The sequence below is a fragment of the Erysipelothrix sp. HDW6B genome (genome assembly GCF_011301115.1).
GTDB classification, from domain to species: domain Bacteria; phylum Bacillota_I; class Bacilli_A; order Erysipelotrichales; family Erysipelotrichaceae; genus Erysipelothrix; species Erysipelothrix anatis.
This window is the reverse complement of record NZ_CP049860.1, coordinates 576,714-633,999: the sequence shown is the minus strand read 5'-3', so window position 1 is coordinate 633,999 and position 57,286 is coordinate 576,714. Positions and strand designations below refer to the sequence as shown.

General features: G+C 39.0%; 62 protein-coding genes and 4 tRNA genes (1 of these 66 running past the window's edge). 19 read left to right on the top strand and 47 right to left on the bottom strand.

Annotated features, from left to right (window positions below):
• From pepF to G7061_RS02965, 13 genes are all read right to left on the bottom strand, one after another.
• A protein-coding gene (pepF, locus tag G7061_RS03025) for an oligoendopeptidase F (RefSeq protein WP_166118796.1) crosses the window boundary here: on the bottom strand, positions 1-33 show its start. It extends 1,767 nt beyond the left edge of the window; the window shows 33 of its 1,800 coding nt (coding positions 1-33); its start codon is at positions 31-33; its stop codon lies off the left edge, out of view.
• 135 nt (positions 34-168) lie between these two features.
• Positions 169-244 (bottom strand) — tRNA-Glu (locus tag G7061_RS03020).
• Between the two features lie 115 nt (positions 245-359).
• Positions 360-435 (bottom strand) — tRNA-Asn (locus G7061_RS03015).
• 267 nt (positions 436-702) lie between these two features.
• Positions 703-778 (bottom strand) — tRNA-Glu (locus tag G7061_RS03010).
• Between the two features lie 6 nt (positions 779-784).
• Positions 785-860 (bottom strand) — tRNA-Asn (locus G7061_RS03005).
• A gap of 114 nt (positions 861-974) precedes the next feature.
• Positions 975-2,153, bottom strand: a complete 1,179-nt coding sequence (locus G7061_RS03000; RefSeq protein WP_166118791.1) for an O-antigen ligase — start codon at positions 2,151-2,153, stop codon at positions 975-977.
• A 61-nt stretch (positions 2,154-2,214) separates the two neighbouring features.
• Positions 2,215-2,892, bottom strand: coding sequence for a hypothetical protein (locus tag G7061_RS02995; RefSeq protein WP_166082923.1), 678 nt, complete (start codon positions 2,890-2,892; stop codon positions 2,215-2,217).
• Between the two features lie 39 nt (positions 2,893-2,931).
• The gene (gatB, locus tag G7061_RS02990; RefSeq protein WP_166118784.1) at positions 2,932-4,350 is read right to left on the bottom strand and encodes an Asp-tRNA(Asn)/Glu-tRNA(Gln) amidotransferase subunit GatB; all 1,419 of its coding nucleotides are present in this window, start codon (positions 4,348-4,350) and stop codon (positions 2,932-2,934) included.
• Entirely contained in the window at positions 4,350-5,684 is a 1,335-nt protein-coding gene (locus G7061_RS02985; RefSeq protein ID WP_166118780.1) for an amidase family protein, read from the bottom strand. Before G7061_RS02985 ends, gatB begins: the two co-directional genes overlap by 1 nt.
• Complete coding sequence (locus G7061_RS02980) at positions 5,684-5,980, bottom strand: aspartyl/glutamyl-tRNA amidotransferase subunit C (RefSeq protein WP_166118777.1); 297 nt, start codon at positions 5,978-5,980, stop codon at positions 5,684-5,686. The genes G7061_RS02985 and G7061_RS02980 overlap by 1 nt, the downstream gene beginning before the upstream one ends.
• A gap of 8 nt (positions 5,981-5,988) precedes the next feature.
• Positions 5,989-7,128 (bottom strand): CamS family sex pheromone protein, encoded by a 1,140-nt coding sequence (locus G7061_RS02975; RefSeq protein ID WP_159635650.1) that lies wholly within the window; start codon positions 7,126-7,128, stop codon positions 5,989-5,991.
• Positions 7,125-9,107 carry an NAD-dependent DNA ligase LigA gene (ligA, locus tag G7061_RS02970; RefSeq protein WP_166082926.1) on the bottom strand — a complete coding sequence of 661 codons (1,983 nt, stop codon included), beginning with the start codon at positions 9,105-9,107 and terminating at the stop codon, positions 7,125-7,127. The genes G7061_RS02975 and ligA overlap by 4 nt, the downstream gene beginning before the upstream one ends.
• The gene (locus G7061_RS02965) at positions 9,104-11,239 is read right to left on the bottom strand and encodes an ATP-dependent helicase (protein WP_166118772.1); all 2,136 of its coding nucleotides are present in this window, start codon (positions 11,237-11,239) and stop codon (positions 9,104-9,106) included. Before G7061_RS02965 ends, ligA begins: the two co-directional genes overlap by 4 nt.
• Positions 11,240-11,365: 126 nt before the next feature.
• Here G7061_RS02965 and G7061_RS02960 point away from each other — a divergent pair, with 126 nt between their 5' ends.
• Genes G7061_RS02960 through G7061_RS02950 form a run of 3 tightly spaced genes read left to right on the top strand, consistent with a single transcriptional unit; the run spans position 11,366 to position 13,233 of the window.
• On the top strand, positions 11,366-11,746 hold the full coding sequence (locus G7061_RS02960) for a hypothetical protein (RefSeq protein ID WP_159640883.1): 381 nt from the start codon (positions 11,366-11,368) through the stop codon (positions 11,744-11,746).
• A complete protein-coding gene (locus G7061_RS02955) occupies positions 11,733-12,593 on the top strand; it encodes a class I SAM-dependent methyltransferase (protein ID WP_166082928.1) in 861 nt (286 codons plus the stop codon). The genes G7061_RS02960 and G7061_RS02955 overlap by 14 nt, the downstream gene beginning before the upstream one ends.
• On the top strand, positions 12,574-13,233 hold the full coding sequence (locus G7061_RS02950; protein WP_236262208.1) for an RluA family pseudouridine synthase: 660 nt from the start codon (positions 12,574-12,576) through the stop codon (positions 13,231-13,233). The genes G7061_RS02955 and G7061_RS02950 overlap by 20 nt, the downstream gene beginning before the upstream one ends.
• Here G7061_RS02950 and G7061_RS02945 read toward each other — a convergent pair.
• Both G7061_RS02945 and cls read right to left on the bottom strand, forming a co-directional pair.
• Positions 13,215-14,081: a patatin family protein gene (locus tag G7061_RS02945; RefSeq protein WP_159635664.1), complete on the bottom strand. Its 867-nt coding sequence runs from the start codon at positions 14,079-14,081 to the stop codon at positions 13,215-13,217. The two genes, G7061_RS02950 and G7061_RS02945, sit on opposite strands and share 19 nt — an antisense overlap.
• Before the next feature lie 17 nt (positions 14,082-14,098).
• On the bottom strand, positions 14,099-15,625 hold the full coding sequence (gene cls, locus G7061_RS02940) for a cardiolipin synthase (protein WP_166118766.1): 1,527 nt from the start codon (positions 15,623-15,625) through the stop codon (positions 14,099-14,101).
• A 113-nt stretch (positions 15,626-15,738) separates the two neighbouring features.
• Here cls and G7061_RS02935 point away from each other — a divergent pair, with 113 nt between their 5' ends.
• Positions 15,739-16,443, top strand: coding sequence for a coenzyme F420-0:L-glutamate ligase (locus G7061_RS02935; RefSeq protein WP_159635670.1), 705 nt, complete (start codon positions 15,739-15,741; stop codon positions 16,441-16,443).
• On the opposite strand, the gene G7061_RS02930 is transcribed toward G7061_RS02935, so the two are convergent.
• From G7061_RS02930 to G7061_RS02915, 4 genes are all read right to left on the bottom strand, one after another.
• Positions 16,433-16,843 (bottom strand): GNAT family N-acetyltransferase, encoded by a 411-nt coding sequence (locus G7061_RS02930; protein WP_159635673.1) that lies wholly within the window; start codon positions 16,841-16,843, stop codon positions 16,433-16,435. The genes G7061_RS02935 and G7061_RS02930 overlap by 11 nt on opposite strands.
• Positions 16,843-17,598, bottom strand: coding sequence for a hypothetical protein (locus G7061_RS02925; protein WP_159645310.1), 756 nt, complete (start codon positions 17,596-17,598; stop codon positions 16,843-16,845). The genes G7061_RS02930 and G7061_RS02925 overlap by 1 nt, the downstream gene beginning before the upstream one ends.
• Positions 17,599-17,702: 104 nt before the next feature.
• Positions 17,703-18,641: an IS30 family transposase gene (locus G7061_RS02920; protein WP_166118291.1), complete on the bottom strand. Its 939-nt coding sequence runs from the start codon at positions 18,639-18,641 to the stop codon at positions 17,703-17,705.
• A gap of 125 nt (positions 18,642-18,766) precedes the next feature.
• Positions 18,767-18,967 carry a cold-shock protein gene (locus G7061_RS02915; protein WP_159635679.1) on the bottom strand — a complete coding sequence of 67 codons (201 nt, stop codon included), beginning with the start codon at positions 18,965-18,967 and terminating at the stop codon, positions 18,767-18,769.
• Positions 18,968-19,510: 543 nt separating this feature from the next.
• Between G7061_RS02915 and G7061_RS02910 the strand changes: the two genes are divergently transcribed.
• Complete coding sequence (locus tag G7061_RS02910) at positions 19,511-20,386, top strand: RluA family pseudouridine synthase (RefSeq protein ID WP_159640895.1); 876 nt, start codon at positions 19,511-19,513, stop codon at positions 20,384-20,386.
• 38 nt (positions 20,387-20,424) lie between these two features.
• Here G7061_RS02910 and G7061_RS02905 read toward each other — a convergent pair whose 3' ends face one another.
• From G7061_RS02905 to G7061_RS02885, 5 genes are all read right to left on the bottom strand, one after another.
• Complete coding sequence (locus G7061_RS02905; protein WP_159645314.1) at positions 20,425-21,183, bottom strand: hypothetical protein; 759 nt, start codon at positions 21,181-21,183, stop codon at positions 20,425-20,427.
• Between the two features lie 12 nt (positions 21,184-21,195).
• Positions 21,196-21,834, bottom strand: a complete 639-nt coding sequence (locus G7061_RS02900) for a hypothetical protein (protein WP_166118760.1) — start codon at positions 21,832-21,834, stop codon at positions 21,196-21,198.
• A 62-nt stretch (positions 21,835-21,896) separates the two neighbouring features.
• Positions 21,897-22,454, bottom strand: a complete 558-nt coding sequence (locus tag G7061_RS02895; protein ID WP_159645320.1) for a signal peptidase I — start codon at positions 22,452-22,454, stop codon at positions 21,897-21,899.
• A complete protein-coding gene (locus tag G7061_RS02890) occupies positions 22,432-23,298 on the bottom strand; it encodes a hypothetical protein (RefSeq protein ID WP_159640907.1) in 867 nt (288 codons plus the stop codon). Before G7061_RS02890 ends, G7061_RS02895 begins: the two co-directional genes overlap by 23 nt.
• A 10-nt stretch (positions 23,299-23,308) precedes the next feature.
• Positions 23,309-23,899 carry a hypothetical protein gene (locus tag G7061_RS02885; RefSeq protein ID WP_159640910.1) on the bottom strand — a complete coding sequence of 197 codons (591 nt, stop codon included), beginning with the start codon at positions 23,897-23,899 and terminating at the stop codon, positions 23,309-23,311.
• A gap of 356 nt (positions 23,900-24,255) precedes the next feature.
• Here G7061_RS02885 and G7061_RS02880 point away from each other — a divergent pair, with 356 nt between their 5' ends.
• Positions 24,256-25,077: a purine-nucleoside phosphorylase gene (locus tag G7061_RS02880; protein ID WP_159640913.1), complete on the top strand. Its 822-nt coding sequence runs from the start codon at positions 24,256-24,258 to the stop codon at positions 25,075-25,077.
• 72 nt (positions 25,078-25,149) lie between these two features.
• Here the strand turns inward: G7061_RS02880 and G7061_RS02875 are convergent, their stop codons facing one another.
• Positions 25,150-25,587: a Dps family protein gene (locus G7061_RS02875; RefSeq protein WP_159635703.1), complete on the bottom strand. Its 438-nt coding sequence runs from the start codon at positions 25,585-25,587 to the stop codon at positions 25,150-25,152.
• 111 nt (positions 25,588-25,698) lie between these two features.
• Between G7061_RS02875 and G7061_RS02870 the strand changes: the two genes are divergently transcribed.
• The 3 genes from G7061_RS02870 (at position 25,699) to G7061_RS02860 (ending at position 27,682) form a co-directional block, all read left to right on the top strand.
• A complete protein-coding gene (locus tag G7061_RS02870) occupies positions 25,699-26,190 on the top strand; it encodes a methylated-DNA--[protein]-cysteine S-methyltransferase (protein WP_166118755.1) in 492 nt (163 codons plus the stop codon).
• Entirely contained in the window at positions 26,174-26,584 is a 411-nt protein-coding gene (gene msrB, locus G7061_RS02865; protein ID WP_159635709.1) for a peptide-methionine (R)-S-oxide reductase MsrB, read from the top strand. Before G7061_RS02870 ends, msrB begins: the two co-directional genes overlap by 17 nt.
• A gap of 75 nt (positions 26,585-26,659) precedes the next feature.
• Complete coding sequence (locus tag G7061_RS02860; RefSeq protein ID WP_166118750.1) at positions 26,660-27,682, top strand: M42 family metallopeptidase; 1,023 nt, start codon at positions 26,660-26,662, stop codon at positions 27,680-27,682.
• Positions 27,683-27,703: 21 nt separating this feature from the next.
• Here G7061_RS02860 and G7061_RS02855 read toward each other — a convergent pair whose 3' ends face one another.
• The 4 genes from G7061_RS02855 to G7061_RS02840 form a co-directional block, all read right to left on the bottom strand.
• Positions 27,704-27,955 (bottom strand): hypothetical protein, encoded by a 252-nt coding sequence (locus G7061_RS02855; RefSeq protein WP_166118744.1) that lies wholly within the window; start codon positions 27,953-27,955, stop codon positions 27,704-27,706.
• Between the two features lie 52 nt (positions 27,956-28,007).
• The gene (locus G7061_RS10990; RefSeq protein WP_370456905.1) at positions 28,008-28,280 is read right to left on the bottom strand and encodes a DUF2752 domain-containing protein; all 273 of its coding nucleotides are present in this window, start codon (positions 28,278-28,280) and stop codon (positions 28,008-28,010) included.
• Between the two features lie 82 nt (positions 28,281-28,362).
• Positions 28,363-28,719, bottom strand: a complete 357-nt coding sequence (locus G7061_RS02845) for a TM2 domain-containing protein (RefSeq protein WP_159635721.1) — start codon at positions 28,717-28,719, stop codon at positions 28,363-28,365.
• A gap of 73 nt (positions 28,720-28,792) precedes the next feature.
• Positions 28,793-30,154 (bottom strand): FAD-binding oxidoreductase, encoded by a 1,362-nt coding sequence (locus G7061_RS02840; protein ID WP_166118741.1) that lies wholly within the window; start codon positions 30,152-30,154, stop codon positions 28,793-28,795.
• A gap of 170 nt (positions 30,155-30,324) precedes the next feature.
• Here G7061_RS02840 and G7061_RS02835 point away from each other — a divergent pair, with 170 nt between their 5' ends.
• The 3 genes from G7061_RS02835 (at position 30,325) to G7061_RS02825 (ending at position 32,813) form a co-directional block, all read left to right on the top strand.
• Positions 30,325-30,567, top strand: a complete 243-nt coding sequence (locus tag G7061_RS02835; protein WP_236262211.1) for a (4Fe-4S)-binding protein — start codon at positions 30,325-30,327, stop codon at positions 30,565-30,567.
• Position 30,568: 1 nt separating this feature from the next.
• A complete protein-coding gene (locus G7061_RS02830; protein ID WP_159635727.1) occupies positions 30,569-30,844 on the top strand; it encodes a GNAT family N-acetyltransferase in 276 nt (91 codons plus the stop codon).
• A gap of 79 nt (positions 30,845-30,923) precedes the next feature.
• A complete protein-coding gene (locus G7061_RS02825) occupies positions 30,924-32,813 on the top strand; it encodes an alpha-glucosidase (RefSeq protein ID WP_166118737.1) in 1,890 nt (629 codons plus the stop codon).
• Between the two features lie 9 nt (positions 32,814-32,822).
• On the opposite strand, the gene G7061_RS02820 is transcribed toward G7061_RS02825, so the two are convergent.
• Both G7061_RS02820 and G7061_RS02815 read right to left on the bottom strand, forming a co-directional pair.
• Positions 32,823-33,266 (bottom strand): GNAT family N-acetyltransferase, encoded by a 444-nt coding sequence (locus tag G7061_RS02820; protein WP_166118732.1) that lies wholly within the window; start codon positions 33,264-33,266, stop codon positions 32,823-32,825.
• Between the two features lie 9 nt (positions 33,267-33,275).
• Positions 33,276-33,971, bottom strand: a complete 696-nt coding sequence (locus tag G7061_RS02815) for an MgtC/SapB family protein (protein WP_159639549.1) — start codon at positions 33,969-33,971, stop codon at positions 33,276-33,278.
• 91 nt (positions 33,972-34,062) lie between these two features.
• Between G7061_RS02815 and G7061_RS02810 the strand changes: the two genes are divergently transcribed.
• Complete coding sequence (locus tag G7061_RS02810) at positions 34,063-35,010, top strand: TIGR01212 family radical SAM protein (RefSeq protein WP_166118727.1); 948 nt, start codon at positions 34,063-34,065, stop codon at positions 35,008-35,010.
• Position 35,011: 1 nt separating this feature from the next.
• Complete coding sequence (locus G7061_RS02805; protein ID WP_166118723.1) at positions 35,012-35,797, top strand: pseudouridine synthase; 786 nt, start codon at positions 35,012-35,014, stop codon at positions 35,795-35,797.
• A gap of 30 nt (positions 35,798-35,827) precedes the next feature.
• On the opposite strand, the gene hflX is transcribed toward G7061_RS02805, so the two are convergent.
• From hflX to G7061_RS02790, 3 genes are read right to left on the bottom strand one after another with little or no spacing between them, the layout of a single operon-like run.
• The gene (gene hflX / locus G7061_RS02800; protein ID WP_240914425.1) at positions 35,828-37,096 is read right to left on the bottom strand and encodes a GTPase HflX; all 1,269 of its coding nucleotides are present in this window, start codon (positions 37,094-37,096) and stop codon (positions 35,828-35,830) included.
• On the bottom strand, positions 37,086-38,564 hold the full coding sequence (locus G7061_RS02795) for a HAMP domain-containing sensor histidine kinase (protein WP_166118719.1): 1,479 nt from the start codon (positions 38,562-38,564) through the stop codon (positions 37,086-37,088). The genes hflX and G7061_RS02795 overlap by 11 nt, the downstream gene beginning before the upstream one ends.
• Positions 38,554-39,243 carry a response regulator transcription factor gene (locus G7061_RS02790; RefSeq protein WP_159639553.1) on the bottom strand — a complete coding sequence of 230 codons (690 nt, stop codon included), beginning with the start codon at positions 39,241-39,243 and terminating at the stop codon, positions 38,554-38,556. Before G7061_RS02790 ends, G7061_RS02795 begins: the two co-directional genes overlap by 11 nt.
• 132 nt (positions 39,244-39,375) lie before the next feature.
• On the opposite strand from G7061_RS02790, the gene G7061_RS02785 reads away from it, so the two are divergent.
• Entirely contained in the window at positions 39,376-39,702 is a 327-nt protein-coding gene (locus G7061_RS02785; RefSeq protein ID WP_166118715.1) for a hypothetical protein, read from the top strand.
• Between the two features lie 12 nt (positions 39,703-39,714).
• Here the strand turns inward: G7061_RS02785 and G7061_RS02780 are convergent, their stop codons facing one another.
• On the bottom strand, positions 39,715-41,028 hold the full coding sequence (locus G7061_RS02780) for a uracil-xanthine permease family protein (protein ID WP_159635754.1): 1,314 nt from the start codon (positions 41,026-41,028) through the stop codon (positions 39,715-39,717).
• Positions 41,029-41,231: 203 nt separating this feature from the next.
• Here G7061_RS02780 and G7061_RS02775 point away from each other — a divergent pair, with 203 nt between their 5' ends.
• The gene (locus G7061_RS02775) at positions 41,232-41,792 is read left to right on the top strand and encodes a CueP family metal-binding protein (protein ID WP_166118710.1); all 561 of its coding nucleotides are present in this window, start codon (positions 41,232-41,234) and stop codon (positions 41,790-41,792) included.
• A 24-nt stretch (positions 41,793-41,816) separates the two neighbouring features.
• On the opposite strand, the gene G7061_RS02770 is transcribed toward G7061_RS02775, so the two are convergent.
• The 12 genes from G7061_RS02770 to G7061_RS02715 form a co-directional block, all read right to left on the bottom strand.
• On the bottom strand, positions 41,817-42,650 hold the full coding sequence (locus tag G7061_RS02770) for an undecaprenyl-diphosphate phosphatase (protein WP_166118707.1): 834 nt from the start codon (positions 42,648-42,650) through the stop codon (positions 41,817-41,819).
• A 143-nt stretch (positions 42,651-42,793) separates the two neighbouring features.
• Positions 42,794-43,294, bottom strand: coding sequence for an aromatic acid exporter family protein (locus tag G7061_RS02765; protein ID WP_166118705.1), 501 nt, complete (start codon positions 43,292-43,294; stop codon positions 42,794-42,796).
• Positions 43,295-43,385: 91 nt separating this feature from the next.
• Positions 43,386-45,116 (bottom strand): pyruvate oxidase, encoded by a 1,731-nt coding sequence (gene spxB / locus G7061_RS02760; protein ID WP_166118702.1) that lies wholly within the window; start codon positions 45,114-45,116, stop codon positions 43,386-43,388.
• Positions 45,117-45,263: 147 nt separating this feature from the next.
• Positions 45,264-45,791: a LemA family protein gene (locus tag G7061_RS02755; RefSeq protein ID WP_166118699.1), complete on the bottom strand. Its 528-nt coding sequence runs from the start codon at positions 45,789-45,791 to the stop codon at positions 45,264-45,266.
• A gap of 2 nt (positions 45,792-45,793) precedes the next feature.
• On the bottom strand, positions 45,794-46,717 hold the full coding sequence (locus G7061_RS02750; RefSeq protein WP_166118696.1) for a DUF3137 domain-containing protein: 924 nt from the start codon (positions 46,715-46,717) through the stop codon (positions 45,794-45,796).
• An 18-nt stretch (positions 46,718-46,735) separates the two neighbouring features.
• Positions 46,736-47,599, bottom strand: a complete 864-nt coding sequence (locus G7061_RS02745) for an HAD family hydrolase (protein WP_159639561.1) — start codon at positions 47,597-47,599, stop codon at positions 46,736-46,738.
• 81 nt (positions 47,600-47,680) lie between these two features.
• On the bottom strand, positions 47,681-48,439 hold the full coding sequence (locus G7061_RS02740; RefSeq protein ID WP_159639562.1) for a hypothetical protein: 759 nt from the start codon (positions 48,437-48,439) through the stop codon (positions 47,681-47,683).
• A gap of 104 nt (positions 48,440-48,543) precedes the next feature.
• On the bottom strand, positions 48,544-49,116 hold the full coding sequence (locus tag G7061_RS02735; protein WP_159639563.1) for an Imm64 family immunity protein: 573 nt from the start codon (positions 49,114-49,116) through the stop codon (positions 48,544-48,546).
• 68 nt (positions 49,117-49,184) lie between these two features.
• The gene (locus G7061_RS02730) at positions 49,185-50,168 is read right to left on the bottom strand and encodes a D-isomer specific 2-hydroxyacid dehydrogenase family protein (protein ID WP_159639564.1); all 984 of its coding nucleotides are present in this window, start codon (positions 50,166-50,168) and stop codon (positions 49,185-49,187) included.
• 12 nt (positions 50,169-50,180) lie between these two features.
• Positions 50,181-51,209 (bottom strand): PTS transporter subunit IIC, encoded by a 1,029-nt coding sequence (locus G7061_RS02725; protein WP_159639565.1) that lies wholly within the window; start codon positions 51,207-51,209, stop codon positions 50,181-50,183.
• A gap of 76 nt (positions 51,210-51,285) precedes the next feature.
• Positions 51,286-52,104 carry a MerR family transcriptional regulator gene (locus tag G7061_RS02720; RefSeq protein ID WP_159639566.1) on the bottom strand — a complete coding sequence of 273 codons (819 nt, stop codon included), beginning with the start codon at positions 52,102-52,104 and terminating at the stop codon, positions 51,286-51,288.
• 103 nt (positions 52,105-52,207) lie between these two features.
• Positions 52,208-53,560, bottom strand: a complete 1,353-nt coding sequence (locus G7061_RS02715) for a PLP-dependent aminotransferase family protein (protein WP_166118692.1) — start codon at positions 53,558-53,560, stop codon at positions 52,208-52,210.
• 155 nt (positions 53,561-53,715) lie between these two features.
• Here G7061_RS02715 and G7061_RS02710 point away from each other — a divergent pair, with 155 nt between their 5' ends.
• From G7061_RS02710 to G7061_RS02700, 3 genes are read left to right on the top strand one after another with little or no spacing between them, the layout of a single operon-like run.
• On the top strand, positions 53,716-55,023 hold the full coding sequence (locus tag G7061_RS02710; protein ID WP_159635796.1) for a PTS sugar transporter subunit IIC: 1,308 nt from the start codon (positions 53,716-53,718) through the stop codon (positions 55,021-55,023).
• 32 nt (positions 55,024-55,055) lie between these two features.
• Complete coding sequence (locus tag G7061_RS02705; protein WP_159639568.1) at positions 55,056-55,958, top strand: ROK family protein; 903 nt, start codon at positions 55,056-55,058, stop codon at positions 55,956-55,958.
• Positions 55,945-57,261 carry a 6-phospho-beta-glucosidase gene (locus G7061_RS02700; protein WP_166118688.1) on the top strand — a complete coding sequence of 439 codons (1,317 nt, stop codon included), beginning with the start codon at positions 55,945-55,947 and terminating at the stop codon, positions 57,259-57,261. The genes G7061_RS02705 and G7061_RS02700 overlap by 14 nt, the downstream gene beginning before the upstream one ends.
• Positions 57,262-57,286: the final 25 nt, after the last annotated feature.

Below are 57,286 nucleotides of genomic sequence, written 5' to 3'. Positions count from 1 at the left end.
TGAACGAAGTGGTAATTCATAATGATCTGACATATTGCACCTCTATTCTATTGTGGGTAATGACCCATTGCTTATATTTTATCATAAATTTACGAAGATGCTTTATGTAATCATTTTCATTACTCGCATAAAAAAACTCACTTCATTGAAGTGAGTGTTAATTACAATTGGTGACCCGTACGGGATTCGAACCCGTGAATGCATGCGTGAAAGGCATGTGAGTTAACCGTTTCTCCAACGGGCCAGCTGTGCGTTATTGATGTTTATCTTTTTAGCGCTTTTGTATTATAGCAAGATTGGTAATTGATGTAAAGTGTTTTTTACACTTATTTTCAACACCACTTTTTCTAAAAATAAAATGGCGCTTGTTGCAGGACTCGAACCTGCGACCCACTGGTTAACAGCCAGTTGCTCTACCGACTGAGCTAAACAAGCATCGCTTAACGCTCATAAAATATAACATACATCCCTACTGTAAGCAAGCAAATTTCCACTTTTTAAGGATAATTTTTTTAACGCATTATCATCAGTGGGTATTCTGCACTTTTTTAACAATATAGTCGCTGTTAACTACTGTATTTGTGTGGTTTATATCAATTTTTTTATGACTGATTTTTCCTATGCTGATGTCTTGATCCTCAATTCGAAAGTGTCAAAGTATAAAAAAAAAGCAACATTCGGAATGTTGCGTTAATCACACTTTGGTGACCCGTACGGGATTCGAACCCGTGAATGCATGCGTGAAAGGCATGTGAGTTAACCGTTTCTCCAACGGGCCAATAAATGGCGCTTGTTGCAGGACTCGAACCTGCGACCCACTGGTTAACAGCCAGTTGCTCTACCGACTGAGCTAAACAAGCACTGCTTAGTGCTTATAAAATATACCATACAAGATATCGGAACGCAAGCCTTTTCTTTAAATAAATATTTATTATCTTTTGGAATAGAAAATACGGCTATTTAAAGCCGTATTATTAGAATTTATTACGATTTGGAATGCAGAAAACAACCGCAAATAGTAAGATTGTTTGAATGTAATATATCGGAATATCGAAGACACCATAAACTAAAAATGCCACGAGTAAAGAGATTGCGAGTGGATAGTCTAAATAGTATGCATTGTTATAGACATCAACTGCTCTTTCTATAATAAACAACGTTAAGATACCCGTTCCGACAATACCAAGACTTAATAAACTTTCGATAAAGATATTATGTGCATGAGTATTGTCAAACAACAAAGCATATGAAAATAGACCGTGACCCCACCATGGTTCTTTAATTATCGCATCCATTGCATTATCCCAAATATGGAAGCGAATGGACGAATGATCAGCAACTTCCATGAACCGTGGAAAAATTGAAGGGTTGTTCATAATAAAGATTCCAACGATGCAGCCAATAAACACCAGAATTTTAAGCTGTGTCCATTTCCTTTGCACCAAGATAACCCCTACAAGCCCCACAGCGAGACCTAAGAGGATGGATCGAGTTCCTGTTAGGAATAATGCGTATGTATTGATTAGGAATGCTCCAGCGTAAAAGAGGAGCAACTTATAGTTTTTAAATGTAAGTTGAAATTGAATTTGGTTAAAGCAAACTAATAGAACAATTAGCAAAATGAATGCGTAGAAGTTGGGATTATCAAATGTTGAATAAGCACGATAGTAACCATCTCCATAAGGAGGAAGTTGCCACGCCGGCATATGTCCAACATTAAACCACGCCATTACCTTCGTCGCAAGGTCCGAAAACCATTGTGGACGGTACTGAATAAATATAAAGAAAAAGTTAAACAGCGAACTCCACACAATATAGTATTGCATCTTCATGTAGTTACGTGGCGTAATGCGCCGTTTAACCGCACCGACATACGCAATTATATAAAGCATAAATATTGCTGCCAAAAGCCCCAAAACGTTGTTGTTAACATATGCTACGACGATTAGGTAAGCAATCAGCGGCCAAATGAAACTTTTAAAACTGATGTCTTTAAATTTCACCCATTCATATGCAACATATACTCCTAACGCAATGAGACTTGGATACATAACATAGTTCGGCAAAAACAAGACAAAAATCAAGAGGAATAATAAATTCTCTTGAAATTGTTGATTTAATCTTTTACCAATTGTCATTATGTCTGTCATCATAGTTATTTTACCACAAGAAAAAGTGACAACTATAACAATAGTGTCACTTCATGCTATTCAATTATTCTGTTCCTTCTTCTGAAGGTACATCATTGCCAGATTCTGTATCAGTAGCTGCTTCTTTTTGTTCGCCTTCTTTTGATTCAGACTCTCTTAGTTTTTCCACAAATTCTGGTGCTGTTGCTTCACTTACAAGTTTTCCAACAGGTGCTTCTTGTTGGGATGATTTTGAGTAAATGTAGTAGATAAAGTTTGGTCTTTGTTCTTCAGTTGGTTTAACCATATTGTAGACATTAATTTCAATATCGTACATTTTTTTCGAATCAGAAGCTGTGAAATACTCTCCCACAGGTAGTGTTGCTACGGTAGTTTCATAAACTTGGTTCGCAATTGATGCAATGGCATCTTTATCAGTACCTTCCGCAACTTTAACGTTGATCCGCACTGTTGCAGTCTCGAGTTCATATTTTACACTTTCAGCGACACCTAATGCTTCGACATTTTTTTGTATCGTTTCAAGCGCCGTAGTTTCAATAGCTGGTGTTAAATCACCATCAAAGCGATTTCCAATAATTGGTTCACCACGTACTCCTGTTGCTGATAGGATTGTATATCCGAGGAATACTGTTGGAATTGCAATAAGAACAAGGCACACTATGATTGCATAGAATGACCAGTCATGTTTCTTTTTAGTTTTATTTTTTGGTTGTTTAATTTTTGGATCTTGTTTTTGAGTCATCATGATCCTCCTTATTATTTAATATAAATTGTATACGATTTATATTTTCTGCGCAAGCACACGTAATACAAGTTCATTGGTTAAGCGTGGATTTGCTTGTCCTTTAGAAAGTTTCATGACTTGACCAACAACAAATTTAATCGATTTGTCCAGCCCATTTTTATAGTCTTCAATAACTTGTGGATTTGCTTCCAGTACAGATTCAATCCAAGCTTCAATAGCGCCTTCATCGTTAACTTGAACCATCCCAGATTTCTTGATGACTTCTTTTGGAGATTCTCCTTCAACCATTTTTGCGAAAACGTCTTTTGCTTGTTTTGATGAAATAGTATTGGAATGAATTGCTTCTATAAAGTCATTAAAATATGCCGGCTTAATCCATGATTCTAAGCTTTGTTCGCCTTTTTTATCAAAAACGGCAAGGATATCTTGTGTTAACCAGTTAACAATTAATTTTGCTTGTGAATTTAAAGCACTGACTGTATCAAAATAATCTGCAATCTCTTGATTACGGACAAGAACCGTTGCATCATACATGCTTAATCCTAAATCATTGTGGTATCGCATTACACGTGCAACCGGTAATTCAATGCTTTCTTGATTTAGCATTGCTTCTGGAATACGGATTGGCGCGATATTCGGTTCTGTAAAGTAACGGTAATCGACAGCACTTTCTTTGGTACGCATTCCGACTGTTGCTTGTTGTTTTTCATCAAAACGACGTGTCTCAGTCACAACTTTGTCACCACTTTCGATCACATTTCTTTGACGTTCAATTTCAAACTCTATGGATTTTTGAACGTTGCTTATAGAGTTTAAGTTCTTAATTTCAACTTTAGTTCCAAAAGCTTCTTGACCTTCTGGGCGGATTGAAATATTCACATCACAACGAAGTGATCCTTCATCCATACGACCATCCGAAATTCCTAAATAGATTACCAAAAGACGTAGTGCATCAACATAGGCTGCTGCTTGTTCGCCAGTACGGAAATCGGCTTCAGTAACGATTTCGAGTAGTGGTGTCCCGGCACGGTTAAAGTCAATTAAAGTATTTTCCCCTTCATGGAATTGCTTGGCTGTATCTTCTTCCATATGGAGTCGATTAATTCGTACCGTCATCATCTCTTCGTTTACCAGAATATTAAACAATCCGTTTTGTCCGAGTGGGTAGAATTGTTGTGTAATTTGGAAACCTTTCGGCAAATCTGAGTAAAAATAGTTTTTGCGGTCAAAACGAACTAAATCATCGATTTCGCAATTAAGCGCCTGAGCTAACTTAACGCCATATTCAACTGCCCGTTTATTAACTTGTGGTAACGTTCCAGGCATGCTCAGATCAATTTCATTGATTGCTGTATTTGGTTTTAAACCATAGCCCAAAGGAGCTCCGGAGAACATTTTAGATTGTGTCTTGAGTTCACAGTGAATCTCAATACCGATAACTGCTTCGTAATTCATTAGAATGCCCCTTTCCAGTTAATGAGTGATTCAAATGCATTTGCATAAGCAAACATCGTTGCTTCTTCAAATGGCTTGGTGCTGATGTTAATACCAATTGGCATCGCATCGACGAATGCTAATGGTATTGTCATACTTGGGTAACCACTGAAGTTATTGATAACCATGTGGTTTTCTGAGATAAGTGATTGATCTGATTTTTCATCAAGGAATGGTCCTTCAATTTTCGGCGCAATTTGTGTTGATGCAAGGGCAACAACTACATCCACATCTTCAAAGAATTTTGCATAAGCATCCACGATAACACGTCGGACACGTTTAGCTTGATTGAACACTTCTTCTTGATTTTTATCATCGAGTGCATATGCACCAAAAACAAAGCGACGTTTAATGGTCTCACTGAACCCCAATGTACGCGTACGTTTCATAATTTCTTCGAGGGAATCACCTACTTGTGCGACGCCATAACGAACACCGTCAAGATCAGCATGATTCGCAACTGCTTCAGAGTTTGAAATAATGGAGTAGACTGGAAGTACTGCACGTAGAAGTGTTTCATCCATTTTTTTGTCAACTAAGACAGCACCTTTAGCTTCAAGTTGGTTGGTAAATTCTTGGAAAGACTTTTTAATTTCGCCTTCAGGCATGTAATCCTGGATTGATGAGAAAATACCAATTCGTTTGCCTTCAAGATCCATGTCTAATAATTCTGTATATGCTGGTACTGGTTCAAATGAACTCGTCATATCTTTATTATCACGACCAGCAAGAACTTCAAGCATTAATGCTGCATCTTTTACTGATTGTGTAAAATAGCCAACATGATCCAATGAAGATGCATACGGAATGACACCATATCGAGAAATTCGTCCATAAGTCGGCTTGACTCCAACCGCTCCAACGAAAGCCGCAGGTTTACGAATGCTATCTCCTGTATCAGATCCTAATGCAACACGGACTGCTTTCGCGCCAACAAGAGCTGCACTCCCTCCAGATGATCCACCAGAAATGCGTGATGTATCGTAAGGGTTACTTACGGGTCCTGTAATGGCACTTAAGTTTGTACCACCCATTCCCAATTCATCCATTGATGTCTTAGCGACAATGTTAGCCCCTGAAGCTAACAAAAGGTCCGTAACATGTGCATTATAAATAGATTTATGATTGCTCAACAGCTGGCAACTTGCAGTTGTCAGTGTTCCTATCATATTGAAGTTGTCTTTGAGAGCAATATCCCATCCTATGAGTTTTCCTTCGGATGCAGGTTGGTGTTCGACATAACTTACAATTGCATTTAGAGATTCATTTGCTTTTTTTAGAGTATCAATTGACATTATTTATTAACCACCTTAACTATTTCAAAATAATCGCCTTCTATTCGTGGCGCATTTTCGAATGCTAATTCTTGCGAAATAACATGTGTTGGCTCGTCTTCACGAAACCAACTTGTTTCTATTTCAAATGGATAAGACATTGTTTCCACACCTGATGTATCGATATTTTGCAATATTGAAATTTGATTCAAGAATGTTTTTGATATTTCTTCGATATGTGTAATTTCTTGGGGTTGGAGCTCAAGCATCAAATCGGATGCTAATTTTTCGATAAGCTCTTTGTTTAGTTTTTCCATGTTACCTCCTATATAACAGTTATGACTGGATTGCTTCCCGGTTGATAGTTAATGACTGCACGTGTATTTTGGAAAAGTTTTATATTAACTACAACGGGAACTTGATTTGAATCAATACTACTAATTAACGTGCTAACATATTGGGTCAGTCCATGAAATTCGAGTTGTGTTTTTGCACCCATCGTTATTTCAATGACATATTTTTTTACTTCATTATCAACTACAAATGCTTGACCAACCACGCCTACAGATTCATCAGCAATAAAATCTTGAACACGGCGTTTGAAGATTTGGAAGTTGCTACTTGATTGAGGAAGTTGCTGGGTTGCAAGTGTTGAACCCATGTACATCCAACGTTCGTTATTCGCGGTCAATGTTGGAATCGTCTTCGCATTATCGTAGTAAGCATGACCAATAAAGTGACCTGGTAAGTACCGTCCATTCAATGTATCATCGACGCTGTCCTGAACGTAAAAACCAATCATCATTGGCATTGTTTCCATACCTGGAATCTTACGCATGTATGATTCCAATCGAGGACTGATAATGTCATTTGCTATTTGAAAGAGCGACTCATCGGTAATTGCTTGAGTAAGTCCTGTTTCACGATTCACTATCTGGTTACGATCTAATACAACACCCAGACTAATACCGTTAAGCTCGGCTTTGTCTTTGTTTTTATAAAAATTCATTTCATAAATACTGTGAACAAACATTGGATTTGGAATAGTTACAGTTTTAGTCACGATTCCTTTTTCATCCTTCACTTTTTCAACATATGGTTCGGAACCATCACTTGGAGAGTTTAGAGAGTATGGATAGTCATCACTCCGACGATTAATGAGGTGCTGATAGTGCTCTTGTGTGATGATACTTCCCTCAGCAATATAATAAGTGCTTGGAGAAAAATACTCTTTCGACAATTCTTGCAAACGCGATCCAATCTCAATCGTATCAATTTCACGCATCGCTGTCGCATAGCCTTGACGTAACGGCGAAGATGAGTACGGAGTAATGATTGAGTACTCTCCTTTCCCCGCACTTACGATTTGCGTTGTCTCGGTGGTTTCATTCGTTGGTGTTTTGGAACCTTGAATACAGCCAGTAAGAACTAATAGTGCTAATATTATTGTAAGTATTTTTTTCATGATGTTTCCACCTCCCTTATAAAGCGCGCTTCATCCCATGTCTCCACATTAAGTTGTTGGGCTTTCTCTAGTTTTGACCCTGCACTTTCACCATAGACTACCACGTCGGTTTTCGCACTGACACTGCCACTTACGCTACCACCTTGTGATTCAATGATTTTTTTAGCATCTGTTCGTCCCATTGTTTGGAGCGTTCCGGTTAAGACAAATTTCTTCCCACTAAATTTCGATGATACGACTGTATTTGCAAAGTCTGGTCTTAAGCCATAAGACAATAGATTGGCAACAAGTTGCTGATTTTCTTCTAATGAAAAGTATGTTGCAACAGATTGTGCAATAACCACACCAATCTCAGGAATACTTTGTAGTGTTTCAACGTCTGCTTGGATTATATTTTCAATCGTGTTAAAATGCGCAGCTAGTACTGCTGATGTTTTTGCTCCAACATGACGAATCCCTAATCCAAAGAGCCATTTTTCTAACGAATTTTGTTTGCTTTCTTCAATTGCATTTAGGAGTTTTTCAACACTTTTCTCACCCATTTTATCAAGAGTACCTAATGCTTCTTTATGATTTTTTAATGTATAGATGTCAGGAATTGTTTGGAGTAGTCCTGCATCATGAAGTTGATAGACCCTTTTTTCACCAAGGGTATCAATATTCATTGCTTCACGTGAGGCGAAATGCACCAATGCTTCTGCAATTTTAGCAGGGCACTCCGAATTCACACAGTAATGGTCAGCTTCTCCATCAAATCGAACCAAAACTTCTCCACATACTGGACAATGCTTAGGGAACTCATAAGGGACTGCTGATACACTCCGCTTCGAAACGTCCACACTGACGATCTCAGGAATAATCTCTCCTGCTTTACGAACACTTACGGTATCGTTTATTCGAATATCTTTATTTTTGATGTAGTCTTCATTGTGTAATGTTGCATAGCTAACGAGTGACCCAGATATTTGTACTGGCGTGAGTTGCGCATTTGGGGTTATTTTCCCTGTCCGACCAACCGTTACAAAAATATCTTCAACGGTGCTTTTTACTTCTTCCGCTTTAAATTTGTAAGCTGTCGCAAAGCGTGGTGTTCTAACTGTAAATCCAAGAGATTCTTGAATTGCGAACTGATTGACTTTAACAACTACGCCATCGATATCATATCCAAAGGTGTCACGATTCTGCTCAATTTCTTGAATTCGGGCATATACCGCTTCGATTGAATCGAATTTCTTCACTTCTGGATTGACCTTGAAACCAATTTTTTTCAAATAGTCTAATGCATCCGATTGGCTCAAAATCCCAAGTTCTTCTGCATTGACTAAGGTATACCAGAATCCATCGAGTCCCCGTTCACGAACTGTTTTCGGATTTAATTGCCGAATGGTTCCTGCAGCCGCGTTACGACAATTGGCAAAGACATCTTCACCATGTTCGAGACGACTTTGATTAACACGGGTAAATGACGATGCAGGCATAAACACCTCGCCACGAACCGTCACATCAACGTCTTCATTAAGTCGAAGTGGAATTGAGTCAATGACACGAATATTAGCAGTCACATCTTCACCAACACGGCCATCACCACGGGTAACTCCTTGAACAAATTGTCCATCTTCATAATCAATAGACATCGCAAGTCCATCAATTTTCAGTTCTACAATGTATTCTACATTTGGGAATTGTGTTCGGATACGCTGATCAAAAACTTCCAAATCTTCAAACGAAAACGCATTTCCTAATGAATACATAGGAAAGCGATGTGTAATCTTATTAAATCCTTGAGCAATTACACCTCCCACTTTTTGTGTGGGAGAGTTGGGATCAGAGAACTCCGGATGTTCTTGTTCAAGAGTCTGAAGTCTTTGAAACAATTGATCATATTCGACGTCCGAAATTGTTGGGGCATCGAGTGCATGATATTCATAGTTATACTGATGTAATTGTTTACGGAGTGTTTCGATTTCTTCTCTTATCATGACATACTCTCTTTCCGGCGTATTCCTTTAAATTTGCGTGATAAAGTTTTAGTTCCATGTGGGAAATTAAATGCAACACGAATTGTATCGTCTTCCACACGAATCACAATACCTTCGCCAAAATCATCATGAATGACGACATCAGCTTTCTTAAAATTATTCGTACGCGTTGCACGGACTTCTTCTTCAAATGTTGCAAGAGATGTTTGTGCCTCTTCCCGTATAACACTTGGATTGAACGGATTTGAAGGTGTGTCTAGCAATCCCATTTCTTGAATAAATCGGGAAGGTTTGCCATAACCACCTGATACGAAGCTATAACCAATATTATTGGTTACATAGAGTCGTTCTTTTGCACGCGTAATCGCAACATACATTAAACGTCGCTCTTCTTGAATTCCGCCACTACCTTCTTGAATGCTATTTTTATTGGGGAAAATGTTATCAGCAACGCCCATAATGATGACATTATCAAATTCCAATCCTTTTGCGGCATGAACCGTCATCAAACGAACATAGTCACCTTCGACTACAGTTTCACGATCCCCATAAAGGCTTACCATTTGAATGTATGCTTCCAATGATCCTTCATCATGGTTTTTTTCGAATGCCATCGCATCCGACACAAGTTCCTTTAGGTTTTCGATACGTTCCATTTCTTGTAGTTTTTCAAAATGCGACACAAGTCCACTTTCTTTTAAGACATATTGCAGCACGTATTCAATTGAATTTTCAGATGCAACAAGTTTGAAATCTTGAATCATTGCAACATACTTTCTAATTTTGGGATTTGCGAGACCGTTTTGGACATCATATTCCATACTTTCGTACATCGTCATCCCACGCTCTTGTGCTTGATCAAAAATGCCGTCTAACGTCTTATCTCCAATGCCACGACGCGGAATTGCGATACTACGACGTAATGCGAGATCATCACCATGCGTAATCATTCGTAAATAGCTCATCATATCCTTAACTTCTGCATGGTCATAGAATCGAAGTCCGCCATAAATCACATAGGGGATATGGCGTGCCATTAACGCTTTCTCAAGTGATCTAGATAGGTAATTCGAACGATATAAAACTGCAGTATCTAGGTAATTGCCACTCTCATCGTGAAGTGTTTCTATTTGACGTGCAACCCAGTATGCTTCTGATTCCGGATCATCCATGCTATGATACTCGACATCAAATTCACTTTCTTTGTTCGCAAACAAATCTTTCTTTGGACGATCTTTGTTGTTTTCAATCAACTGATTGGCTTTATTTAAAATATGTTGTGTCGAACGGTAGTTCTGATTTAGAACAATCGTCTCGCTCTCGGTATATTTCTTTTCAAAGTTTACGATAAAATCAACATTTGCACCCCGCCACGTATAAATGGTCTGGTCAGGGTCTCCTACAACGTATAATTCATTATCATTACCAACAAGACTGTCAATAATCCCATATTGAATATGATCCACATCTTGAAACTCATCCACAAGAATAACACGGAAACGGCGTTGCCATTTATCACGCACGACTTCATTCTCTTTAAGTAGTTTATTCACAACTAAAAGGAGATCATCAAAATCTAATGCATAGAGTGCTTTAAGACGCTTAACATAGAAATCATAGACATTCGCTTTTTTAGTCTCATGATAATTCGATCCCGCAAGCATCATCGCTTGATGGACGCTAACATTCGCAATTTTATTAGCTGAAATATATGATAATACTTCGCGAGGATTCAGTTCCTTGCGATCATAGTCAAAAAGACGATATGCTTCACGCAAAATCGATTGTTGGTCAGATGTATCAATAATTGTAAAACTACGAACAAGTTCGACAGCTTCGTAATCTTCTCTTAAAATCCGAACACACAAAGAGTGAATGGTTGATGTATGCACTCGGATTGCATCCGAGTCCATTCGCTCCATTCTTTCTTTCATTTCATTCGCAGCTTTATTCGTAAAAGTAATTGCACAAATCTTCGATGGATAGTATCCAAGGTCTTTGATAAGATGCACGATTCGAGTTGTCAGGACGCGAGTCTTCCCACTTCCTGCTCCAGCTATAACGCGGACGTATTTATTGCGGGTTAAAACCGCTTGTTTTTGTTCATTGTTTAATCCTTGTATGTAATCCATTTTATCACCGTTATTATTATAGCATAGTCACTCCCTTTACTCTGTGAGATTTATTCGAGTTTTCGCGCAATAAATTGCGTCGTTACCACGCATGCCTTATAATGTCATGTATATAAGCGAGGACCTATGACTAATTATACAACCATTACAAATATAGTAACTTTATTGAACGAAACTGAAATGATGATTCCAGGTTTGCTAGTTGATCCCACTACATCCATTGACTCGGACTTTTTAAATACATTGGACAGCGTAACATTGCTTGTCCCACGCCGTTTTCAAAGCATGATGTTAACGGGATGGATGGAACGTCAGGGTTACATGTTAAACGATATATCGTCGTATACTTTTAATGTAGATGGCACAAAAATATCTTTTGAGACGTTTGAACACTTTGACCCCAACTTTGATACAAACGAATTAAATCACGAAATTTTCTTTATGGAAAATGCTGTTTTTTACCCATTTTCAAACAGCACTACGGAGGTTCCAAATGCGCATCAGTAACCGATGGCAAGATTTCGAAGTAATCGATGCCGGAAACGGTATGAAAACAGAACGTTATAAAGACATCGTTGTCCGTCGGCCTGACCCGGTTGCAACATGGAAACCAATTGCTCCATCTATGGGTGTAGATGCCTTTTTCGACACTGAGTGGCGTTTCAACAAAACACTCCCTGAGTCATGGATCCTTTCATACGGTGACATGCTGCTAAAAGTAAGACCCACTTCATTTAAACACACCGGTGTTTTTCCAGAACAGGCTGTTAATTGGGATTGGATGCGCAACGTTATTCAATCCAGTTCTCAAGAAGTTCGTATCTTAAATTTATTTGGCTACACTGGTGCAGCAACCATTGCATGTGCAATGGAACCAAACGTCACTGAAGTCGTCCATATTGACGCCCTCAAATCGTTGAATGAATGGACACGTGAAAACATTAGTTTGAATCAGCTAGATGATAAAATGATTCGTACAATTACTGAAGATGTCATGAAATTTTTAAACCGAGAAAAACGCCGCGGTCGTACCTATCATGGAATTATCATGGATCCGCCAAGCTTTGGACGTGGACCCAAAGGCGAACGTTGGAAAATCAAAGATCAATTAGCGCCCTTACTTCAAGCTGCTGTTGAACTTTTAGACAAAGAAGCGTTGTTTCTAAGTGTTAATACCTATACAACTGATTTAAAACCAGAAACAGTGCGACATCTTCTCGATGCTGTCTTACAAAGTGCTGGATTCCCAACGACAACACATAGCGATGACATTGGATTACCTATCACAACAATGGACCAAACGCTATTTGCAGGTGTAACGACAAGGTGGTGTTATGATGAAAATCTTTTATGAGGATAATCACATTATTGTTGTTGAGAAAAAACCAAATCAACCAACTCAGGAAGATGCATCCAACGACTATGACCTTCTTTCTGAAGTACGCGACTATATCAAAGTTACCTACAATAAACCCGGAAACGTTTTTGTAGGCCTTGTTCACCGATTGGATCGCCCGGTTGGTGGCGTCATGGTTTTTGCCAAAACATCCAAGGCCGCAAGCCGATTAAGTGACCAAGTTCGAACACATAAACTTGATAAAATCTATACCGCCGTCATTCAAGGCGCTCTTGAGCCACAAACATTACGTGATTATATGCTTAAAAACCGTAAAACAAATATGTCTCGTGTCGTATCCAAAAATACACCCGAAGCGAAATACGCAGAGTTAGTTATCCTAAATAGTTTTTACAATGCTGAACACAATTTATCAACCGTCACTGTTTCATTAATTACGGGGCGATCACATCAAATTCGCGTGCAATTTTCATCACGCAACCACCCATTGTGGGGTGATGCTCGCTACAATCCGCAAGCAAAGGCTGGACAACAAATTGCCTTATGGGCAACAACGTTAACGTTTGAACATCCGACAACAAAAGAACGTATGACTTTTGAAAGTCATACGCCCGATCGTTATCCTTTTACACTTTGATAAAAACTGATTATTTCATCACGTCGTGCGTCACAGTCACGATGTGCAATTTCAAATAGATTCTCAAATTGATCTTTTGATCCCTTAAAGCGCCCTATTCCTAACTCTTCTGTTGGGTACATATAGAGTGCTTTTTCTTCGTCTACAAGTGAATCAATAAGCTTACGTTCTCGATAGTATACATCAACACGATCTGAAAAGTCATTCACTAATTTCGGATATTTACGGTAGATGATTTTTAACATACTACTTGATACAAAACCCTGCGGCTTACGGACATAGTCTTTCGACTTCGTCGTTACAATCATATGCTTCACACAACCTGCATCGATACTTCGTTGAACAGGAATCATCGTTGTGATACCTCCGTCCATATAGTCTCGACCCTCAATAGATACACGACGACCAACAATTGGTAATGTACACGCAGCTTGGATATAACGAGGATGTTTCGCAATCTCATATTTGTCTTTCCAAACAGTTTGCTCACCTTCAATATCATAGACACCAATTTCAATATCACCAGGAATTGTGTCAATACTTTCCAGTGGATAATCAAGCTTTCGCGTAACTGCATCATACAAGAACTCATAACCAACGATTGTGCGTTCTTTCATCAAGGGTTTTACCCCCACATTTCGTGTATCTGCAGCAACATCAATAGCAGCTTGCTTAAGGGTTTCCGGTTTATCCAAAACATACATCCCAGCATACAACGCTCCAGATGATATCCCCACCACATAATCAAAATGCAAATCATTTTTTAACAGCCAGTTTAAAACCCCAGCGGTATACGCACCACGCATGCCGCCTCCTTCAAGAACTAAGCCAATTTTATCCTTTGTCATACTTCCAACCTTTTCTTTTACATGAGTCCGCTGAAGACGCGAACAACCGATCTAAAAACACGTACAATGAATGGTGTTTCTAGTGCTTCTTCTAGTGTAATTTCAATACAGTGATTATTGATTGTATCAATTGAGTCTTCATAACATTTTGTCACTGTTTCACTATCCATAAATAGAATACTACATTCGTAGTGCAAATAGTAACTGCGATAATCCATATTCGTTGTTCCAATCATTGCAATCTCATCATCAACAACCACTGTTTTTGAGTGAACAAACCCTGGTTCATATTCAAAAATACGAACCCCATGCTCAAGTAAATCTTGATAATTTGATTTCGTCACTTGGTTAACGACAACTTTATCAGGAATATGTGGTACAACGATCCGTACATCAACACCCGATCGAGCAGCCATTTTCAATGCCATAACCATTTCGTATCCAATAATAAGATATGGTGTCTGAATATATATGTAACGACGGGCATTATTGATCATATACATATGAGCATCCAACCCCATATCCACATCATCTGTCGGTGCATCACCAAACGGTAGCACATACCCTACATTCTCCTCGAGTTGAGGGAAGGTATATTGAAAATCCAACGGGTCTTCAATGCGCTCTGAATAGTATCGCCAAAATTGGAGGAACATCATCGTCAAAGAGTGAACCGCATCACCTTCAATCATAACTGCAGTATCTTTCCAATGTCCAAATTTACTGCCAATATTTATGTATTCATCCGCAAGGTTCATACCTCCAACAATTCCCACACGACCATCAACCACGCATATTTTACGGTGATTTCGGTTGTTCATTTGAATTGCCAGTTGGGCAATTAGCGGGTTAAATGCAATTGCTTGAATCCCTGCGTCATCACATTGTTGTTGTAAATCTTTAAAAAGTGCACAACCCCAATCATCATACATCAACCGTACATCAACGCCTTCCGCGACCTTTTCTCGCAGAATTTCATAGATTGATTGCCACATCAAACCATCTTTAATAATAAAATACTCTAAAAAGATGTACGATTTAGCACTTCTTAACGCTTCTTTCATTGCTTCAAATTTCACTTCACCTGATTCCAAATACACGGACTTTGTATTCGTATAAAGTGGGTAATTTGTCGTATTCACAATGTAGCGAAGCATTCGATTCCAGTGCGGATTTTTTGTTTCTGCATTATCCATGATGACGTTATAATCCAAATCTAAAAACGAATTTTCAGAATAGGCATCTGTGATCTTTTCTCGTAGTTTGCGCGGTACTTTCTTTCCACCAAACGACAAGTAAAGAACCGCCCCAATTGGTGGAAAGACGAGAATCACAATCGTCCATGCCAAACGATATACTGGATTATCATTCCGATTAATAACATAAATAACCAATAGGACCGCCAAGAACATTAAGATTGAGTAAATCGTTGCATAGTTTAGCGATAAATTCCATACTAAATACAGGAGTAACCATAGTTCCGCAACAACGATGATCCCCACGACAAATATTTTATTTGTAATTATACGTAATAGTGTCTTCATATCCACCTCACTTGAGGAAATTATACTTGATTGCACTTGATTATTGCAAGTTATCACTTGCTTATGACCCTTTGAGTCGCTATGATTATAAAGTACAGAAGGGAAGCATTTGTATGACTATAAAAGCGAATGAAAATAAAGCATTAACCGTATGCGTTAATGGACAAGAATATGAGCGTTTACCAATTAAAACTAAGTTGGTAATGCCAAATGATAAGATTGATGCTGTTGTGGGTGAGTTCGCAACACCATTCCTTCAAGATGGCGATATTTTATTTGTAACTGAGAAAATTGTTGCTATTACGCAAGGCCGCGCCTATCCTATTAAGGATGTGAAGCCGCGTAAACTTGCATACACTCTTTCAAACTATGTAACAAAAACACCGCACGGAATTGGTTTGGGTATGCCTGAAACCATGGAGATGGCATTGCGTGAATGTGGAACACCTCGCATCATTTTTGCCGCTGGTGTTGCTGCAATTACAAAAGTTTTTGGACGTAAAGGTGACTTCTACCGCGTTGCTGGTTACAAAGCGCGATCAATTGATGGTCCCACATCACATACAATTCCACCATACAATGAATATGTTGTCCTAGGACCTGAACGTCCAAACGAAGTTGCCAAAGAACTAAAAGCACTTTTCGATAAGGACATTGATGTCATTGTTGTTGATATTAATGATTTAGGCGGAAATATTCTTGGATCAAGCAATTCCGCAATTGACTTGGACCAAATGGTAAAAATATTAAAAGATAATCCCCTTGGGCAACAGTCACAATCGACACCCTTAGGAATTATCCGTAAAGTTAAAGCTTAACAGTATATATTTCTTTTTGAGTTTCACCCATGTGGTATAACTCGTGGTCTGTATCCACATCCACCGTTTCCACATAAGCACCACTCAAACGTTTAATAATTTTCTGTGACGCTATATTATCCGGATTGCATGTAAGAATAACTTCATGTACATCCGGTTTTTTTATTGCCAAAATATCAAAGAGAGCAAGCGTAGCTTGATAGGCAAGGTTCTTTCCACGGTAAGGAGGATAAATCACATATCCAATATTACCGTAGAAACGAAGATCGCGCCCTGTTTCATTTCGAAATTCGCATCGTCCAACGAAGCGCGACATTTCGGGAACGAAAATATCATACAAGAATGTTTCGACACCTTGATGATCATATTCATCTGTGATATCAATTAACTCAATTTTCATCATGCCTTCTTGGTGAACAACTCTTGGTATAGTTTGAATCCAACGAAAGCCGCAAACGCAAATCTTAAAATTTCGGTTAAGATTGGCATGTTTAAATTAAACAACAATCCTGTAATAGCAACATTAATAAAGACGAGTACAAGGGCAATTGCTGCATTAGGCAAGAGTTTATCTTCGCGGACTCCACGAATAATTAATGCAAATCCTGCTGTATAAATGATGTACTCATAAATTCGAGACAGTAATATATTTGCGTAATAGAAGTTAGGATTATTAACAACTTCGTTCACCAGATTTGCAACTTGTTCTGGTGTAAATGATGGGTTTAGAACTGTCGCTGCGGTTCCTTTATTAATCGCAAAACCAAACATAAAGATATTTGTAAGTGTACTTAAAGTAGATGCAACAAAGAAAATCATTAACCCAAAAGAGAGATGTGTTGTTGTCCACTTGGTAAATTTAAATTTCTTATATGCAATTGGGACAACAATAATGGAAGCAAGCGTGAATGCAACTGCACTCATTATTCCCCAGATCATGCCGTATTGCGGACCAAATGTCATTTTTGTGATGTCCCCAAATGGTATTTGAGCAACCGCAAAAATAATGTTCATAAGGAAGTAACTCAACACTCCCCACATAACGCCTTTAACTATTGTTTCTTCTTTTCTCATTTTAATGTAGTATCCCAGTAACCAGCCTAATAATGCAAGAATACTGAAACCTAGAATTACAAATTTTAGTGGTGATACCATAATTTCCTCCAATATTTACTAATAGATATTATAATCTAAATTCTGATAGAATGCGACTTTCTGTCCATTAAAAAACAGTAACCGAAGTTACTGTTTTTCTTTTATCAAATCTCAACCGCACCACTATTCATTTTTAAAAATTCTATCTCATAAGCAGTTTTAAAGTCAAATATTTTACGCGGCATTGAGTTGATTTTAAAGGCAATGTCATCTAGATATTGTTGTCCAATGCTGTAAAGTGACTTTCCTTTCGGTATAAATCTTCTAACTATCGCATTGGCTCGTTCATTGGAACCACGCTGAAAAGAACAGTAAGGATCGCATTTATAAAGTTTGACACCGAGTCGTTTTGCAGTAATTCCCATTGTGTTAAATTCTAATCCATTATCAACGGTTATTGATTTCGTTACTATTTTGTTTTCTTCTATAAATTTTCTAATTAATGAGGATGTGTAATAGTCTAATCGATACTCAGCCTTTATCAGCCAATTCATTCTGGAACATCGATCTACGATTGATATTATTGCTGCACTTTCATTTTTCTTTCCGATTATTGAGTCAATTTCAAGGTGACCGATTTCATCTCGGGCCTCTATATAATTGGGTCTCAGACTAATTGGTAGCACAGTTCGATTTTCCAAATTCCATTGAAAGTGGTTCATCATTCCACTCATTCGCTTCTTTCGTCTACGTCTTTTGTAACACATCCTAAGAGGGTCAATCGTAAGTTTTCCTTGGTTGATCCAGTTATACACTTGTTGAACGGATACACAGGGTTTATGAGGATGATACCTTCTATAGTTGTTGAGGCAGACATCGATAGAACGGACTTTCGGATCATAACGAGAATTGAGGTAATCGATTAAGTGGTTATATTTATGTTGAATATCTATTTTTCTTTTCTTATAATGATTGCTTTTATACCTCGAAACAGTTGAATGCGAAATATTCAGTTCGCGTCCAACTTGTCGCATCGAATATCCTACACTCAATAAAATATCGATTTGGTCTTTTATTTTTCTATTTAATTGCTTATACTTCATATGGGAGCTCCTTTTAGTCGGGTGGGCTCCTTTTATTATACAAAAACAACCGCACCTTGGTGGTGCGGTTGAGATTTGAATTTAGGAAAAACAGTAACCGAAGTTACTGTTTTTGGCTAAACTAATTAGATAGCTCTAACGTTTGCTGCTTGCTCTCCGCGTGGACCTTCAACGACATCAAAGCTAACTTCTTGACCTTCTTCTAAAGATTTGTATCCGTCTGCTTCGATTGCTGAATAATGAACGAAAACGTCTTGCCCACCTTCGATAGTAATGAATCCGTAACCCTTCTCAGCGTTAAAGAATTTCACTTTCCCTGTACTCATGCCAGTACCTCCTATCAGAAATAAGTTGTACTCAAACGTAAATTTCAAACTATGGTAAACAGTTTTTAACACACATTGAGTTCCTACGATATAATTCTTACAAATTACAATCATATTCTTATTACAATTTGATATTATCATCATTATAGAAGTGTGTCAATCCATTTTCAGATTTGTGAAGCGTTTTCAAGGCTATTCCATTAAACATCAAAATACATACTATTTATTTGGGTGTATTTTTCATGGATATGCACTGTTAAAGCCCTTGATACCACTTACCGCTATTCTGAAAACCTGTTTCATCATTGGGGATTTTTACCATGTTTTTCACAAGCAAACGGCTAAATTATGACCACCCCAGTCCGTGTATCTTGAAAAGTCAAGAAAAATAATTTTAAAAAAATTATACCGTTCAAACCCTATCGAATTTATAGAGGTAGTTAATCATCCTTTGCAAAAGAATATTTCGTACTTTATATATAATAAGGATACTATCTATTTAAGGTGTTTTCTGTCATAATGAAATACGAAATGAGGTAATTTATGAAACATACAATTAAAGTAGTCCGCGATGGTGAAGTTTTAGATACAGTTTTGAGCGCTGATCTAGCATACAGCCGGTCAAAAATTAAATCATTACTGAAACATGAATGTATATCTATCGATAATGAGGTCACAACACAGTTTGATGACCCTGTTTATGTAGGGCAAACAATCACAATTGTCTCACATAATCAACAACGCGATACGCCACTACAGATCTTGTATGAAGATAATGAAATTCTTGTCATCGACAAACCTTATAAACTCTTAACAGTTGCAACAAATAAGAATGAAGAGCTAACTGCTTATCGGCTTGCAAGTGATTATGTCAAAACGCAAAACTCTAAGAACAGAATCTTTGTTGTCCACCGCCTCGATCAGGATACATCTGGTGTTCTAATGTTTGCAAAAAACGAGCGTGTCAAGAAAATGTATCAAGATGATTGGAACGCAGCGGTTCTTGACCGCACTTATATCGCGATTGTCGAAGGTCGTGTACAAAAAGAAAATGATACGATCAAATCTTTCCTACGTGAAAACAAAACAACGCATATGTATTCAACGACTACTGGTCAAGAGGCTATCACACACTACAGCGTTATCCGTAGAAGCGAAAAATTTTCACTCCTTAAAGTCCAACTCGATACAGGCCGTAAAAATCAAATTCGCGTGCATATGTTAGATATTGGTCACCCAATTATTGGCGACCGTAAGTACGATGCGAAAACCAATCCTATCAAGCGAATGGGATTGCATGCTTATCGAATGATTGTGAAGCATCCAAAATCTGGTAAAGTCATGGAATTTATTTCACCTTTACCACCGAAATTTAAACGTCTTACTCGTGTCACGGAACAACAAATCGAATCCATTTAATAAAAAAGTGTTGACCGCTAAATATGGTCAACACTTTTTTACGCCATTTTTTTCCAGACACGATCATCATCACCTGGTGCTACAACACCCTTGTTTTTAGAGTTATCTGCCGTAAGTAGTGAATATGTAGCATCACCATAACGCACGGAAACTACTTCACCCTGCAAGGATTTCGTATACAAGGCATTTTCCACATACTCAACATGATTCATCGGTGTCCAACCAACATCCGTTCCAGGGACATGACCCTGTTTATATTTCTGATTCGCAATGTACACAACGTTCTCGAAATACACTACAGATTGTCCATCAAATGGGTTCTTAGGAATCCCTTGCGTCTTAGTATACTTTCGATTCGAAAATGTAAGGTACGATGCAACCTGTTGCGCATTAAACGATCCATTTTTGTAGAAATACGCTATATCACCAGATACTGTATATCCTTCGTTTGGATGATTTTGTGGATTAAATGCGCCCAAATTATTGTTATAAATGGACATGATTTTGTGATTATACCAGGCTAGGTCATACGATTTCGTTTCATCTATGTCTTGCTTAATGAGATAGTAAAAACCCTGGTCGTCTTGTACGATGGTACCTGCGGCATATCTATTTCCCGGGACATATTTGGGAACGGAATTTCCAAAAGGTGATGAAAAATCACCAATGCGCATTGAAATTTTCGATTCTTTTTGGGTTCGGGCAACATCAAATGTGTCCCACATAGCTTTGATACTCACCGTCATTGTGATCAAAATGATGATCATGAGCAATGGCGTATATTTTTTTACATTCATAGTTAGGACTCCTTATTGTGGCGTTACCGTGATGTTAATATCAAACGCTATCGTAGATTCCTTTACAAAGTCATAATGCTCTTTCGTTGGTGGCATCCCTAGCTGAAAAGCATGCTTAAATGCTTGGAGATTACCATCGCCCAAGAAAATGTCACGAGTTGCACCAAATGAAATTTCGTTTACCCAATTTGGGTTTGATGTATCGCGATTTGCTGTGATAGGTGTTCCCGAAAAGAGAATGAGATTGAGATAAGACTCATCATCTCGCCTTTCTGTGATTCCATCGATATTTTTTTCAAATCGAAAATTACTATAAACAACCTGTAGCGTTCCTGGATGTCCTGTCGCAAAATCAGTTCCATTTTCTTCCCAGGATACTGAGTATCCTGTTTCCAATGTATCAACCGACTTTCCCTCAACGGCTTTTCCTTTTGGAACGAGAGGTAGTTCTGTATTTTTAAATATATTTAAATCACCAATTTGTGTCGATACGGTTACCGTATCTCCGCTTCCAATTTTCATTGTATTTGTCTTTGTTACTTCTGATGGTGGAGATACGGTTCCATCAAACCAGTAACTCCACGTAAAACCTGTTAATAATAACGCTAAAACAGATAGTGAAATTAAAGCAATTAACTTATCGCGTTTCATTACTTCCCCTCAATGATTCTTCTATTTGTTAATTAGTCTTGACTCAGATACCAAAAAACGACTCAAACACGCAATGTGTCTAAATCATCTTTGGGGGAATCTTCATCTTTTTCATAGTAGACATGCACTATGGTCAATACAATTGCAGTTAATGCGACCAAGAGAATTGGCACCGCATTGTTGTAAAGTGGGATAAGCAGATGACCTACTTTAGGTATGGTCATAACAACTTTTCCACGAATTTGATTACCGTGAATTGTCCAGGTATCCATCGTTTCACTTACATTTGGTTTTGTTCTGTAGTTATTTCCATCAATTTCCGCAATATAATGTGTAACCAGCTCGAGTGTTCCGTCTCCATCAATATCGACATCAAAAGTAATAATATCATCTACCTTTAAGGTCTCAGGAGTTACTCTTTTGACAACAATTAAATCATTTACATTGATCACAGGTGTCATACTGTCGCTGATAACCACATAAGAACTATGCTTAACGACGTGCGACATTACGTTTGGAAAAAAGCGTATTGCACCAATTACCAACGCTAAAATAGCGATGATAAGGTAGAATGCGATAGATCCTACCTCACGTCGTTTAGTGGTTTCTTTTTTGTTCATACGTTTCTCCACTTCGTAACGCCCAAACTGTTTCATTTTCACCTGGTTTGATGTATTCGCCAGTTTGAGGGTCTTTGTTGCTTTTCGTTCGCAGTTGATAAACAATATTTTTTCCGTTTTCATTCATTACAACAGATACGGGATATCCTTTGTATTTTACATACAGATAGTTTTCATTAAAAACTGGATCATTTAATGAAGTCCATCCTTTTGATTCACCAGGAACTGGTCGACTCGAGCCATCATAGTCTTGATTCGTGATGTAAAGCTTATCTTTGTGCCACACAACTTGATTCTTCCCTTTAAATTTGGGATTTATATATGCTTGGGGATTGTTGCGATTCAATGCAACAGCTGCATATCCAGTTTTATAGCGTTTGGTAGCATCAAAGAGATAGGTTGTAATATCTTCATGCATGATACGTTTTCCATCTTCAAACCGACTGATATGGTAGTCATCGAAGGTGTAAAAACCATGTAAATATCTGTTCGACACGTTATCAGGCACCGAGTCAGATAATATTCTGAAGGGGGATACGTCGTCAGGGTATCGTGATGGTTCACGGTGAATTCCTGATTCGACTGGATTAACAACCACATAAATATCGCCTCGTGATTCGAATAATTCACCGATACGGTATTTACGATTTAAATCGTAATCTTTTAAGAGATCATAATCCTTCGTTAGTGTCATGATACCGAGGTAATCATGAATTGTAACAGAGCATTCGACAGTATTACTTGCTGAGTTAACGCCATATGATTGCCAATAACTGTACGTTTTAGTAGATACAATCAAGCAGCCTAAGATGCTTAGAATCCCTATCAACACTCGTGCAATCATTCAATAGCACCTATAACGGAGTTACTGATAAGCGCACTTTAACTTTAATAGTTTTGTTTGCAATTGCTTCGTATTCTGATTTATTTTTAGGTTCATTCATGGTTACTGATAAACCAATTGGAGTAGCTGTTGAATCATTCAAAGTAATTGTCGGCATCGTTTCGTCAAATGTTGGTTTGATGAGTGATGTTGCAATCTTGTTGTCAGTATGGTTAACGTCAATTCCATCAATAGAAACACCGAGAATTTCAGCTTTGATTGTTCCCTGTGCACCTGATGCAATTTCTTTACCGATTTGGTTTTCAGTCCATGTTGCATTAATTGTTAGTGCAGCCTTAGAACTAAAAGTTGAGCGTTCGCCTTCGGATAGTTTGTTATAAATATCAGCAGGAATCAATGGTTTCGTTGTTGATCCGGGAGCAATCGTTAACGTTGTTTCGACTTCTTGGTTCTTGGCCGCTCCTAATACAACTGTGTTTTCGCCATTTTCAGTTAGGTGGGGTTTGATCGTACCAGCATTCCAGTATGACCATGTGTATCCTGTTAATAACAGTGCCAGTAAGATTAAGACGCTAATACTTACTTTCTTTGAATTCTTCATTAAAATAATGTCTCCTTTTTTCATACCTACCAATACTACCACCGTAAGTTGTTTATTTCAACTTATTTTCACACTTTCACTAACATTAGCTATAAATTTAATATTTTCTTCATGTTTATGCATAAAATGAAAGATTATATTGTTTAAAGTGAAATCAAGATGAATAAACCTTACCCCTTTTCAGTTATGATACTTTGTATTATATCTTTCGATTTCCTCCATTGCAATCAATTTGTCTTATTTGGAGCATATTGGAGCGTGAAATAATCTCGCTATTTCGTTAATTTCACTACCTTTTTTCACAAAAATAGTCTTTTCTTTGTGATATGGTTATAATAGATAAAAAGGAGACATTTATGTTCTATAATCAAATCAATGAATCTACTGCATTTATTCAACAGATTACTGCAACTAAACCCCGAATTGGAATTATTCTTGGAAGTGGTTTAGGAAGTCTAGTTGATGAAATGGAAGTTCACCATACCATTTCATACGCTGATATCCCCCATTTCCCACAGTCTCACCTAGTTGGTCATGCCGGCAACCTCGTTTTCGGAACCATTGGTTCTCAAGAACTTGTTGTCATGCAAGGACGTTTCCATGCGTATGAAGGTTTCCCAATGAAAGAAGTAACCTATCCAATTTATGTTATGAAAGCACTTGGAATCGAGAGTCTCATTGTCACCAATGCATGTGGTGGTATTAATCCAACATTTAAGCCTGGTGATTTGATGATTATTGATGATTTCATCAATGGTGTATCAACAAACCCTCTCGTCGGCCCCAATGATGATCGTCTGGGACCACGCTTCCCTGACATGTCTGAACCTTACAGTTCAAAACTCCGTGATCACGCACGTCATACCGCACACGGTCTGAATATAGAGTACAAAGAAGGTATCTACACATTCTTCCAAGGCCCTTACTATGAGACTCGAGCTGAAATCCGCATGTACGGTAAACTTGGTAGTGATGCAATTGGTATGTCTACCGTTCCTGAGACCATTGTTGCAAACTATCTTGGTTTAGATGTATTAGGCATCTCTGTTATTACGAATATGGCCACTGGTCTTCGAACTGGAAAACACTCTCACGATGAGGTTGTTGCCATTGCCAACAAAGCAAGTCTTGATTTATGCAAATGGGTCACACAGATGCTTAACACTTGGGACTTTTAATTTCATTCACTAAAAAGGGCAATACCATCATCGGTATTGCCCTTTTATCACCATTTATAATTATTTGTGATCTTACTTAATGTAAGATTTCATCATCCACAATGATTTTCCTAAATCTTGGGAAATCGCTGTAAAATGATCTGCAGTCCCTGGATCTTCATTTTCTTCTGCAAGTTTAATGACACGAAGCGCTTGATTGTTTAATGTTTCAAAATCAACAATCAAATGTTTTATACCTTCAATTGCAGTAATATCATGATCTCCAAGTTCTTTGATGCTTGTGCGATCAAGAATTGCTTTATAGCTACCTAGTGGACGTGATCCAATAACAAGTAAACGCTCAGCTACAGTATCAATTCTTTCTTCTGCTTCATCATAGAATTCGTCCATTTGTTTATGCATTGGGAAAAATCCTTCACCAACCATAAACCAGTGGATATTGTGAATCTTCATGCCGACCACAATTTGGTCTGCCAAAAATGTGCTAACTGCTTCATATAAATTATTCATATCAAATCCTCCTATACCTAAAGTATACGCCTTTCTTTGTGATAAGAAAATGAAAGTAACTTTAAACGTTTCAGTTTCGACTTATGCTATAATTTCTTTAGAGGTGAGACCATGAAATATACATCATTTGAATGTCTAGGTACTACATTTTATATTGTTAAAGATGATCTAGGTGTGCGCTATTTCGGAAATAGTTATGCGGATTTCCAAAAATACGCACCAACAGCTGTCGAGGACTCTCAAGCATTCGAACTTGAAGTGGATGAATTATCCCGTTATCAAGCAGGTACTTTAGATACTTTCTCGTGGAAACTTGCGCCACAAGGTACGGATTTTCAAAAATCGGTGTGGCAGGTTTTAAATACCATCCCCTATGGCGTGACATGGTCCTATTCCGATGTTGCCATTGCATTGGGTGATGTTAAAAAAGTTCGTGCTGTCGGAAGTGCTATTGGTAAGAACCCAATCATGATTGTTACCCCATGCCATCGCGTCATTGGAAAAGATGGAAGATTACATGGATTTACAGGAGGGCTCGATCTAAAAGTTAAATTATTGGATATTGAATCCAAGGAGGAACATGACTATGGATCTCAAAGATAAACTAACTCCCATTCAGTTTGAAGTAACACAAAACAGCGCTACAGAACGTCCATTTACTGGAGAGTACGATGATTTTTATGAACGTGGAATTTACGTTGATATCGTGAGTGGTGAAGCACTCTTTTCATCAAAAGATAAATACGATGCTGGATGTGGATGGCCATCATTCACAAAACCAATTGAGAAGGTTCATGAAATAGAGGACTTTACGCACAACATGCATCGTATTGAAGTGCGTTCGCTCAATGCTGATTCGCATTTAGGTCACGTTTTCAACGATGGACCACGTGAACAGGGTGGTTTGCGATATTGTATTAACTCTGCAGCATTACGATTCATCCCTAAAGATGACATGGAAGCCGAAGGATATGGCGACTACTTAAAATTTATTTAGGAGGGAAACCTCCTTTTTTTGTGGCTTGCTACTGCATCAATTCAAGCCTATAATAAGTTGTAAAGGAGATTATATATGAACACAATTATCGAAGATTTAGTAACTTTATTAAACATTAAAAGTCCTACTGGACATACAGAAGCCGCAATTCAATTTGTTGCATCAAAATTTGAATCAATGGGTTTAATAACACGACGCACAAACAAAGGCGCTCTAATCGCTACATTACCTGGAATAGATGATAATGCGCATATCACGCTATCCGCTCACGTTGACACGTTGGGTGCTCAAGTAAAAGAAATTACTGCGGATGGAAGTCTAAAATTAACACAAATTGGTGGTTATGCCTGGACGACAATTGAAGGAGAACATGTTACAGTTGAGACTTTAGATGCAGCTTTTTATACCGGTAGTATTATCACAACTGTTGCTTCATCACATGTTCATGGTGCCAAAACAAATGCAACAGAACGAAACGAAAATACACTTATCGTACGCGTTGACGAAAAAGTCTTTAACAAACAAGATGTCTTAGATTTAGGTATTCGTGTCGGTGATTTTGTTCACCTTGACCCACGAACAGTCGTAAGCCCTTCAGGCTTTATTAAATCACGTCACTTGGATGACAAGGCGTGTGTCGTTTCCTTATTTGGAATGGCTGCTTATTTCGTTGAAAATAATATCAAACCTGCTCACACAACCCATTTCTTTATCTCGAACTATGAGGAAGTCGGTCATGGTGCATCTGCAGCAATTCCTGAAAAAACTGTAGAGTTTATAGCTGTTGATATGGCAGCTCCAGGCTCTGGACAAACATCTGATGAGTATTCAGTCACCATTTGCGCCAAAGATAGCTCTGGCCCATACGATTACGAATTGAAGAAACGTCTTGTTACGTTAGCTCAAGAAAATAAAATTCCGTTCAATATTGATATTTATCCATTTTACGGGTCGGACGGTTCAGCAGCATTACGGGCTGGTCATGATATCCGCGTTGGGTTAATTGGTCCTGGCGTCGATGCTTCGCATAGCTTTGAACGCACCCATGAAGATGCAATTCAAGCAACTATTGATTTAGGAATTGCCTACCTAAAATAATAAAAAAAACCACATTTCGCGTCATTGCTGCGATGTGGTTTTTTTCTGTTCATGCACAACCATTGCAAGGATTGCTAGACCCTCGAAGACCAATATTATGCCGATATGTTGTACATTCCATACTTTATAGGTATTTCCATCCCGTACAACACCAAGGGGTGGTGTCGCACCAGCCGCAACATCTGTTGGACTTTGAGTCGTAACATAAGGTGGAAAATAGGTGATTAACCCCACAAGTAATGCCACAGCAATTACTGGGTAAATTTTTTTCATAGGACCTCCGGACTTAACTAGAACACAAAAGGAGCTTGTATACACATGCTCCTTAAGGTATGACAAATAATGTTAGTCGTATGAGATAGATGATCAAAAAGGCTGAGACACCTACCACACTTAAAAATAGATACCGTTCTTTATGTGTCGACATGTATAGAATGATGACCAGCAACAGTAATGGTGCCCAAAGAAAGAGCGGATGATACCAAAATGCATCCCCAAAATTTCCTTGAAGTGCAGCTAACCATGCGCGTGTCGTCCCACAAAAGGGATCAGGGACACCCGTTATCGCACGGATCGGACAGGTAAAGGGCGTTAGCATAAAGAATAAAGCATACGCAATCGCCGTTACCCCTAAACCTACATATAATCGTTGCGGAATTTTTTTTAAATCGTTAAACATGCTAGTAACGAAGGAATTCATTCATTTTTTGATAGTTGATTTCACGTGTACGTTCTTGTATCAAGAATAGATCAATCAACCATAACACGCCACAGCCACCTGCAGTGAATAGTTTTAATAACCCCATGCCAATATCACCAATAAAGAATCGGTCGATACCAAGAGTTCCCCCAACTGCTGAAATAATTAAGGATACAGTTGGATCCTTAAAATCTAGTGTACTGACGTAACGCACGCGATCTTCTGGCATGAGTCGTAGTCGTTGTGCAATCTCATGACGTTGTGAACTAGGAAAGTATTTTCCATTGTTCAACATAAAGATGTCAATATATTCATTTGTTTGTGTATGTGTTTCCATAGTTTACACCTCGTTTCTAATACCATTATATCTGTATTAGTCGATTAATACAACGTACATTTTTGTAAGTTAGTTAGATTACTTTTGTTGGATTCAGTCTGTTCTCTGGATCAAATGCTGTTTTAATTTTTCGCATCATATCCAAATACAGCGGTTGTGTCATCTTATGGAAATAAGGTTTCTTAATTAATCCAATGCCATGTTCTGCTGAAGGAAGTCCACCTAATTCCGCAATTCGATCATAAAGCTTTTCAAGTACGATAGCTTTCTTTTCTGCCCACGCTGCTTGATCTAAATCACCTCGCATTACACAGGTATGAAGGTTTCCATCCCCTGCATGGCCAAAACTCATGAGTTGAACTCCGTATTCAGCTTCTAAATCTTTCGTATATTCATATAATGTTGCGACATGGTTAATAGGAACTGTTTCATCCATCGTCACTTGCTCGGTATAGTTTACGACTGCTGCGAGTAAATTGTCACGGAGTTTCCAGACATTGTGCTCAAGTTCATCAGAATTGAGGGGCATAAAGGCCATTGCTTGATGTTCAGTTACGACGCGTTGCAGTTCAGTTTCGCGGCTCGCAATCGATGTCTCGGTATCACCATCAAGTGTTAAAAGTAAGTAAGATTTCCCAACTGCGACAGGGAATGTGATGCCTGTTTGCGCAACACTTAAATCCATCATATCGCGTTCAAAAAATTCTAATGCTGTTGGGTCAATACCTTCTTGAAGAATTGCAGCAACTGCACGTGTCGCCAACGTCAAATCTTCAAAGGCAACGACATATGATTTCTTATATTTTGGTAATGGAATTACTTTTAAATCAATGCGTGTAGTAATTCCCAATGTTCCTTCGGAACCGATGAATAAATCTTTTAAATCATATCCCGAACTGGATTTTACATTGATACTTCCAAGTTCAAGTGTCTCACCAGTTGCTAGAACGGTCCGTAGTGCTTTAACGTAATCACGTGTGACGCCATATTTAACTGCACGCATCCCACCAGCGTTGGTTGCGACATTCCCTCCAATTGATGAGTTCTTTGATCCTGGATCGGGGGGATAAAAGTATCCTTTGGATTCTACATATTCTTGGATTTCATGAAGCTGAACACCCGGTTCGACTGTGAGTGTCATGGTGCTTTCATCTAAGCCATGAATGCGATTCATGCGCGATAAATCAAGGACAAGTTCCTGAGCTACAGGAGCGGTTGCACCTGAAAGTCCGGTTCCAGAACCGCGGGCAATTATTTTTAAATCATGGTGAATTGCATACTTTACTGCGGCGACTACTTCCTCATGGGTAATCGGATAAAGTACTGCGTGAACACCGTCACTTTTGCCAACGTAATCATCATTAAGGATTTCAAATGGAACTGCTTCATTTACCTTAATGCGTGATGGGTCGTTGATGATTGTTTCTAATTTCATAGTTTACCTCCACTATACCCTTATTGTACTGATAATTTCTTTGCATTCCCACGGTTTTGACTGAAAATTTTAACATTCGTCGCGCAATAATGAAATTTGATTTCAAATGGTTTTTCACAAATTTGTAGATTGCCAAGGAAGCCCCTATAATTAATGAAAAGGAGGCTCTTATGATGACAGAAAAAGAATTGATTGATCAGGGATATCGCAAATATTCCGGTGAGGCTATTGATATTTTCTTTAACGGCAGTGTTTGTATTCATTCTGGAGTCTGTGTTCGCGGATTACATGACGTTTTCGACACCAACCGTCGACCATGGATTCTTGCAGATAATGCGCCAGCCGATGAGGTTGCTGCACTTATTGATTCATGCCCAAGTGGTGCCTTAAAATACATTAGAAAGGATAAATAAGATGGAAATTATAAAAGGAAACGATCGATTTTACATTATGGATCAAGAGCACGAAGTTGGTGCTGTAGAATTGTCCAGTGCTGGTGATTCACTCATCATCATTGCTTCAACCCACGTTGATGACGCATATAAAGGACAAGGTCTTGCTACCCAACTTATTGAACGTGTTGTTGAAGAAGCCCGTGCTACTGGCAAAAAAATTATTCCCCTTTGCTCGTTCGCTGTCAGTGAGTTTGAACGGAAACCCGATTACCGTGACACATTAAATAATGCTTAACATTCTCAATGAGAATGTTTTTTTGATTCACCGCGTTATCATGACACTTATGCTATAATTTTATAAAGGACGGTGTCTTATGGAAACATTCACAATGCAATCAACAATCCACGATATTTTAGACCATCCAATTGGAAAAGATATTGTATACAAGGTCTTACTCCAATTGGGTATTTCTCGTAAACTCATTGAAAATCCAGTGATTGGTAAACTCACACTCGGATCTATCCAACGCTTAGCGAAAGACCGCTTGGATCAAGCATTTTTTGACAACGCACTGCAGCTCTTGAACACTGAGACAGAATTGCCACGTAATGATGCCGTGGATGCTGAAGCGAAATGGTGGAAAGAGGCCGTTTTCTACCAAATTTACCCGCGCTCGTTTAAAGATAGTAATGGTGATGGTATCGGTGACTTACAGGGAATTATCGAAAAACTGGATTATCTAAAAGCACTTGGTGTTGATGCCCTTTGGCTCTCACCAATTTATGATTCGCCAAATGATGATAATGGCTATGATATTCGCGATTATCATAAAATCATGCAAGATTTTGGTACAATGGCAGACTTCGATGCCTTGTTAGAGGGGGTTCATGAACGTGGTATGCGTATCATTATGGATCTGGTTGTGAATCATACATCGGACGAACATGCTTGGTTCCAAGAAGCCCTTCGTGATCCCAACTCCCCAAAACGTGATTATTATTTTATCAGACCAAATCGTGATGGTACCCCACCGAATAATTGGACTTCCTTCTTTAGTGGGCCTGCGTGGAATTACTACCCCGAACAGGATGTCTGGGCGCTCCACCTTTTTTCTAAGAAGCAAATGGATTTGAATTGGACTAATGGCGCAATGCGTCAAGAAATCACCGAAATGGTCAAATGGTGGTTGGATAAAGGTATCGATGGCTTCCGCTTGGACGTAATAAATTATATTTCTAAACGAGACGGCCTCCCAGACGGAAGTGAAATTATTGGTGACATGATGGGCTTCACTGGCATTGAGCACTATTTCTTTGGTCCCGATCTTTATCGCTACTTGAACCAACTCAACCGAGATGCCTTCGCACCTTATCAATCATTTTCGGTTGGAGAAACGCCTGGTATTGGAATGGAAATGGCTAAGCTTTTGAGCGGCGACTACCGCCAAGCATTGGATATGGTATTCAACTTTGACCATCTCGAAACACCGGGACATGTTCGTTTTGATAAATATAAGTACGACCTCAATTACTACAAAGCCTACATTATGGACTATATGAAACACTATGGAAATCATTACTGGATGGCACTCTTCTTCGAAAACCATGATAATCCGCGGATGATTTCTAAGGTGAATAAAAACCCTATTTTCCGCGAAGCTTTAGGAAAATTGATTGCGACTTTATTGTTAACTCTTAAAGGTACTCCGTTCATCTTCCAAGGGCAAGAAATCGGAATGGTTAACCAACAATTCCGCTCTCTTGAAGATTTCAGAGACGTGGAGTCCATTCAGAAATACCATGAACTCGTTCAAGAGGGCATGGCGACCTATGAGGCTTTCAGTCATATCGTTGCAGGTTCACGAGATCACGCGCGAGTTCCTGTAGCGTGGACCATAGATGGTAGCTTCAGTACGGGTGAGCCGTGGATTCATAATGACCATCGCAATGCTCACATCAACGTTGATGATGCGATGCGTGACCCGCATTCGATTTATCATTTCTACAAAACTTTAATTGCGTTACGAAAAAACCACCCAGCATTTATTTATGGTGATGTTGAATTTGTGTACGAAGCAACAAAAAATTATTTCGCATATTTCAGAGTCTATGAAGGACGTCGATATTTTGTTCAAATGAATTTATCGGAAACTACGATTCCACGACATCAAAGAACCGGAAACTACAGTCCGCTTCTATCAAATTATGTTCATCACCTCGATGTAATGCAACCTTATGAAATCAACATATTTCAAGTAAAATAAAAATTGAGCTTAGCGCTCAATTTTTTTTGTTAGTACGTATTTAAGAGACTCATAGCCCTCTTTCTCATAAAAGTTAATTGCTGCTGTATTTTTCGTCCAGACATTTAAGCGAACTTCAGTAAACGGTGCCGTTTCTGTTTGAGTTTCGAGATGGGTCATAAGTTGATGTCCAATCTTTAAACCACGTGCTGCTTCATTGACACAAATATCATCGACAAAGAAAACGTCACCATCCATCCAACCAATCAAATATCCTTCTACGTGTTCATTATGTTCGTAGACCCATACGGTCATCTGTGGATTTTGGATCAAACCTTGTACTTCCGTGACTGAATATTTCGGTGTGTCTTTGGGAAAGCGTTCAGGGTATAGATCATGATGATGATTCACAATTTGAATCAACAGTTCATGTATACGGGGTGCATCTTTATTTTCTGCAATACGAATTGTCATTTTATTCCTCTATTCTAAATTTGTTGCATGAACACTAATAACCGTACTCTTGAGGGCCATCGTACTTACGAATTCACTGAATGAAAAACGGCGGCTACCTTGCACTTCAAAAATACTTGTATAAACACGTTCATTACCAAACATATCAACACGATAATTGACTTGTTGGAATTGAACATCCATCGATTCAAAAACACGCTCTATATCGTCTAATGTTTCTTGTCCACCAATATATTTGACATGCACGCGTTCTGAAAACGAAAGGTTTTGAAAGCGACGTGTTACAAATAAAATTAAGAAGAGGAAACCAAAGCCCAATACAGCAATTTCATAATACCCCATCCCCACAGCAAGCCCTAAACAGGCGACCGACCAAATTGATGCTGCGGTCGTTAATCCCGAAATATTGCGTTTAGTGACGATGATGGTTCCTGCTCCTAGAAAACCAATACCACTTACGACCTGTGCAATAAGACGAGCAGGGTCCGATCGTAAAACTCCAGTTAATTCTGGATAGGCAAGTGCTTCAGCAAGTGCTGTTGCTGCAATTTCTTGTTGAATTAAAGCTACGATTGTTGCTCCAACACCAACAATCATATGTGTTTTCAAGCCGGCATGTGCATTATTTACCTCACGCTCATAACCGATAATACCTGAAAATAATGTAACCATTGCAAGTCGTAATAAGACTTGTTCTACTGCCATAGTAATCTCCCTCCAAGATATTTCGAGTGTACTCTTATTATACCAAATATTGACCCTTTGTAGTTTACAATATACGTGATAAAATACATACATGAAAACTCTTAATCCATTCAAATATTCAAACGACAACAAGCGTTACTATACTTATAATTATTTCACCCAGAAAACTTACGGCTCCAAAGCATTTAAAGTTAGTATCGACGCGGGCTTTACATGTCCTAATCGAGATGGAACATGTGGCAGTGGCGGATGTAATTTTTGTTCTGCTCGGGGTTCTGGCGATATGATTCTCAAAGATCCAGATCTTGAAGCACAAATCGATCACTCCGAAGCAATCATGCTTCGTAAATGGCCCAATGCGAAGCGAATCGCTTATTTCCAAGCATACTCCAATACCCACGACAGCCTTGATGCTTTAAAAACATTGTATGATCCTTTTTTTGAGGATGATCGTTTTGTTGGTATTGATATCGCCACACGATCAGACTGTCTCGACGATGACAAAATTGCTTATTTTGCCTCCAAAGCGAAACGTAAAGATCTCACAATTGAGATTGGTTTGCAAAGTATGCATCCAACAACGGGTGTATGGATGAATCGTGGCCATGACTTAGACTCCGTGGCATCATGCATTACCAAATTGAAAGCTGCAGGGATTCGGACCTGTATCCACATAATCAATGGTTTTCCAGTTGAAACAACAGATATGATGCTCGAAACCTGCGACTATGTTGCCCAGTTAAATCCAGATATGCTAAAAATTCATATGCTTCATATTATCAAAGACACCAAGCTTGGTTATCAGTATACAAAGAATCCTTTTGAAATTATGTCGATGGAAACCTATGTTGATTTAGTCGTTCAACAACTCGAGCGCCTTCCTGAGACGATGGTCATTGCCCGCCTAACTGGTGACGGCATTGGATCTGACTTATTAGCACCAGAATGGACGCGACGAAAAACAATCGTATTGAATGAAATCGATAAACTCATGCTTGCTCGGAATACGTGGCAAGGTAAATATTATAAGGAGCATTAACATGAAACACGCAGTACAAAAGGATACCACCCTCAAACAAAAACAAGGTATTATTCGTCACGAAACCAGTGCCTCGCTTCGTCTCAATAAATTTGTTAGCGAATCTGGGTATGCATCACGAAGAGGTGCCGACCGCTTAATTCAAGACGGTCTTGTCATGATTAATGGACAGGTTGCTGAAGTAGGATCACAAGTTTTTCCTCAGGATACAGTGAGTGTTCGTGGTGAAACAATAAAAAAAGCGGATGATCTTGTCTACATTGCACTCAACAAACCCGTTGGAATAACCAGTACAACAGACTCCAAAGACCCAAGCAACATAGTTGATTTCATGAACTATGAATCAACCATCTTCCCAATTGGTCGTCTTGACAAAGATTCGTATGGTTTAATTTTGATGACAAACGATGGTGACATTGTGAATAAAATTTTACGAGAAGAGTACGGACACGATAAAGAATATATAGTGTCTGTTCATAAGACTTTCGATCAAGAATTTATCAATCAAATGCAATCGGGCGTCGAAATTTATAATCAGGCAGCACATACCCATGAAATAACTCAAGCTTGTGACGTTGAACGCATTGGTCCCAAAACTTTTAAAATTATTCTGAAACAAGGTTTAAACCGCCAGATCCGTCGTATGACAAAAGCCCTCGGATATCGTGTTACATCTCTAAAACGCGTTCGGATTATGCACGTTTCTTTGGATAACTTAAAACCAGGAGAATGGCGTTATCTTACTGAGTCTGAACTCATCGAAATGAACCACCGCATTTCCCAATAAAGTCAAAACACCGCTTACGCGGTGTTCTTTTTATTTAACGATGTATTGTGCGAAGCGTTCATAGTCCTCTTGGGTCAGTACCACTTTGAAATGAGCACCCTTCTCATCATACTCAATGTCTCCAATATCATATGTGGATGCAAAGTAATCTAAGATACCCAGGTCTTCAAATTTCAAAAATACTGATGCTTTCTTGAACTTGTCTGCAAGTGCATCTTCAATCAAGTCAATCAACAAATCGATATCTTCAGGATTATGAGCACTCATATATACACGATTTGACATCGTGTACCCTACAGGATAATCTACCTCGGTAGCAAGATCCACCTTATTATAAACAGTGATTATGGGCTTGTTGAGAACTTCCAAGTCGCGCATGATTGCTTCAGTGGTATCCATCTGAATATCTAAATCTGGATTGGATGCATCTACGACGTGGAGAATGACATCCGCAAAACGAATTTCTTCAAGTGTACTCTTAAAGGCTGCGACTAACGCATGGGGTAAGTTGGAGACAAATCCAACCGTATCTGTTAGAACAATGGATTGGTTGTTGTTTAAGCGTGCACGTCGCAGCGTCGTATCCAAAGTAGCGAAGAGCATGTCTTTGGCTTCAACTGTTTTAGTCTCTCCACTGTGAGTGAGTATGCCATTCATGATTGTTGATTTACCCGCGTTGGTATACCCAACTAAAGCAATAATTGGAAGACTTGATTTTAGTCGTTGTTTTCGTGTTGTTTCGCGATGTCCTACAACCTTCTCTAGTTCGTTTTGAATGTGGGTAATATTGCGTTGAATATGGCGTTTGTCAGTTTCTAATTTTTGTTCTCCAGGTCCTCGTGTTCCAATTCCTCCACCTTGTCGTGATAAATAATCACTGTAGCCAACAAGACGTGGTAAACGATACTTTAATTGTGCCAATTGGACTTGTAGCATGCCTTCCTTCGTATTGGCACGGCCAGCAAAAATATCGAGAATGAGATTAGTACGGTCGACAATTTTAACGCCAATCAATGCTTCGAGATTACGTGTCTGCGATCCCGAGAGTTCACCATTAAAAACAACCATGTCGGCTTCATACGCTTCCACTAATGCCGCTACTTCCGCAACTTTACCACTTCCAATATATGTGGCACTGTCGCGACGTTCACGTGCTTGTGTTGTCATGGCCATGACCTCTGCACCCGCAGCATCAACAAGATTAGCAAGTTCTTGCATCGATGCTTCAATGCGATAATCCGATTTCGCAAAGTCAATCCCTACAAGGATTGCCCGTTCTTTTCTTTCTTTAGTTTCCATAATCAATGTCCTGTCTATTGTGTGTCAACACAAATGTAAATGTGGTTTCCTGGTGTGGAACACTTTCCACTATTATATCAATCATATGACGTTTCGCAATCTGTTGTGCGATTGCAAGGCCAATTCCATTACCTAGCTCATTCTGTGTTCCTTGATCTTTATAGAAACGATTAAAAATATGCGGAATCTCTTCCGAAGCAATACCTTTACCAGTATCCGTGATACTTAACGAATCCCCTTTCTGTTGAAGGATAACGGTCGCATGCGGATCTGAAAACTTTATGGCATTATCAAGAATTATGGTGATCATCTGCCGTAATCGTGCATAATCACCATAAATGGCAAATGGTACTGTTTCTTTTTCATAGCGTATTTCTATCGCTTTTTGTATTGCAACAGGACGCAGTGATCGTATTGCATCACCCACAATATCATGCAGATTTACAACGTCTTTCTCTAATACAAAGTCGGTCGTATTCAGCTTTGAAAAATCGAGCAAATCATTAATCAATTTTTGTAAGTGTATCACTTCTTGAAGCATGTTTTCTTCATACTCTTCGCGTTTTTCAGGGGTTTCCACTTGACCATCACGCATCGCTTCGAGGGACCCTCGTAAAATCGTGACGGGCGTTTTTAATTCATGGGATATGTCTGCAAAAAATTCGTGGCGCATGTGGTCGAGACGGTCTCGGGCTTGTGATGCTTCGTTTAAACGTACGGCTAATGTATCAATGGATGCCGCAAGTTCGCCAATCTCATCATGTTGATGCACATCGGTTTGCACAGTGTAGTCTTCCATGGCTAATGCTTTTGATGTTTCACTCATCCGTTTCAATGGTTTCACAAACCGAATGGATAGAAAGTAAGCAACGACAACCGACAGTACCAATGCAACCGCAATGTTAATGCTTAAAACATGATACCCATGTTGAATAACCGCATCAATACCAGCTATTGGAGAGTGAACAAGCACTGCACCTACAATTTGACCATCACCATTTTGTACTGGAACACCGACAGTCACTGACTCCGAATTTAGCATTTCACTAAAGCCATCACTATAAACGGTAAATCCAGATAAAGCTTGTTTAATCATACGTTCACTATCTTCAGGTAAATCCGAAAGTTGGGTTGTGGCATTATTGTGCCCTTGACCCCTACTGATTGATTTCATTTCCTTATCAACGACCCAGACTTCACCAACCGTCGATGCTTCAAGCGATTCCAAATAAGTGCTTAGGTCACGGTTTCGCATCATTGAGCCATGTTTGTTATTTGAACTGGAATTTTCAAGGTAGGGCGATACCGAATTCGCAATTGTCTTTGCGCGAAACTCCAAGTCTGTACGGGATTGATCAAGGGTTGATTGTCGAAACATCATGGAGAAGGTCACCCCAATAATAATTGCAAAGACAAGTAACGTAATTGCAAAATATCCCACTAATTTTTGTGTCATTTTATAGCGCATGGTGGTTAACCTCAAATTTGTAGCCAACACCCCAAACCGTCGCAATTGACCATGTTTCTGATTCATACGGGGAAAGTTTGGCACGAAGTCGTTTAATATGGGCATCCACTGTGCGGAAATCGCCATAATAATCAATTCCCCACACACTATCTAACAATTGATCACGCGAAAAAACTTGATTCGGATGCTGCATCATGGTCCACAAAATCTCAATTTCTTTTTTGGTTAGTGACACCGGCTGGTTCGAAACAGTCACCTCAAAATCATCCAAGTTTACGCGCAAGGTATCGTAGGTAATTCGGTTGTGCGTATTGCTTGGTCCAATACGGCGTAAAATTGCTCGGATGCGAGCCATAACTTCAGCTGGTACAAAAGGCTTCACAACATAGTCATCTGCCCCCATATCCAAGCCCATGATACGATCATAGTCATCCCCGCGAGCGGTAATCATGATGATGGGAACATTGGATGTTTCACGAATCGTTTTGCATACTTCAAATCCATCTTTAAAAGGCATCATCACATCAAGTAAAATCATCACAAAACTGTTCTGGGCAAAGGCATCAAGAGCCTCATTCCCATCACGAGCTTGAATCACTTCATAACCTTCTTTGACGAGATATTCATTGAGTATGTGTCTAATTTTATCGGAATCATCCGCAATCAATATTTTTTTCATGTTTATCACCTTGTGACTATCGTATCATATTGTATTTCGAACTCTGTGACTTTTAGCCTTATTTTCGTCATATTTGTCATGGTTTCGTCATAATTACTTGTTAGGATGGTGGTGTAAGGAGGAATGAAGCACATGAAACATTCAAAACTGAAAGTTATTGCTGGAGTGGGGGCACTCTTTATTGGTAGTGCATTGTCCATGAACGCTATTTTTGCTGCCGATTCGACAACAACCCCAGATTCAACGACACCAACCCAAGACGTTCGTGATGGATCATGGGGACACCATAATGAGGATCATCCTATGAATCATGATGGACATCGCGGTATGCACCGCAATGGAAACGATGATTCCATGAGAACACCCGAAGAAGCACAACAGTGGCGAGAATCCCGTGGTGAACGATGCCATGGTAACGGACGTAACTCGAATGGGACACATCGCGGTTGGAATCAATAAAAAAAATCTTGGTTAATCCAAGATTTCTTTTTTCGATTCAAGTGCGCTGAGCACAAGGTTTAATACGATACCACAAATGGCCGCTAAGCTCATACCACTTAAAGTTGTCTGCGGTGTTATTTTTAAAGTTGCACCACCCAAGCCAATTACCAGCATGGTTGAGACAATCACTAAGTTTTTCATATTTCCGAGATCAGTTCGATCTTTGATGAGTACTTTGACGCCATTGGATGCAATCAATCCATAAAGAATGATTGTCATACCACCAATTACTGCCCAAGGAATACTTGAGATAAATGCTTGTACATAACCAAGGAAGCCCAGACAAATCGCAATGATAGCCGCTAGACCGATAACCCAAACCGAACCGACACGTGTCATCGCAATAACACCTGTGTTTTCACCGTAAGTTGTATTTGCCGGTCCACCTATTGCAGCGGATACAAATGTTGCGATACCATCACCCAGAATTGTTTTACTGAGACCTGGTGTTTCAAGGAAATCTTCATCAACGATTTCCCCTAACACGATGTGATCACCAATGTGTTCCGCAATCGTTACGAGTGCAAGTGGCGCAAAGGCAACGACTGATGAGAAATCGAGTTGATACGAACCCACAAATTTAAAGTTTGGAATTTGGAAGAACGAATATCCAGTAAAGACCTGTGATAGATCGACCAAACCTAAGACCACGGCTGAAATGTATCCAACAACAATAGCGATTAAGAATGGGACAATTTGCAAGAAGCCTTTTCCACGCATCGAGATTACCACAACTGTTGCGAAGGTGATGAAAGCCACTAACGGCACTTTCCACGCCGCACCTGCAACACCAACATATTTCCCTTGTTCAAGCAAGATATCGATACCCATAAGTCCTGTTTCTTGAACTGCGGTTGGTGCAAGTGACAATCCAATAATCATGATCATTGGACCAATAACTACTGGTGGCAATAATTTACGAATCCATGCTGAACCTGTAAATGAAATGATAAATGCAATTAACACATAAATAAGACCGACGGTCATTAAGCCTACATACGCGCTTTCTGGACCACCGGTTACGGCGATTGCAGTTGCGATACTTGAAATGTATGCAAAGCTACTTCCTAAATAAACTGGAACTTTAGCTCCTGTACAAACAATGTAGATTAAGGTTCCTATCCCACTTGCAACAAGCGACACCCCGACATCTAATCCCGTTAGAATTGGGACTAAAATTGTCGCTCCAAACATTGCAAAGACGTGTTGAACACTTAATACAAACCACTCGAGTTTTGTTTTTGGTTTCTCCGAGATTCCAATTAACAATGACTGCTTCTCCATAAAAATCTTCCTCTTTCCTTTGTAGTGTACGGTTCCATATAAAAAGACACCCTAGAGTGCCTTTAAGTTATCGGTAGCCAGCCTCACAAAAAGATTGTAAGCGAAGATTTGCGTACCTTATCAAGCTCTCTGTCTTGACTTAAAGGACCTATACTATGGTCAGTATACCATACACTTAACTAAATTGAAACGAGGAATTAGATATGAAATATAAAAAAACACTTATTGCAATCACAACATTTACTTTTGTATTTGTCGGTGCGTGGTTCTTATGGGGCTCAAACAAACCAACTCAAGCTGAATTCTTAGCGAACTATCAACTGGAGTCTATGGATACTCAATCATTAGTGAATTACCTAGAATCCAACCCCAATAAACCAGCTGATTTACAAGCACAAATTTCCCCTTCAACTTTAAGCCTCCAGAATGATAAAGATAGTATCAATATTGATCTTGATAACGAAGACTTCTATCTCTCGTTTGCACCCTATATGGAGCAAACACATCCCTGCTTTAATCATGTTCCAACAGGTTGCCAAGGTGAACTACCCAAACGTGAATTCGAAGTTCTAGTAACCCAAGATAATGGCACGGTACTTTTCGATGATACGGTGGAAACAGCGGCAAACGGTTTTGCAGGTATTTGGTTACCTCGTGATATTGAGGCAACCATCACAGTTACTTACTTTGACCAAAGTGCTACAACCACATTCACAACACAAGATACAGACGGCACATGCCTCACTACACTTAAGTTAGTATAAAAAAAGACTCCGTCAGGAGCTTTTTTATTTGATTAATAGGAAATACGCGAGTACGATGAGTCCCAAGACAATGCGGTAGTATCCAAAGACTTTGAAATCGTTCTTTTTGATATATCCAAGTAAAAGTTTAATGACAATCACTGAGACGATAAAAGCTGTTGCCATACCTGTAAAGAGGATAATATACTCCATTAATGTAAAGTTGAATCCTATTTTTACAATCTTGAGTAAACTTGCACCAAACATGACAGGAATTGACATAAAGAAAGTAAACTCCGCTGCGACAACACGTGACACGCCAATGAGCAATGCCCCAACGATCGTTGCCCCTGAACGTGATGTTCCTGGGAAGACGGCTGCGATTAATTGGAAAAGTCCAATAATCATTGCTGTTTGGTACGTAATCTGTGAGATCTTCGTAACTTTAGGTTTACGACCTTCATTGCGATTTTCCACCACAATGAAGAAAATTCCGAACAGAATGAGCATGATAGCAACCGTTACGGGATTGTAGAAGAGTGCTTCAAACACATCATCAAACAAAATTCCAATAATTGCTGCAGGTAAACATGCAAAGACAATTTTCATCCACATTGACATAATTTCTGGTTCAACGTGTAGTTTTCCATTTTTAGATTTAAACGGATTCAGCTTATGCCAGTAGATTAATACAACGGCCAATACTGCCCCCAACTGAATTACCACCAAGAATAAACTCATAAACTCAGGTGATACGTTTAATTTTAAAAATTCATCAACGAGAATCATATGACCTGTACTACTGATTGGCAACCATTCAGTAACACCTTCCACAATTCCCAAGAAGATGGCTTTTAAAATTTCGATAATATATTCCATATTGCCTCCTGGTAATTTCCATACTTCGTTATTTTACCATATATTTAGAATCAGTTCCTTGCTTCACTTGAAATTTCGTGGAAACTTAAAACATGACGCCCTATCAGCGTCATGTTTTTATTGTAATGTGAATATTCTGAGTTTTATTTGTGTATCACTTGCTTAGGCTGAATCTGGCTATTAACAATTAAGGAAACAATAATTCCAATCACCGTTTCCACAACACGCGATACCATGTAAATCAACATGCCATCAAGACTTTGGTTGTGTGACATGAGGACTGAAAGCACCAAAATCGCTGACATTGAGGTTGCATATTCGCTAAAATTCAACACTTTCGCCATTGTCATGTCTACAAAAAGCACCAATGTTACAAGTAAAATATACGGCATTGTATTGGGACGTATGCCAAAGTAAAATGTTGTTACCAGGAAAACACCACCCAAAGTCCCTCCAAAAACAGTTCCTTTCACACGGTTTATTCCATGCGTAACGGAATGCTCTGGTGTTGTTTTCATTATCAATACAGCCGCAATCGCTGCATAAAAGGGCGTATCATAACCAACCATATAAGCAATGATTAAACAAATAAAAACTGCAATGGTTGTTTTCACAATCCGGAGTCCGGGAATATACTTTTTCATAGATGCACCTCGTTAATACTAGTATACCACAACCTTTTTTTGACTTAGTGCCATTTGGACAAAAAAAAGCAGGTTTCCCTGCTTTCCTTTTTTAATTCAAATCTTTTAGTATTTCACGTAACACTGGCATCCCAAAAACTTCATATTTTTCTTTAAATGTCGCCACTTCTTCTTTCGAATACAAAGACTCATCCAGAACAATAGCATGAGCCGGAAGGTGACGTACATTTGCAACCTTTACGTCAATTATCACCGGAACTTGAGTACCTTTCGACTTCGTGAGTGCATCCATAAGTTCATCGTATGTTTCGACATGATAACCCACACCACCGCATGCTTCCGCAAATTTGGCATAATCCATTGGTGTTAAATCAACACCAAGGGTATCGTTGTTTTCCATTTCTTGGGCAACTTGTATGAAGCCATACGATTCATTACAAATAACAATATTTACCATTGGCAAGTTATATTTTAACTGAGTCATGTATTCTTGCATCATCATTGCAAATGCACCATCACCACTTAGGGTGTAAACTTCACGTTCGGGATAACTAAGACGCGCTGCAATCCCGCCTGGTGTTCCTATCCCCATCGTTGCAAAGATACCTGAAGTCGTAAGTTTTTGTTTTCCTGTAAACATGAGTTCACGGGATGACAAGATAACATTATTCCCAACATCAACAATAAATATCGCATCATCATCCGCAGTTTCATTCAACGCTTTCATTATCGGTTCTGGACGCATCGGAACCGATAGATCATTTTCAAAATGATGAATCCAGTCTAACCAATTCTTTCGGTTAATTTGATTTGCTTTCAACCATTGAGTTGGTGCTATTGCCTGTCCTTTTTCAATAATCTCGCGCATCACTGCCTTTGAATCTCCAAGTATCCCTACCGTAGCAGGTAATCGTTTCCCAATTGTTTTGGGATCAATATTGATTTGAATGGATTTGATATCTTGGGGGAACATTTCACGCCCAAATGGATACTCTGCCCCTACCATCACAATTAAATCGGTATCTTGAATCGCTTCATTGGATGACTTTGAACCCAATCGCCCTAATTGTCCCATCATGTTAGGATGCGCATCAGGCATTGCACCTTTACCTAAAAATGTGAGGACAACGGGCATCGCAAATTTTTCAGAGAGTTCACGTAACTCATCTTGAGCGTGATGCGTTCCCCGTCCTGCAAATATAACAGGGCGCTTCGCTTCTTGAATTAAGTGCACTGCTTTATCAATATCAACCGCACGATGTTGGGGATATGCTTTTTCAAATGCATTGGCACTAGAAATATAGTTATCGTCAATTTCTGTGTAACCTATATCGACTGGAACATGGACGATGGCTACACCGTTTTCGCGATATGCAGTCCGAATCGCATTATCAATTACAAAGGGCAATTGTTCTGCCTCCGTAACAAATCGATTAAAGACAGACACATCGGAATAGAGCGGTACGGGATCCATCTCTTGGAAATAATCCGTTCCTAAATTACGAGTATGCGTCGAACCCGTGATGACTAACATCGGAACACGATCAAATTTGGCATCGTACATACCATTAATTAAGTGTGTATGACCTGGACCACCTGATCCAAAACATACACCAATTTTCCCTGTTAGTTTCGCATCAACACTTGCGGCAAGGGCGCCCGCTTCTTCATGTCGAACTTGAATATATTGTAATTTGTCTTCGTAAATTTTTAAGGCACGCATTAATGAATTCGTTGAACTTCCGGGAATACCGTAAATGTGATCAACGTCCCATTCTGTTAATATCCGCACCATTGCTTCTGCTGCTTGAATTTTTTTCATAAATTTGTTCCTCCTGATAAAAGTATGGTATCAAAATATAGTGTTTTTAAATGACACATGTCCTTAACACCTTCATATAAGGCACAAACGTCATGTTTTCGTATAAGAACTCCCCCTTTCGGTAACAAAAAAAGACGCAATCGCGTCTTACCAGTTTATGTGTGGATTATTTCGGCTTTGTGATTCTGCTTCAAAGAATGCGGCACGTTCACGCTTCGCAAGAAGATTAACAAGATTACCTGGAAACGTATCTATTGTTGAATTGAGCGCTTCAACTTTATGATTATATAAACGGCGAGCCGCTTGAATATGCTCCTCCGCATCCGTCAATCCACGTTGAAGATTAAGGAATTGTTGGTCCGCTTTAAGCTCAGGATAACTTTCAGCAAGGGCTAGCAATTGCGACTGGACCGCAACAACATCTTGATCATATGCGGCACGATTGGTTACAGGAATCGTTCTTAAGGCAGCAACCTGCTCAAAAATAGCACGTTCGTGGGAAGCATAGCCTTTTACCGTTTCCACAAGATTCGGAATTAAATTATAGCGTTTGGATAACGCAACATCCACACCCGAAGATGCTTCTAATACTTGGTTTGAGGATGAAACGATTGCATTAAAAACATAGATCATCCAAGCACCAATTATTAATAAGATTAAGCCTATAATTTCCATCACTACCCCCTAAAGTATTCTTTGTTTTCCGTCAGTGTGTCGATAATGTACTGAATGGTCGCAATTTCTTGAGCAATTTCTTTAACGTACCCTTCATCAACATCAGTATACACACTCGGTTCCATCACATCGTGTGATGAATAAATTCCTAAATAAACAACGCCATCTTTTACAACCATACTTAATTCATAGCCCAAACGGGCACGAAACTCATTGATTTTTTCCATAAAATGGGGCGTAAACACACGATACGCTTCTTGTTCATTATTGGTAAACGTTGCCCATTGTTTGTTGAAACGATCATCTTCAAATTTTATTTTGCGAGAATCGTCCGTACGTGGTCCATCTGTAAATTTATTAAACCAACCAGCATCGCGTATCCGAATATAACCTGTCGTATCTTTATGAAAATCAAACATAATAACTTGTCCATGGAAATAAGTTTCCGTCGTTGACGTTTTTCCATTATTTGTAACATTTTCCGACAACACATCGGCACGCTCAAACGTAATGCCGTTATACTCACCCCGCACAAAGTCATTGGTACTGTAGCGATTGCCCGTTTCCATAATTCCCAACTGTTGCATCGCATCCTGATCAAATCCTTGTGTTGGAACATAATCAACATTCGTAAAGGCTGTCTCAAATAAGGTTTTATTGACCAGAATTTTTGCTTTTTCTTTATAGGCCCGAATCTTGGGTTGTACAAGAAAGTTGGTGATTGCTAGAAGTATTAGCATCCAGATGATAAATGCAAACATTGCAAATGATGATGAACTCGGACTAAACGGATCTTTGGACCGTGTGTTTGATGCCAAAAGTATAAAAATCGTAACACCAAGCATCAAACCACCCGTCACAAAAAGTGTTCGAGTAACTTCATCTCGAAGCGGTTTTAGCTTTTTGTTGATCTCATCGATATTCATAGTTGGACCTCGTCTTCGTTATTTTGCTTCTTCTTGGTCTTCATAATGCAACACATTGAGGACCGCATCCATACTTATTTTATTGATAATGCTTTTGACCAAAAGGTCTAACTCTTGACCCCCACGGTAATCCGCTGCTGTAAAGTAACGAATACGGTGCTCGTTAATCATTCGGAAGACCTTTTCTTTATCTTTCGTCATTGGATTATAGACACCGACGGAGTGACCACCATTCATATTAACAAGACGCATGCATGGAATATCCGTATCGCTATCTCCAATATAAATCATATTCGTAAATGGGATACGATGCTCTCCTGGTTTGTAATAACTGTTTACTTCAGCATCGTTAACATCCAGAACGCCTTTTTCAATTCGAAATAAAAACTGTGTTTTATTCGTATAATTTATTGCTTGAGCTGGCCATACTGCGAGTCCATTCTCATCGTAAAAAAACGAACTTGCATAGATACGTTTGAACACACCTCTTTCGCCCAATACTGTACCTTCAATCATTTCTTTTAATCCAGAAGAAATAATGTAATGCTCAATGTCGATACCCATAAGATCACCATATTGATCAATGCGATCAAACCATTGTTCTACGCCCGGAAACAATTCAATTTTCGACCCATAATCAAGCAAACTCTCACGATTAAAGATATGTTTTCCTCGTGAAGCCTCCATCATTTTGTACATGTAGGACAAGTTGGTATCCATTTCAAAAGTTTTGGCCATCTCATTGACTTCGGTCCAGAAGTCCTTAACATCATACCCAATCGACTGGATGAAGCCTTGGGCTTGCATATCATCAGGGGTTAATGTCTTATCAAAGTCATAGCAAATGGCTACAACTGGTCTATCTTCAGGTTTTCGTTTCATAGTTCACCTCTCTAGGTTTATTTTATCACTTTTTCACATTTTTCGATACTCTCGAAAAAGACTCGCTTTCGCGAGTCTACTTTATGCTACTGGTTTAAATTTTCCGAAGTCCGGGAAATCTAATTTGACAGCGTCATCATAACCGTTATAAACAACCTTGACGTTTGTGGTCACTGTTTCGCCTTCAGACTCGACGGTCACCGCAACATCCAATGTTTTAAATTCAAATGTGTCAGAAATTGTCATATCAAATTTAACATCTTTGATCTTAACCGCTTCTGCTTCCGGAACATTCATAGCTTCTTCCATCGCTTTCACAACTTCGGTTTCCATACCTGTTACTGTAAAGGTATAGCCATCCGCTGTCTTAGTTGCAATCATTCCATTAAGCGACTCTTCAGTGAACTTAAACTCATTTAAATCTGTTAGGTTCATTAAGTTAGATATTTGGCTAAACTCATTATTTGATGCAACATCATTAATTTTAAACTTCACCGGTTCTGACATTGGGTTTTCAATATATCCAACACCATCTTTGGCGTACATTTTTGATTCCATATTAATGTCGTTTTTACCGATTTTAAAGGTTGCAATGAATTGTAAATCTTGGGCACCTTCAAAATCTTTATTTCCTGCATACGTTGCGGATCCTGTTAAGGTTTCTTTAACATCACCAAGATTTATTTGAAAATCTGTAGATGCTGTTACGTCAATTAATTCGTGGGAGCGATGATTTTCGAGAGCTTTGTTGAAGACTTCGACTTTATTGAAGTCTGCGGGTTTTGCGCTGCATCCTGCAAGTGCAAGTCCGACTAATAATAATGCCATTATTTTTTTCATATTGAGCATTACCTCCTGTATGACTAGTATACGCTTCTTGGCGTTGGCGTACGCGAACAAAAATGTCACTTAACGACATAAAAAAACCCTTGATAACTCAAGGGTTAATGTATCGATTGATTGCGTTCTGTGAAGCCATCGAGATACCATGCTGCATAAGCAACATCTCGATCTCCCATTTTTATGATTGCATATGGATTGTATCCAACTTCGATTAGGCGTTCTTTTTTGTACAAAAAGTCAGCTTCGTTGTCACAGAAAATATAACTGTGATGAACATTGCGATCAATTGTACGGATAAACTCTGTAAAGATTTGCGTTACTCGTTCTAAGTCTTCAAATGTTCGATCATGAAACACATCACGATCGCTTATTTCAAATTTCAAGACTGTCACGGTACCTTCGTTAGACATTGATAACCGTGCCTCATAGACCTCATTTCCCAAAATTAGTTCCATATCTGCATAAGCGGTACGGTACGATAAGCCTTCAATCATCTCATTCAGTTTTCCTTCAAAAGAATCTGTACGCCAATCATCTGTATTGCCCTCGTGCGGGTAGGTTAGCATAATATTATCTGCATACTCATTTAATAGGTCCAACGTATTTTCCACTTCAATCATGAGGTTATCATCATTCTCAATTACAATTCCTAATCCAATAAATGTATCCATCATCAATCCTCATTTCTACTCAAAGCATTATATCACGCTTTAAGTTTATCCCCAATTAAAATACTTGGAGTTTAACGAATTTCGTTTGGACTTTCATTTGTTGTGTTGAATGATTTTAAAGATGCAAGTGCCACTTCGACCATATCAGACACCGCTTGATCTGTATAGAATGCTGAATGTGGAGTTACGATGACATTCTTGTGACTGTTAAGAATCGCAAGGTGGTGGTTTGCATATGTTTTATTTCGTAAGTCTGTATGGACTATTCCAATTTCATTAGGGAAGACATCCAATCCACAAGCACCAACATGACCCGATTCAATACTTTCAATTAAAGCATCCGTATCAATGAGTTCAGCACGTGCACAGTTAATAATTGCGACACCTGGTTTTGTCATCGCTAATGTTTCTTTGTTGATAAGGTGGTATGTACTATCAAGTAATGGTGTATGAAGTGTAATAACATCTGCTTCTTGAAGTAATGTTTCTAATGGTACATAGCTTACTTTATCTTTAATTGATGCATTTTCATAAACATCATATGCTAAAATTCGACCATTGAATCCGCTTAAGTTTTCAACAACTGCTGCACCAATGCGTCCTGTTCCAACAACACCAAATGTCAAGTTGTGCATCTCTTTTCCTTGAAGTCCTGCTAATGAATGGTCATGTGCAGCACCACGTAGCATCATTGTTTTCATATTACGAATCGACATCAAGATAAGCATTACGGTAAAGTCCGCAACACAGTATGGTGAATAGGTTGCATTTGAAAAGCGAAGTCCAAGTTCTTTGAGTGCTTCCATATCGACATTGTTGAAGCCTGCACTTCGTGATGCTAAGAATTTAACGCCGTTTGCTTTTAAGGCTTCAAGCACAGGGCGGCTTGCATCACAGTTTCCTAAAAATGTGACTGCTTCAAAGCCTTCACTTTGTGCGACATTACTCATGCCTAATTGTTCATTAATATATGTTATTTCGAGTCCCATCGATGCCTCAAATTGGTGAAATGCAGCGATCTCATCGGGACGGACTGCGTATGCTAAAATTTTCATGTTTTTATCTCCTTATTTGAAATCTACAAAGTAATCTTGTGGTTCAACCATTTTTAGTTTCTTTTCAAAAATATAGGTTGATACATAGCTCATGGCAACTGGTACAACAACGAATGCAACAACTGCAATCAATAATTGATCTATACCATAGCCAACTATATTTAAGTGATTAATTGGTCCAATTAATCCACTAATACCAAATCCAGCACTTGCAGGTGTACCTTGAATCATCAATAAGCCTGCGACGGCACCGGTAACTGCCGCATTTAGAATAATAGGTAACATCATTTTTGGTTTTTTAATCATGTTTGCCATTTGCATTTTAGGTGATCCTAAGAAGTGTGCAATGCTGGTTCCAAATCCATTAACACTAAATCCTGCAACAGCAAGTCCAAATCCAGCAGCACAAATTCCTAAGTTTGCAGCGCCTGAGGCAACACCTGTTAGTGAAATTGCCATTGCAACACCTGCTGTTGAGAGTGGTGACACGATCATAACAGCGAATGTAATTGAAATAAGAATTCCTGCAACGATTGGTGTAAAGCTTGTAAAGCTATTAACCATTGCTCCTACAAATCCTGTAACAGATGCTACATAAGGCAACATAACTAAACCAAGTCCACCAACACCAACAGTGACGATTGTTGGAATTAAGAGAATTGAGTATGCCTTGAAACGACTTCCAATTAATTGCATGACGTAAACTGCAATTCCTGCAACAATTCCAGCGTTAATGACATCCCCGATTCCTACTAATGCGAGCATGCCGTCTTTGAATACAAAGGCACCTGATCCGATGGCCGTTGTAATCGCAAGTGTTGCTGATTGAATTGGTGTTAATTTGAATTGCATTGCAATCGTGAGTCCCATAATGACTGCAAGTAAGCGTGTTGCGATAGTTGTTATATTAACAACTTCAGTCCAGTTTAGTGCTTTTGCTACTTCCCCTAATAGCGCACCAGGAATTAATGCAACGACGATACCGACGCTCATTCCTGTCAATACTTTATTGATAAACGATTTAAAACTTTCCTTTTCCATATGCCCTCCTGGCGACAATTGTTATTGTCTTCACAAACAATGTTAAGGCATTCCCTTAGGGCATGGACAATCGTTCTTAAACAATTCGAACTTGAATTTCTTGAATCATTTCTGCATCAGCATTCACAAATGTGTAATCGATGAGGCTAAAATCATAGAAATTGCCGATCGGTTGATACCCGTTTTCGAGACACCAATCGGATAGCATTTGAACTGATTTTTCGTCAAAGTAACCGCCTTTTTTGTACATACACGCATATTTACCGCCCTTTGCGTATATTTTATCAATATTCTCGATGCTTTCGGGTAGTTCAATAAACGCTCCTATTTTAGCGTACGTTTCGGATTTATTATCATCATCCTGTACTGAAACGGTACCGTATGGCATTTGTGAAAATTTGTTCAAAGTATTCAAAGTTTTCAAAATTCGTCGGTATGCAAGCATGACTCCCAGTGATTTTTCTTCGGGGTTGGCATACTCCACCGCAAACTCACGGTCTTTGAAAAACTTAATATTGGGACGGTACAAGTCTCTTTCATCTACTAAATCGGCCTGTTTGTAGAAATCAAGGAGGTACCTTAGGTCATCCTTTTTACGACGCAACGCATCCATTTCTAGCGTAACCTCTTGTAATCGTCGTTCTAGTTCTGTGATCAGCATTGTCATGTTTCGATTTTCAAGGAGCTCACCAATCTCTACCAGCGTAAATCCTAAATCTTTTAAGTATATAATTTGTTTTAGATACGGAAACTGTTCGCGGACATAGTAGCGATATCCTGTATCCTCATCAATTTGTTTGGGGACAAACAAACCGATACGATCATAATAAAGCAATGTTTTTTTACTGATGCTGTGAAGTTGAGCAACTTCGGTAATCATAAAGAGTCGTTCCATAGTTGATACCTCATCGAACTCACACCTTAATTTTAACAGGTCATGCCGTTAGGCAGTGGAAATCACTGATTGAATTTTTTTATAGGTATGGCTTCGTTTCTTTCTATTTGGGGGTGGGCATGCTTTCGCATAAAGTCTTATAGATTGCATTGAGTGCATAATCGAGTTGGGCATTCGTTATACGTGTGATCGTTATGCGAATGCCTTTTTTATTTTCATGGGGATGGTAATACGATTTTTCAATTGAAGAGACACTAATAGTTTGTTGTTTTAGTTTCGCAATTACCACATCAACATCAATCAATTCGTTAACAAAAATAGTGGAATAATATCCCGATTGGGCTGGGAGGTGCCATGCTATCGTCGAATCCCATTTTCGGGTAATCATATTTAAGGTCTTTATTTTTTCATGCAAGCGATCGGATAAAGTCCCAGCGTTATTTTGGAGAATATCACTTCGAATAGCGGCTTCAAGTGTTGCTTGTGAGACTAAAGATGGCATTTGGTAGGATGTAAAATAAGAGTGCTCGATAGCTTCTTTAAATGTCTCAAGCAAAGCATCGCAAACAACCGCATAACCAATTCTTATAAAAGGAAAGAGTTTTGAGTAACTTTTGAGATAAACACATTTATCAAAATTAGCATAATAATAAAGAGGTTCGTATTTGGGGATATGAAAGGAGTCATTAAAATAGTCATCTTCAATAATATAAACATCATAACGGTGGGCTAATTCCATAATACGGCGGCGTTGGCTTGCAGGGAGTATCGTCCCCAATGGGTTATGATTGCGGGGTACGACATAAAAAAATTTTATAGGCTCAGTTTTGAAAAGTAGTTCCAAGTAGTCCATATCCAGACCATTTTCGTCGCGGGCGATTGTCAAGACGGTTGCACCATGACTATGTAAAAGCTTATTCGCAAATGAAAAGGTTGGTGATTCAACCAAAATTTTAGTTTTGTGATTGGGAAAGGTCAATTGCGTAAACAACGTCAACATTTGAATTACACCTTGCGTGAGAAAAATATTGCGGGGTTTGGTATAAATATGAAAATCATTGAGATAATCTGCCAACAAACGGGTTAGTGAGAGGACGCCTCGAATCTCTTGTTCAAGCGAACTCTTCCGATACGATTCTAACGCAACATTTAAAACATGTTTTGCTTCGGTGATTGAAAATGCATCAACTACTGGATTCCCCGAACTTAGATCGTACGCAATGTTTTCATCATGCTGGTACTGTTGCAGATCATTTGCGACATAATAACCACTTTGTGCTTTTGCATAAATGATGTGTTCATTCCGAAGGGTATCATAAGCTTTGAGAACTGTTCCCTTGCTACAGGCATACCGTTTCATCATTTCATGAAGCGAGGGCAATTTATCTCCATACAATAAATAACCATCCCCAATTTCCTGTTTTATATCAAATACTATTTGTTCATATCGTTTCATAGTTATCTCCATTTGCCCTATCATATCACATTTTTGTACCAGTACAGTTGCATATTCCTATTCTTGATGTGGTAATTTCACTCGGCTATAGTATGTGGTGTAAGGGCTAACAACGGCCGAGTTAGTCAGTGCTACATCGATAAGGAGAAAATTAGATGGGATTAATCATGAAATGGTTGGAAGATAAATTTCTTCCAATAGCAGTGAAATTAAGTAACCTTCGTTATTTAGTTGCACTTCGTGATGGTTTTATTGCTATTATGCCTATTAGCATGTTTGGAGCGCTTAACATTATGGTTAAGGAAATCCTCCTCACACCAACATCACTATTCGGTGCATCATTGAATAAATGGTCTTTCTATGCAGAAAATATACAGCCGTTTTTCGACAGTGTATTATTACCGATTTCAAACCAAATTTGGTGGGGATCGCTCGCATTAGGAATTGTATTTACAGTATTTACGATTTCGTATAAACTTGCGGAATTTGACAAACAAGACTCACTCACTGCAGGTGTTCTCGCAGTTGTTTCATACTTTATGCTACTACCACAACAAGCAGGACCTGATGCTGCATGGGGAACAGTATCATGGACATCGTTCAACTCAGAAGCGATTTTCACAGGTATTATTGTTGCGATTGTATCAACTGAAGTCTTTATGTTTATGAATCGTAAGGGTTGGGTTATTAAAATGCCAGAACAAGTTCCACCCGCAGTATCACGTGCATTTAGTGCCGTTATCCCAGCTGGTGTTGTCATGTTTATGTTTGGAATCTTCTCATATCTTACGTTAACAGTTCTTGGAACAACGTTAAAAGATATTATTAACACTTCCATTCAAATTCCACTTACAAGTCTTGGACAATCACCGTTTACCTTGATTTTAATTACACTTATTTCACAGGTTTTATGGTTCTTTGGATTACATGGTTCCTTAATAGTTGGACCGGTTCTTGATACGATGTACTCTGCATCACTATCACAGAATGCTGAAGCAGTCTTAGTACACGGTGTGCAAGCACCCAATGCAATCACACGAAATATTATTGATCTCTATGGAATGGCAGGAGGATCTGGAGCAACGTTAGCGTTAATTATTGCAATCTTCATCGTTTCAAAACGTGCAGACTACCGAGAGTTGGCGAAATTGTCATTAATGCCAGGTGTCTTCCAAATTAACGAACCTGTTATTTATGGATTACCGATTGTCTTGAATCCTGTACTTGCAATACCATTTATTATTATTCCACCGATTATGGTTACGATAGGTTGGTTCTTTACCGCAGTGATTCCATTTGCGGGACGCGTCTATATTGCCCCACCGTGGGTCGTACCACCAATTCTGAATACATTCTTAGCTACAGGAGGAAGTCTCAGTGCCACCTTCCTATCCATCTGTACATTAGCTTTATCAGTAGTTATTTATATTCCATTTGTAAACTTAGCAAATAAAATGGATTAACGTTTCCACAAACGTAGAAATAGGAGATTTTTATGAAACGATTTTTAGGAATAGATGTTGGCGGCAGCTCTATTAAATATGGCGTCTACAATGAGAAGGGTATTGCATATGTTGACGAACAAGGTCAGTGTATTACACCCAAAACGTCTCTAGACGATTTTGTTAATCAAGTTGTTGATATTATTAAAGGGTACCCAGATCTTGACGGTGTCGGACTGAGTATTCCCGGTGGTGTCAATACGGATACCCAATCGATTATTGAGGGTGGCGCGGTCCCTGTAATTGGGGGATCAAACTTGAGTGACATTCTTAAGGCACGCACAGGATTTGAGATTGTAATCGAAAATGATGCAAACTGTGTGGCCTTAGCAGAAAAATGGATTGGTAATGGTGTTGATGCACGGAACCTTGTCTGCATTACCATCGGCAGTGGTATCGGTGGTGGAATCATCTTAAACCATGAACTCTACACTGGCAGTAATTTCTTTGCTGGAGAGTTTGGATATATGATTCATCGTGAATTCGAAGATTATGCAGATATCGAAATCATGAGTGCAACGAGTGCTTCGATCCCCATGATTAAAATGGTCGCAAATGCCAAAAATGTTCCTTACGAATCGTTAGACGGTAAGAAAGTCTTCGCAATGCTTGATGCACGCGATCCAGATGTTGAAGCTATCTATAAGCGCTGGATCCGGGCTCTGGCAACCGGTGTTCTTAACATCGGCTTTGCCCTTGATCCCGATACAATACTGATTGGTGGCGGTGTAAGCGCAGTCCCACGAATCGTTAATGATATTCGCGATCAAGTGGCCCATATGAACAAATACTCCAAACATTGGCACATCGATGTTTGCAAGCAATTCAATGATGCTGGAAAAGTCGGTGCTGCTTACAATATTATGATGAAGGTGACAAAACATGAAAAAGCTTAAAGTCGTTACAATCGGAGGGGGTAGCAGTTATACTCCTGAACTCGTTGAAGGTTTCATCTTACGTTATGATTCACTTCCAATCACAGAATTATGGCTTGTTGATATTGAAGAAGGTAAAGAAAAACTTGAAATTGTTGGAAAACTTGCGCAACGCATGGTTGAAAAAGCAGGTCTACCTATTAAAGTGATTTTAAGCCTTGATCGTCGCGAGGCATTGCGAGATGCGGACTTTGTAACCACCCAAATGCGAGTCGGTCAAATTGATGCCCGTATCTTGGATGAGCGAATTCCAATCTCACATGGCATGATTGGACAAGAAACCAATGGTGCAGGAGGCATGTTCAAAGCCTTTCGAACGATTCCTGTCATCTTGGACATCGTAAAAGATATTCAAGAGCTTTGTCCAGATGCATGGTTGATTAACTTTACGAACCCAGCGGGAATGGTTACCGAAGCAATCACTCGTTATACCGATTTTAAACGTACTATCGGTTTGTGTAATGTGCCTGTCGATATGAAGTTCCACTTTGCGAAGATTCTTGACGTCGACTATGATGCTTTGACGCTACAATTGAGTGGTTTGAACCATCATGTCTTTATCACTGACATCCTCCATAACAACACTAGCGTCTTCGATGCAGTCATCGAAAACTATATCCAAAAAGGTTCTGAAACCCTTGAAATGAAAAACTTCAGTACCTTAGCGTATACGCCTGAATTTATCAAAGGACTGAACGCAATTCCATGTCCTTACCACAACTACTACTATTTCACGCAAGAGCAATTAGCAAAGAACATCGAAGAGTTTAAGAACGGAACAGTTCGTGGTGAAGTTGTTCAAAAACTAGAAACAGAATTATTCGAACAATACAAAGATGTGAATCTTGCAGTGAAACCAAAACAATTAGAATTACGCGGTGGTGCGCACTATTCTGATGCAGCATGTAGTTTAATTGATTCAATTTACAATGATCGTAAAGACATTCAGTACGTTAATACGTTAAATAACGGTGCCATCTCGAATCTTCCTTCAGACACTGTTATCGAAGTAGCTGCAACCATCACAAAAGACGGACCTGTTCCAATTCCTGTGGGAACCCTACGCCCTGCGATAAATGGAACAGTTCAAAACATCAAGGCTTTTGAACTAATGACTATTGAAGCAGCCATCACCGGAAATACAGACCTTGCCATCACGGCACTTAGCAGCAATCCCTTGTGCCCAAGTTCATACAAGGCACGTGAAGTTGTTCTTGAGATGTTAGAAGCTCATAAAGCTTACCTACCGCAATTCTTCAAATAAAAAAAACTCTGTTTCGTCATTACGA

Excerpts from the sequence above, each read along its gene's own strand:
- G7061_RS03000 (WP_166118791.1), bottom strand. The coding sequence starts at position 2,153 with ATGATGACAGACATAATGACAATTGGTAAAAGATTAAATCAACAATTT.
- G7061_RS02995 (WP_166082923.1), bottom strand. The coding sequence starts at position 2,892 with ATGACTCAAAAACAAGATCCAAAAATTAAACAACCAAAAAATAAAACT.
- gatB (WP_166118784.1), bottom strand. The coding sequence starts at position 4,350 with ATGAATTACGAAGCAGTTATCGGTATTGAGATTCACTGTGAACTCAAG.
- G7061_RS02985 (WP_166118780.1), bottom strand. The coding sequence starts at position 5,684 with ATGTCAATTGATACTCTAAAAAAAGCAAATGAATCTCTAAATGCAATT.
- G7061_RS02980 (WP_166118777.1), bottom strand. The coding sequence starts at position 5,980 with ATGGAAAAACTAAACAAAGAGCTTATCGAAAAATTAGCATCCGATTTG.
- G7061_RS02975 (WP_159635650.1), bottom strand. The coding sequence starts at position 7,128 with ATGAAAAAAATACTTACAATAATATTAGCACTATTAGTTCTTACTGGC.
- ligA (WP_166082926.1), bottom strand. The coding sequence starts at position 9,107 with ATGATAAGAGAAGAAATCGAAACACTCCGTAAACAATTACATCAGTAT.
- G7061_RS02965 (WP_166118772.1), bottom strand. The coding sequence starts at position 11,239 with ATGGATTACATACAAGGATTAAACAATGAACAAAAACAAGCGGTTTTA.
- G7061_RS02960 (WP_159640883.1), top strand. The coding sequence starts at position 11,366 with ATGACTAATTATACAACCATTACAAATATAGTAACTTTATTGAACGAA.
- G7061_RS02955 (WP_166082928.1), top strand. The coding sequence starts at position 11,733 with ATGCGCATCAGTAACCGATGGCAAGATTTCGAAGTAATCGATGCCGGA.
- G7061_RS02950 (WP_236262208.1), top strand. The coding sequence starts at position 12,574 with ATGATGAAAATCTTTTATGAGGATAATCACATTATTGTTGTTGAGAAA.
- G7061_RS02945 (WP_159635664.1), bottom strand. The coding sequence starts at position 14,081 with ATGACAAAGGATAAAATTGGCTTAGTTCTTGAAGGAGGCGGCATGCGT.
- cls (WP_166118766.1), bottom strand. The coding sequence starts at position 15,625 with ATGAAGACACTATTACGTATAATTACAAATAAAATATTTGTCGTGGGG.
- G7061_RS02935 (WP_159635670.1), top strand. The coding sequence starts at position 15,739 with ATGACTATAAAAGCGAATGAAAATAAAGCATTAACCGTATGCGTTAAT.
- G7061_RS02930 (WP_159635673.1), bottom strand. The coding sequence starts at position 16,843 with ATGAAAATTGAGTTAATTGATATCACAGATGAATATGATCATCAAGGT.
- G7061_RS02925 (WP_159645310.1), bottom strand. The coding sequence starts at position 17,598 with ATGGTATCACCACTAAAATTTGTAATTCTAGGTTTCAGTATTCTTGCA.
- G7061_RS02920 (WP_166118291.1), bottom strand. The coding sequence starts at position 18,641 with ATGAAGTATAAGCAATTAAATAGAAAAATAAAAGACCAAATCGATATT.
- G7061_RS02915 (WP_159635679.1), bottom strand. The coding sequence starts at position 18,967 with ATGAGTACAGGGAAAGTGAAATTCTTTAACGCTGAGAAGGGTTACGGA.
- G7061_RS02910 (WP_159640895.1), top strand. The coding sequence starts at position 19,511 with ATGAAACATACAATTAAAGTAGTCCGCGATGGTGAAGTTTTAGATACA.
- G7061_RS02905 (WP_159645314.1), bottom strand. The coding sequence starts at position 21,183 with ATGAATGTAAAAAAATATACGCCATTGCTCATGATCATCATTTTGATC.
- G7061_RS02900 (WP_166118760.1), bottom strand. The coding sequence starts at position 21,834 with ATGAAACGCGATAAGTTAATTGCTTTAATTTCACTATCTGTTTTAGCG.
- G7061_RS02895 (WP_159645320.1), bottom strand. The coding sequence starts at position 22,454 with ATGAACAAAAAAGAAACCACTAAACGACGTGAGGTAGGATCTATCGCA.
- G7061_RS02890 (WP_159640907.1), bottom strand. The coding sequence starts at position 23,298 with ATGATTGCACGAGTGTTGATAGGGATTCTAAGCATCTTAGGCTGCTTG.
- G7061_RS02885 (WP_159640910.1), bottom strand. The coding sequence starts at position 23,899 with ATGAAGAATTCAAAGAAAGTAAGTATTAGCGTCTTAATCTTACTGGCA.
- G7061_RS02880 (WP_159640913.1), top strand. The coding sequence starts at position 24,256 with ATGTTCTATAATCAAATCAATGAATCTACTGCATTTATTCAACAGATT.
- G7061_RS02875 (WP_159635703.1), bottom strand. The coding sequence starts at position 25,587 with ATGAATAATTTATATGAAGCAGTTAGCACATTTTTGGCAGACCAAATT.
- G7061_RS02870 (WP_166118755.1), top strand. The coding sequence starts at position 25,699 with ATGAAATATACATCATTTGAATGTCTAGGTACTACATTTTATATTGTT.
- msrB (WP_159635709.1), top strand. The coding sequence starts at position 26,174 with ATGGATCTCAAAGATAAACTAACTCCCATTCAGTTTGAAGTAACACAA.
- G7061_RS02860 (WP_166118750.1), top strand. The coding sequence starts at position 26,660 with ATGAACACAATTATCGAAGATTTAGTAACTTTATTAAACATTAAAAGT.
- G7061_RS02855 (WP_166118744.1), bottom strand. The coding sequence starts at position 27,955 with ATGAAAAAAATTTACCCAGTAATTGCTGTGGCATTACTTGTGGGGTTA.
- G7061_RS10990 (WP_370456905.1), bottom strand. The coding sequence starts at position 28,280 with ATGCTAACGCCCTTTACCTGTCCGATCCGTGCGATAACGGGTGTCCCT.
- G7061_RS02845 (WP_159635721.1), bottom strand. The coding sequence starts at position 28,719 with ATGGAAACACATACACAAACAAATGAATATATTGACATCTTTATGTTG.
- G7061_RS02840 (WP_166118741.1), bottom strand. The coding sequence starts at position 30,154 with ATGAAATTAGAAACAATCATCAACGACCCATCACGCATTAAGGTAAAT.
- G7061_RS02835 (WP_236262211.1), top strand. The coding sequence starts at position 30,325 with ATGATGACAGAAAAAGAATTGATTGATCAGGGATATCGCAAATATTCC.
- G7061_RS02830 (WP_159635727.1), top strand. The coding sequence starts at position 30,569 with ATGGAAATTATAAAAGGAAACGATCGATTTTACATTATGGATCAAGAG.
- G7061_RS02825 (WP_166118737.1), top strand. The coding sequence starts at position 30,924 with ATGGAAACATTCACAATGCAATCAACAATCCACGATATTTTAGACCAT.
- G7061_RS02820 (WP_166118732.1), bottom strand. The coding sequence starts at position 33,266 with ATGACAATTCGTATTGCAGAAAATAAAGATGCACCCCGTATACATGAA.
- G7061_RS02815 (WP_159639549.1), bottom strand. The coding sequence starts at position 33,971 with ATGGCAGTAGAACAAGTCTTATTACGACTTGCAATGGTTACATTATTT.
- G7061_RS02810 (WP_166118727.1), top strand. The coding sequence starts at position 34,063 with ATGAAAACTCTTAATCCATTCAAATATTCAAACGACAACAAGCGTTAC.
- G7061_RS02805 (WP_166118723.1), top strand. The coding sequence starts at position 35,012 with ATGAAACACGCAGTACAAAAGGATACCACCCTCAAACAAAAACAAGGT.
- hflX (WP_240914425.1), bottom strand. The coding sequence starts at position 37,096 with ATGGAAACTAAAGAAAGAAAAGAACGGGCAATCCTTGTAGGGATTGAC.
- G7061_RS02795 (WP_166118719.1), bottom strand. The coding sequence starts at position 38,564 with ATGCGCTATAAAATGACACAAAAATTAGTGGGATATTTTGCAATTACG.
- G7061_RS02790 (WP_159639553.1), bottom strand. The coding sequence starts at position 39,243 with ATGAAAAAAATATTGATTGCGGATGATTCCGATAAAATTAGACACATA.
- G7061_RS02785 (WP_166118715.1), top strand. The coding sequence starts at position 39,376 with ATGAAACATTCAAAACTGAAAGTTATTGCTGGAGTGGGGGCACTCTTT.
- G7061_RS02780 (WP_159635754.1), bottom strand. The coding sequence starts at position 41,028 with ATGGAGAAGCAGTCATTGTTAATTGGAATCTCGGAGAAACCAAAAACA.
- G7061_RS02775 (WP_166118710.1), top strand. The coding sequence starts at position 41,232 with ATGAAATATAAAAAAACACTTATTGCAATCACAACATTTACTTTTGTA.
- G7061_RS02770 (WP_166118707.1), bottom strand. The coding sequence starts at position 42,650 with ATGGAATATATTATCGAAATTTTAAAAGCCATCTTCTTGGGAATTGTG.
- G7061_RS02765 (WP_166118705.1), bottom strand. The coding sequence starts at position 43,294 with ATGAAAAAGTATATTCCCGGACTCCGGATTGTGAAAACAACCATTGCA.
- spxB (WP_166118702.1), bottom strand. The coding sequence starts at position 45,116 with ATGAAAAAAATTCAAGCAGCAGAAGCAATGGTGCGGATATTAACAGAA.
- G7061_RS02755 (WP_166118699.1), bottom strand. The coding sequence starts at position 45,791 with ATGGAAATTATAGGCTTAATCTTATTAATAATTGGTGCTTGGATGATC.
- G7061_RS02750 (WP_166118696.1), bottom strand. The coding sequence starts at position 46,717 with ATGAATATCGATGAGATCAACAAAAAGCTAAAACCGCTTCGAGATGAA.
- G7061_RS02745 (WP_159639561.1), bottom strand. The coding sequence starts at position 47,599 with ATGAAACGAAAACCTGAAGATAGACCAGTTGTAGCCATTTGCTATGAC.
- G7061_RS02740 (WP_159639562.1), bottom strand. The coding sequence starts at position 48,439 with ATGAAAAAAATAATGGCATTATTATTAGTCGGACTTGCACTTGCAGGA.
- G7061_RS02735 (WP_159639563.1), bottom strand. The coding sequence starts at position 49,116 with ATGATGGATACATTTATTGGATTAGGAATTGTAATTGAGAATGATGAT.
- G7061_RS02730 (WP_159639564.1), bottom strand. The coding sequence starts at position 50,168 with ATGAAAATTTTAGCATACGCAGTCCGTCCCGATGAGATCGCTGCATTT.
- G7061_RS02725 (WP_159639565.1), bottom strand. The coding sequence starts at position 51,209 with ATGGAAAAGGAAAGTTTTAAATCGTTTATCAATAAAGTATTGACAGGA.
- G7061_RS02720 (WP_159639566.1), bottom strand. The coding sequence starts at position 52,104 with ATGGAACGACTCTTTATGATTACCGAAGTTGCTCAACTTCACAGCATC.
- G7061_RS02715 (WP_166118692.1), bottom strand. The coding sequence starts at position 53,560 with ATGAAACGATATGAACAAATAGTATTTGATATAAAACAGGAAATTGGG.
- G7061_RS02710 (WP_159635796.1), top strand. The coding sequence starts at position 53,716 with ATGGGATTAATCATGAAATGGTTGGAAGATAAATTTCTTCCAATAGCA.
- G7061_RS02705 (WP_159639568.1), top strand. The coding sequence starts at position 55,056 with ATGAAACGATTTTTAGGAATAGATGTTGGCGGCAGCTCTATTAAATAT.
- G7061_RS02700 (WP_166118688.1), top strand. The coding sequence starts at position 55,945 with ATGAAAAAGCTTAAAGTCGTTACAATCGGAGGGGGTAGCAGTTATACT.